The organism is Burkholderia sp. AU18528, assembly GCF_002223215.2.
Taxonomy (GTDB): domain Bacteria; phylum Pseudomonadota; class Gammaproteobacteria; order Burkholderiales; family Burkholderiaceae; genus Burkholderia; species Burkholderia semiarida.
In genome coordinates, this window is sequence record NZ_NKFC02000006.1 from 970,390 (window position 1) to 1,028,060 (window position 57,671).

Genomic DNA, 57,671 nt, shown 5'->3' on the forward strand with positions numbered 1-57,671 from the left:
GGCGAAGGTGGCCGCGAGCGGCCCGGACAGCACGACGAGCGCGGCCCACGCGAGCAGCGAGGCCGGCCCCGCCACGTCGGCGGCGAGCGCGGGGAGCGCGATCACGCCGGTGCCGAGCACCGCGCCGATATAGAGCGCGGCGCCCTGGAAAATGGTCAGCGAACCCGCGTGATGGGCAGCGGGCGAATCGGCATGCGAACGCATGAGCGGCAGTCTCCGGAAGGTCTTGTTTTGTGTGGGCGACGCGCGGAAGTTCGCGCGGTCGATCGTTCGATGCTACCCGAACGAGGGTGCCCGCGCGGCGCGGCGATCAGTAGTCGTGTGCCGCGTGCGTGTCAGCCGATGTCAGCAGGAACGCGCGAGCCGCAAGCGTGCCTCCTCGCGCGCGGCGGGCGACAGGTCGGGCGCGTAGTGGAACGTACCCGATACCAGCGATGCGACGGGCACGCCGTCGCGGAACAGCACGCGATTGCCGGCCAGCGCCGGTACCTTGTCGCCGGGCAACAGCGTGCCGGCGAGATTCAGCGGATCGGCGCCCGTCACGCAGATGTACTGTCCGTCGCCCGGTTGCCGCCGCAGTTCGCGCAGGATCGGGATGGCCTCGGGCAGCGCGAATTGCTCGCCCGCGAGCCCGGCGACGAAGCGTCCGCCGCGAATCTCGCCGCGTGCTTCGAGGCGCTGCAGCACGCGCACGAGTTCGCGCCAGCTCGGCAGCCAGTCGGCTTCGCGTTCGAGCAATCGCCAGAACACGACGCCGTAGCGGCGCAGCAGCGTCCATACGATATGTTCGAGCGCGTCGGGATCGGTCGTGGCGAGGCCGCGTTTCGCCGCGGGCGCGTCGCCGTCGGGCCGCGGATGACGCTGCACGAGCGCCCAGCGGCCCGCGTCGTCCATCCCGCCGATCAGTGCGCCGCCGCGCCGCGTGCGCGGCGCATAAGTCGCGCTGCGCTTGACGGCCGGCTTCAGCAGCGCGCGCAGGCCCGCGTAGCTGTCCGCATTCACGAGGCCGGCCGACACGAGTTCGCCGAGCGCCTGTTCGAGTTCGACGGGCAGCATGTGCAATTCGTCGAGCAGCGCGTCGAAGAACATCGCGCCGTGCGCGGCAAGCGCATCGCTCACTTGCGTGGCGCGTGCGGACAGCGTCGGTTGCGCATCGGGATCGCGTAGCGCCTGCCATGCAGAGAGATGGCGGCGCGGCAGCAGCACGATCGGCGTCGTCTTCACGGGCGTGCCGGCCGCGCGCGCCGGCGCGCCGATGCGCGTCCACACCAGCTTGCCCGAGCGGCACAGCTCGTCGAGGCTGCCCGCCGTGTAGTCGGTGAGCCGCGCGGGCAGCAGCGCCTCTTCCCACGCGCTCGCCGCCGCCTCGTAGCCTTCGAGCTGTTCGACCACGGCCGCCAGCGCGTCGCGGCCGGCGCCGCGCGTGTCGGGTGCCAGATGTTGCCAGTGGAACAGGAAACGCATGAAATCGGCGCGTTCGACCGGCTCGATCTCGCGGCGCAGCCGCTTCACCGTATAGCGATGAATGCGCGCGAGCAGGTGGCGTTCGCACCATTCGTCGGTCGTCGCGCCCGGCGTGAAGCGGCCGCGCATCACGTAGCCTTCGCGCTCCAGCGCCGCGAGCGCCGTCGCGATCGACGCGGGCGGCAGGCCGAGCGGCGCGGCGATCGCATCGAGCGTCAGCGGCCCGAAGCCGGTGAGCCGCGCGCGCATCACGTCGACGAGCGCCGCATCGGCTTCCCACGGCTGCGCGCACGCGGCCGGCACCTTGAGCGCGGGTGTCGTGCGGGCGTCGGGATGCAGTGCGCGCAGGCAGACGAGCCGCTCGACCGGCACCCACAGCGCGGCACCGCCCGGGGGCGCGAGTTTCGTCGCGCGGCGGCGTTCCGCGAGTTCCGCGAGTCGCTCGGGCCAGCCCGCGTGCGCGTGCGCCTCGCCGTCGGCCACGCACGCGAGGGTGAGCAGTGCGTCGTGCATTTCGTCGGCGTCGCGCACGAGCGGCCACGCTTCGTCGCGCACCGCGTCGATCGCGTCGGCGTCGAGCGCGCCGAGATCGTCGGTCGATTCGGGATCGCTCCAGCGGCGCGACTGCACGGCCTGCGTGCGGCGTTCCTCGAGCGGCGCATCGTCGAGGAACGCGTAGGGCTTCGCGTTCAGGATCTCGGCCGCGAGCGGGGACGGCGCGGGCAAGTCGCGCGCGACGAGCTCGATCGCGCCGCTTTCGATCCGGCGCAGCAGCGCGAGCCAGCCGTCGGTGTCCATCGCGTCGTGCAGGCAATCGTCGAGCGTCTGGTCGACGAGCGGGTGATGCGGAATCTCGCGTTCGCCGACGATGTTCTCGAGGCACGCGACCTGATCGGGGAACACCGTCGCGAGCAGGTCGTCGCTCTTCATCCGCTGCAGTTGCGGCGCGGTGCGCCGGCCGCCGGTGAAGCGCGGCAGCGCGAGCGCGGTGGTCGCGTTCCAGCGCCAGCGCACGCCGAACATCGGCGCGTCGAGCAGCGCCTGGATCAGCACGTGTTCGGCGCTGGCCGAACGCAGGTAGCGCCACACTTCGTCGAGCGCGAAGCTGTGCGCGAGCGACAGCGACAGGATGATCGCGTCGTCCGTCGCGGCGGCCTGCAGTTCGAAGTTGAAGCTGCGGCAGAAGCGCTTGCGCAACGCGAGCCCCCAGGCACGGTTGATCCGGCTGCCGAACGGCGAATGGATCACGAGCTGCGTGCCGCCCGATTCGTCGAAGAAGCGCTCCATCACGAGCGTGTCCTGCGTCGGCAATGCGCCGAGCGCGGCGCGGGTGCGGGCGAGGTAGTCGGCGATCTGGCGCGCGGCGTCGGGCGACAGCCGGAGATCGTCGACGAGCCAGCGCAATGCGGGCGCGAGGCGGCTGTCGCTGGGGGCGAGCGCGGTGGCGGTCGAGGCTTGTGCGTCGGCTTTCGTTTCCGCATTGCTCACCGTGTTGCCGCCCGCGCGCTTTCGCCCGGCGGCGCCGGCCTGCCGGTCGCCTTCGGCGAACAGCGCGTCGAGCCGCGCGCGCAGCCGGCCGACCGCCGCCGACAGCTCGTCGCTGCGCCCGAGTCCTTCGCCGAGCCAGAACGGAATGCCAGGCGATTGACCGTGCGCATCCTCGACCCGCACGCGGCCCGTTTCCACGCGAATGATCCGGTACGACTGATTGCCGAGCTGGAACACGTCGCCGGCCAGGCTCTCGACCGCGAAATCCTCGTTGACGGTGCCGACCTGGATGCCCTGCGGTTCGAGCAGCACCGCGTAGTCGGCCATGTCGGGGATCGTGCCGCCGGAGGTGGTCGCAGTCATCATCGCGTTGCGGCGGCCGCGCACCGTACCGCCGACCACGTCGCGGTGCAGGTACGCGCCGCGCACGCCGCGACGGCTCGTGAATCCCTCGGCGAGCATCTTCATCACTTCGTCGAAGCGTTCGCGCGTCAGCCGCGCATACGGCGCGGCGCGCGTAAAGCTCGCATACAGTGCGTCCTCCTGCCACTCCGTGCACGCGACTTCGGCGACGATCTGCTGCGCGAGCACGTCGAGCGGCGCTTCGGGAATCCGCAGCGCATCGAGTTCGCCGCGTCGCACGCAGTCGAGCAACGCCGCGCATTCCACCAGCTCGTCGCGCGACAGCGGAAAGAGCCGCCCCTTCGGCACGCCGCCGACATGGTGCCCCGAGCGGCCGACGCGCTGCAGGAACGGCGCGATGCCGCGCGGCGAGCCGACCTGGCAGACGAGATCGACGTCACCGATGTCGATGCCGAGTTCGAGCGACGCGGTCGCGACGAGCAGCTTCAGTTCGCCGCGCTTCAGGCGCTGCTCGGCGTCGAAGCGGTGCTCCTTCGCGAGACTGCCGTGATGCGCGGCGATCGCGTCCTTGCCGAGCCGGTCGGCGAGATGGCGCGCCATGCGCTCGGCCGTGCGCCGCGTGTTGACGAACACCAGCGTCGTGCGATGCGCGGCCGCGAGCCCGGCGATGCGGTCGTACACCTGTTCCCATACGTCGGTCGCCATCACCGGTTCGAGCGGCACGTTCGGCAGTTCGAGCGCGAGATCGCGCTCGCGCGTGTGGCCGGTGTCGACGATCGCGCAGTCGCGCGGCGCGTCGGCCGGCCCGCCGACGAGAAAGCGCGCGACCGCGTGGATCGGCTTTTGCGTGGCCGACAGCCCGATGCGCGGCAGCGCGCGGCCGACCAGCGCGTCGAGGCGCTCGAGCGACAGCGCGAGATGGCTGCCGCGCTTGGACGACGCAAGCGCATGGATTTCGTCGACGATGACCGAGCGCACGTTCGACAGCATCTGCCGCCCCGACGTGGACGACAGCAGCACGTACAGCGATTCGGGTGTCGTGACGAGGATGTGCGGCGCGCGCTTGCGCAGCGCGGCGCGCTCGGCCTGCGTCGTGTCGCCCGTGCGTACCGCGGTGCGGATCGCCGGCACCGGCAGGCCGAGCTGCGCGAGCGATTCGGCGATGCCGGCGAGCGGCGCGTCGAGGTTCACGTGGATGTCGTTCGACAGCGCCTTCAGCGGCGATACGTAGACGACCAGCGTCGCGTCGGGCAGCATGCCGTCGTGCGCGAGCGCATCGCGCACCAGCTCGTCGAGCGCGCACAGGAACGCGGTGAGCGTCTTGCCCGAGCCGGTCGGCGCGGCGACGAGCGTCGAGCGGCCGGCCTTGATGTGCGGCCACGCGAGCGCCTGCGCGCCGGTCGGCGCGGCGAACGTGCGCGTGAACCACGCGGCGACGGCCGGGTGGAACACGTCGAGCGCACGGGCGGCGGGGTGGGGAGCTGTGACGTCCATCGGAGCGTTGAAATAGGGTGCGAGCGTGCGGACACATCGCACGCGAATCGAATCGTCAGTGTGCCAGACGCCGCGCGTGCGCGGCGGGCACGCGTGCCGACGATTCCAATGCAGATGGGGGCCTGCACCGCGCTTTCAATGGACGGAAAGTTGCGTGCCCGTCGGCACGCCGAGCGCGCGCTGAATTGTGTCGAATTGCAACTTGGGGCGAGCCCCACGGCTGAATTTTCCGAAACATGGAACGTGCGTTACCAGCGCGAACCGTCCCTAGACGCGATGCAGCCAGCCGAGCCAGTGTTGGACCAGCGGCGCACGCGACCACAGCGACTGCGCGAGCCACAGCGTGCCGCCCCATGCGGCGGCCACGACGATCAGGTCGCAATGTCCGCTGTTCCACAGGTTCAGCGAATGGCGACGCCAGATCCACGGTACGCCGAGCGGATTGGGCCAGTCGGCGAGCAGATGCATCACGCCGCCGCAGGCGAAGCCGAACAGCGGCGCGGCCCACGTCGGATGTGGATGATGGACGAGCCCGTGCCACCCGAGCGCGAGCAGCGCGATCCAGCCGATGCCCCAGTGCGTGATGGTGCGATGCGTGATCCACAGCCGGCGCTTGCGGGTCCACCAGGCGACTTCGAGCCAGTCGGGCGCGGTGCCGCCCGCGACGCCCGCCGCGAACGCGGCAAGCATGCCCGAGTGCCACGGGCCGGTCGCGCCGGTTTGCGCGACGAGGATGGCGGCGGCGACGCCGGCTGCGAAGCCGGATGCGTGATGCGCATTGTGTGATGCCATAGGGAGCGAGACGAAGAAACGTGAAGCGGCGCGTGCACGAAACGATGATGCGGCGCGCAAGCGGGGCGCTATCTTCGCAGATCGAACTGTGCAGCGGGCGGCTGGTTCGCAGATTTTTTCGCACCCGCTGCGGGGCCGGTCGCCCGGTTCGCAACTTTCGGTTTTGTTCGTTGCGCGCTGGCGCGCGTCGCGGACGATCTCGGACGATGCCCGGGCGCGTCGCGGCGCCGCAACGTGACCCCGCGCACGCAATCGGCGACGCTTTCGTCGCACCTCACGTGTTCGACCCTTTTTGTCCCCCTATACTACGAAGCCGGCATATGGCCGTCGGCGCGCCAGCGGCCATCCACGGATCAGGTGCTTTTCCTGCCTGAAGGAGATCCACATGGGGGACATGCAATGACTACGCTGAATCGCTTCAAATCATCCGCCGCCGTGTTGGCGACGGTGGCCGGCATCGGCTTCCTGCCGAATGCGCCGGCCTACGCGAAAGGGCCGCAGCCCGCGGTCCTGACGAGCTCCGCGGTGGCGGTGGCCGACAAGTACAGCGCGGATGCCGCGGAGCGAATCTTCAAGGAGGGCGGCAATGCGATCGACGCGGCCGTCGCGATTGCGTTCACGCTCGCCGTCACGTACCCGGAAGCCGGCAACATCGGCGGCGGCGGCTTCATGACGATCTACAAGGACGGCAAGCCGTACTTCATCGATTACCGCGAGCGCGCGCCGCTCGCCGCGACGAAGGACATGTACCTCGACAAGGACGGCAACGTCGTCAAGGGCATGAGCCTGTACGGCCCGCGCGCGGTCGGCGTGCCGGGCACGGTGGCGGGCATGTGGGAAGCGCAGAAGCGCTTCGGCAAGCTGAAGTGGAAGCAGGTGCTCGCGCCGGCGATCCACTATGCGCGCGACGGCTTCGTCGTCGATGAGCAGCTCGCGCAGCGCGGCGTCGACGCGTCGAAGGAATTCGGCGGCAAGACCAATTTCGACAAGTACTTCTCCGGGCTGAAGGCCGGCGCGAACTTCAAGCAGCCCGATCTCGCCGACGTGCTGACGCGCATCGCGGACGGCGGCGCGGAAGGTTTCTACAAGGGCAAGACGGCCGAGCTGATCGCCGCGTCGATGAAGACCGGCGACGGCAACGGGCTGATCACGACCGAGGATCTCGCGCAGTACCGCGCGGTGTGGCGCCAGCCGGTGCAGGCGAAGTGGAACGGCTACGACGTGATCACCGCGCCGCCCCCGAGTTCCGGCGGCATCGGCCTCGTGCAGTTGCTGAAGATGAAGGCCGATCTCAAGCAGGACTTCGAGGGCGTGAAGCTCAACTCGCCGCAGTACATCCATCTCGTCGCGGAAATCGAGAAGCGCGTGTTCGCCGACCGGGCGCAGTATCTCGGCGATCCCGACTTCTACAAGGTGCCGATCGCGCAGTTGACCGACGACGCATACATCGCGAAGCGCGCGGCCGAAGTCAACCCGAAGGAGCCGTCGGACACGAAGAGCGTGCAGCCGGGCCTCGGCACGACGATGCCGGAGAAGGCCGAAACGACGCACTTCTCGGTGGTCGACAAATGGGGCAACGCGGTGTCGAACACGTACACGATCAACGGCTATTTCGGCTCGGGCGTGGTCGCCGACGGCACGGGCATCGTGCTGAACGACGAGATGGACGACTTCTCCGCGAAGCCGGGCGTCGCGAACATGTTCGGCGTGGTCGGCAGCGACGCGAACGCGATCGAACCGAAGAAGCGTCCGCTGTCGTCGATGTCGCCGACGATCATGACGAAGGACGGCAAGGTGTCGCTCGTGATCGGGACGCCGGGCGGCTCGCGCATCTTCACGTCGATCTTCCAGGTGATCAACAACATCTACGACTTCAAGATGCCGTTGAAGGAAGCGGTCGGTGCGATGCGATTCCATCACCAACTGCTGCCGCCGAACACGATCTTCTGGGAGCCGTACCACCCGATCGAAGGCGAACTCGCGAAGCAGATCGAGGCGCGCGGCTATACGCTGAAGGGGCAGGATTTCAGCGGCGACATCCAGGTCATCAAGATCGACGGCAAGACGCCGGAAGCGATGGCCGATCCGCGCGGGCGGGGCGTGACGCGGATCATTCGTTGAGGTGACGTTGACGTGAAGCGATGCGTGCGCGTCGGCGAAAGCGGCCGCGTACGCCGTTCGGCAGCCGGTGTGTCGACCCGGCTGCCGATTTTTTTGGCCGGTCGTTCGGATGAAGCCCGCGATCCGCGGTTGCCCCCATTTTCATGAATTTGACGCGCGACGCTGGGATAATGGCCGAGTTTGGCTGCGTCAACGATGGAAGGAGGCCCCATGGGCGACAAGGATACCCGCGAGACCGAGGACAACCGCGCCGATACGAACTCGATGGAAGCGCGCCGGCGCCGTTTCGAAGAGGATCTCGTCGACGCGTACGACGAAGAGCTCGAGATGGAGCTCGACGACCGCCGCTTCGACAACGGTGAAGACCTGTTGTTCTCGCCCGAGCGTCGCGAAGCGCGCAAGGAATATTTCCGCGAGCTGTTCCGCTTGCAAGGCGAGCTCGTGAAACTGCAGGACTGGGTCGTGGAAACCGGGCACCGGCTCGTCGTGATTTTCGAGGGGCGTGACGCGGCCGGCAAGGGCGGTGCGATCAAGCGCATCACGCAGCGCCTGAACCCGCGCGTGTGCCGCGTCGCCGCGCTGCCCGCGCCGAACAACCGCGAACGCACGCAATGGTACTTCCAGCGCTATGTCGCGCATCTGCCGGCAGGCGGCGAGATCGTGCTGTTCGACCGCAGCTGGTACAACCGCGCGGGCGTCGAGCGCGTGATGAATTTCTGCACCGACGACGAGTACGAGGAATTTTTCCGGTCGGTGCCGGAGTTCGAGAAGATGCTCGTGCGCAGCGGGATCCAGATCGTCAAGTACTGGTTCTCGATCACCGATCGCGAACAGGAGATGCGCTTCCAGAGCCGGATCGAGGATCCGCTGAAGCAGTGGAAGCTGAGCCCGATGGATCTCGAAAGCCGCCGCCGCTGGGAGGCTTATACGGCCGCGAAGGAAGAGATGCTGCAGCGCACGCATATTCCGGAGGCGCCGTGGTGGGTCGTGCAGGCCGTCGACAAGAAGCGCGCGCGGCTGAATTGCATTCACCATCTGCTCGGCCAGGTGCCGTATCACGAGGTGCCGCGCCCGACGATCGATCTGCCGCAGCGCGAGCATCACGAGGATTACATCCGCCGGCCGGTGCCGGACCACATGATCGTGCCGGACGTCTATTGAGCGGTTCGGGGCGGCTGGATCGGCCACGGACGCGCGCCGTGCCGCGCGGCGCGCGTTACTCCCGGATCAGGAACGCGGCGCGGTCGCGGCCGGCGATCCAGGCGGGCGTGCGACCGCGTCCGCTCCAGGTGGCGCCCGTCGCCGGATCGCGATATTTCGCGCCGATGGTGAACAGCTTCGCGCGACCGCTGTAACCCTGCCCGAAGACCTCCCGCGCGGTCAGCGCATGATCCGTCACGATCTGGCGTACCTGCATCAGTGCCGCTTGGCGTTCGCGGCGGCGCGCGGCCCGGATGCGCCGATCCAGTTCCGCGAGCTGGGCCTGCAGTTTTTGCAGTTGCATGCGTCCGATATCCCCGTCGCTGAATTCTGATGATTGGCAGAGGTGCGATGTGCCGCATGTCTGCACGCCCGACCAGACGTTGGCAGAACGCATGGCGGGCAACACCGGAAGATTAAGTTTCAGCGCGCGGGTTTTCTATCGGACGCATCCGATTTTTCACGGGAATCTGTCCGCCTTACAGTGCGGGGAAGCCCGCGCGTCCTTGCGTCAGGTCGAACAGTTCGGATTTTGCTGCCGCCTCGGCCGTTTCCGGCAGCTTGATCACGAGCTTCACCGTCATCCCGTAAGCGCTGTCCACCAGATCGTAGCCGGCCTGTTCGATCCAGCGGCGCACGCGCGCCTCTTCCGGGTAGCCGATCTCGATCGCGAGCCGCGTGTGGCGAATGCGCTCGACGCGTTCGGCATCGAGCAGCGCCGATGCGATCGCATCGGTGTACGCACGCACCAGCCCGCCCGCGCCGAGCTTCACGCCGCCGTAGTAACGCACGACCGCGCCGAGCACGCCGTCGAGATCGTGATGGCGCAGCACTTCGAGGATCGGCCGGCCCGCCGTGCCGGACGGCTCGCCGTCGTCCGACATGCCCGACTGGCCGCCGGCCAGCAGCGCCCAGCACACGTGGGTGGCCGCCGGATGCTCGTCGCGCAGGCGTTGCAGTACCCGCATCGCGGCATCGCGGTCGTCGACGGGAACCGCGTACGCGATGAAACGGCTCTTGCGGATCTCGAGTTCGCGGACGTAAGAGGTGGCGAGCGAGTAACTCATGCGTCGCGACGCGGAAAGTGTAGGGAAATCAAGGCGATGATGGCTGGTCGATGCGTTTGGCGTTGGCCTGCGGACGGATATCGTCTGCATGAGCGGAGGGCGAAGACGGAATTTTACCGTGGCGCGCGCCGGAGCATTTCGGTGACGCGCGGCATCAACGTATGCCGATCGACGAGCGCAGCGCCGCGGCCAGCGTGCGCAGCGCCTGCCGGGCACGCGCATCGGTCAGGCTCGAGTAGAGCACCACGTCGCGCGTCGGCAACGGCGGGAGCCCGTAGCGCATCCCCACGTCGACGGTGCCGGCGGGCGCGACGCGATGCCCGAGCGCCGCGACGGCCAGGCCCGCGGACACCGCCGCGCCGATCGTCGCCACGCCGCCGCCGACAAAGACTTCCGTCCACGCGACGCCGGCTTCGTCCAGTGCGCCGACCGCCATGCGGCGCACGCTGCACGGTTCGGCCTGCGTGGCGAGCCGCAGCGGTTGCGGCGGATGGTACTCGAAATCGGCCGCCGCCATCCAGCCGAACGACTCCGACAGGATCGTTTCGCCGTCGAGCCGCCGGCTGTCGTGCTGCAATGCGACGGCCGCATCGAGCTGGCCGCGATCGAACGCATCGAGCACGTCACGCGACGTGGCGACGCGAATCTCCAGCACGAGCGCCGGCTCCGCTTCGCTCATCCGCCGCAGCAGCATCGGGAGATCGGCGCCGACGACATGGTGACTGACGCCGATCACGAGCCGTCGCTGGCTCGTGCCGAACGCGCTGATCGCACCATGGTGAGCGGCCACCAGTTCGCGCGCCGGTTCCAGGAACGCGGTGCCGTCGGCCGACAGGCGAACCTGCCGCGGCGTGCGTTCCAGCAGGCGGCGGCCTAGCCCGTCTTCCAGCCGCTTGATCTTCAGGCTCACCGCCGACTGCGTCGTGTCCAGCGCTTGCGCGGCCCGCGTGAAGCTCCTGAGGTCGGCGGTCAGCACAAATGCCTGCACGGCTTCGATGTCGAGCGTTTTCATCGCACCCTTCTTCATTTCAGAATCGAATCATTGAAATATTCTGCCATCTACTTTTTAAATGATTCAAGGTCTTTTACGCTGGCTCCATGTCGTCCGGAATACCGTCCGTTTCTTTCGCCAGGAGTCGATCATGCTGACCGCGTACTACGTGCACCGCCTGCCGGCGGATTACGACCTCGACATCATCCGCCATCGCGTGCGCGAGCGCGGCAGGCTGTGGGACGACACGCCGGACCTGCTGTTCAAGGGCTTCCTGCTGCGCGAGGCCGGCCGCCACGGCGCGACGGAAAACGGCTACGCATCGTTTTATCTGTGGCGCAACGAACAGGCGTTCGCGCGGTTCGTGACGGACGGCCGCTATCGGGTCGTGACGGACAGCTTCGGCCGTGCGCCGATCGATACGCGGGTTGCGCTCGATGCACGCAAGGGCAGTGCGTCGGCGGGACGTTTCGCGTGTCTGGAAACCGTCGAGATTCCGGCGGACGCCGATCTCGATGCGGCATTGGCGTGGGAGATCGCACGCAATCGCGAAGCGGCGGCTCGGCAGGGTGTGGTCGCGGCGGCCGTCAGTCTCGATCCGCTGCGCTGGCAGCTCACGCGTGCGCTCGTGACGGAACATGAGCCGGACGACGGCGGCGCGGGCACGGTGTACCAGGTGCTGCATCTGGCGAGGCCGTTGCTCGACACGCTGGAAGCGGGCGGCGCGTGATGGCCGGCATCGCGTCGCGATTGCCGGCCGGCGTGGTGATCGCCGCGCATCTGGCGGGTGTGGTGGCAGGCATCGCCGCGATTGCGGCGCTTGCGACGGTGCTGGCGCTGTTGGTCAGGTAAAGCGCTTCAGCGCAGTGAGGGTTTGCGCGGGGGCGCCGCACGCACGATGCACGGCGCCCCCGGTCGCTTCATCGTCGCTCGTTCAGTGGCTCTGCAAGCGGATATCGCGCGACGACGCGCCGACATACACGGTTCCGCCCGGGACGACCCGCCAGCCGTTGCGCGACGTATCCCACACGCTCTGCATCCGCGGCGACACGGTCACGCGCACGCGCCGGGCCTCGCCCGGATTCAGCCGGATCTTGTCCCAGCCGACCAGCCGCTTCGGCGGCTCGTCCTTGTACGGCACGCCGAGATAGACCTGCGGCGTTTCCGCGCCGGCAACGCGCCCGTCGTTGCGCACGGTAAACGCGACGCTCAGCGAGCCGTCCCATTGCTTCGACACCGACAGGCCCGAATACGTGAAGTGCGTATACGACAGGCCGTAGCCGAACTCGAACATCGGCTTGATGTTGCGCGCGTCATACCAGCGGTAGCCCATGTTCAGCTTTTCCGCGTACACCGGGTCGGTGTCGAACGCGCCGTTTTGCCCCCACGTCGGCGAATCCTGATCGCGCGCCGGGAACGTCACGGGCAGCTTGCCGGACGGATTGACCGCACCGAACAGCACGTTCGCGATCGCCTTGCCGCCGGCCTCGCCCGGATACCACGCCTCGACGATGGCCGACACGTTGTCCTTCCACGGCATCAGCACCGGATTGCCGCTCTGGACGACGACGATCGTATGCGGATTCGCGCGCGCGACGGCTTCGACGAGCGCATCCTGGTTCGACGGGTTCGCGAGGCTCAGGCTCTGCAGCTCGCCGAAATCCTCGCCGGCCGGCTGCGCGACCACGACGATCGCGACGTCCGAGCGGCCCGCGAGCGCCGCGGCCTGGTCGATTTCCTGCTGCGTGTACGCGCGGAACGGCGACTGCTGGTCGCTGTTGCCCGCATACGTGACCTGTGCGGCCGGCGCCAGCGCGCGAATCGCCGCGACGATCGGCACGTCGACCTTGAGCCACGGATTGCGCCACCAGCTGCACCCGGTCGACGACCCGAACGTCAGGCCGCCGCAACCGGCGAACGAACCCGATACCGGATCGCGCGTGTTGCCCGAGCCGCCGCCGGACAGCACGGCCGAATCCGCATGGCCGCCGATCACGGCGATACGCGACAGCGCCGACGCGACCAGCGGCAACTGGTTGCCGTCGTTCTTCAGCAGAACGATCGATTGCTCGGCGGCCGCCTGCGCGAACCGGTTCCCGGCCGCGAAATCGATCGTGCCGCCGCCCTGGGCCGGATCGTCCATCACGCCGACGCGGATCATCACGGCGAGCTTGCGGCGCACCATGTCGTCGAGGCGCGCGGTCGACACCGAGCCGTTCGCGATCGCCTGCTTGACGGCCGCCGGCGTCAGGTACACGCTCGGCCCGACGTCTTCTTCCTCGTCGAGGCCGGCGTTGATCGCGGCGGCGGTGCTGTGCGTGGCGCCCCAGTCGGACTGCACCTGGCCCTGGAAGCCCCACTCGTTCTTCAGCACGTCGTTCAGCAGGTGAGGGTTCTCGCACGCATAGGTGCCGTTCAGGCGGTTGTAGCTGCACATCACGCTGCCGGGCCGGCCGCGTTTCGCGGCGATCTCGAACGGCAGCAGGTACAGCTCGCGCAGCGTGCGCTCGTCGATCTGCGTATTGCCGCCCATCCGGCCGTGCTCCTGCTCGTTGCCCGCGTAGTGCTTGATCGTGGCGATGACTTTTTGCCGCTGCGTGGCGAGCGTGCGTTCGGCGAGCAGGTCGCCGGCGAGCAGCGGATCCTCGCCGAGATACTCGAACAGGCGGCCGCCGCGCGGCTCGCGCGCGAGGTTGGTGCCGCCGGCGAGGCCCATGCCGAATCCTTGCGCGCGCAACTGGATCGCGACCTGCTTGCCGTAGTCGTACGACAGCCGTCGATCCCAGCTCGCGGCGACCGCGATCGTGGCCGGGAACGTCGTGCTGGCCTGCGACGTACTGCCGGAGCCGGTCGCCGAATCGACCATGTTGAGATCGGGAATGCCGAGCCGCGGCACGCCCTGGATGTAGCCGGCGCCACCGCCCGGCACCTTTGACATTTCGTATTGCGAATGAATGAACTGGAGTTTCTCGTCGAGCGTCATCTTGCGCACGAGCAGGTCGGCGCGCCGTTGCGCGGCGACTGACGCGAACGTGTCGGTCGCGTCAGCCTGCGCATTGAAATCGGCGTCGCCGGCGTAGGCGGTGGTGCAGAGGGTCGCTGCCAGCACGACGGCCGGCCAGAGGGTGTCCCGCATGTTGTTCTCCATGATCGTATTGCCGGTTGTTCGGATGATGTCTGGAGCTGCGTACGTCCGGTGGATTCGCACCGGACGCATTCGGCTGGCGAAGCAGGGTGGATGCGCGTCGGCATGCCAGGCCGGGCGGGGAATCGTTACGGCCGGTTGGGCCCCGATCGAACCAGACGGACGGCGACGCGGACCGCCCGGCACTGTCGAATCGGATGTAGCGGTTCTCTGCTGCGGCTAATGGTATGAATGTAGTTTGACTACAGCATCGGTGTTTCTACCGATACGTGTGATCTTTATTTCGTAGGGGCGCGCGGCGGGGTGGAAAGTCGGTCATCGTTCCCGGTCGGCCGCCCGCGGCGGGGTAAGAAGTACCTGCGTGCGAGCATTCCGACGGGCGGGAGGTCGGGAAGCGTGTGCCCGCGCGATACGGTTGGTTGCGCAAGCATCGAATGGAACGTCGGCGGATGCCGGCCGCGTCGGGGCGGAGCCGGGCAGCACCGACGGCGTGCTAGCCGCGTCGCGCGACCGGACTGCCGGGCATCGGAATTCCGGCGCGATAGACGACGGTCGCGAGTGCCGCGGCCACCGCGGCCTCGGCCGTCAGCACGGCGACGGCGGCGCCCAGCTCGGCGAAGTACTTTGCGAGCACGGGTACCAGCACGATGTTCAGAATACCCGATGACATCAGGATTCGCGTGAATGCCGACTTCATCCCGAGCGGCAGCATCGTCTGCACGCCGAACAGGTCCGTCATGCCGGCCATGAACGGAATGAAGGCCATCCAGCGCAGCACCTGGACCGTCGGTTCGTACGAGGGCCCATAGAGGATGCGCACGGCGAGCGGCGCACCGAAGAAGATCGCGAGCGAGATGCCGAGCACCATCGCGACCTGCACGACGAACAGCTTGCGCAGGAACGAGAACGCGTCGTTGCGCGCGTGCCGCATCAGGTAGCTGATGCGCGGATAGGTGGCGGCCTTCAGCGGCTGCAGCATGCTGAGCGCCGCGCGGATCAGCTTGTCGCCGGCGGCGAAGTAGCCGGCCGCGACGTTGCCCGAGACGAAGCCGAGCAGCACGGTGTTGGTCGACGCGTAGAAGGCGATCGACGTCGACGCGAGAAACACCTGCCAGCCGCCTTTCAGCGATTCGGCGATGTCGGCCGCGCCGACGCGCACGAAGTCGATTTCGCGGTTGAAATACAGATAGGCCGCCAGCGCGATCGCGGACAGCGTCGGCACCGCCGCGTTGACGATCATCGCACGGTCGATGTCCGCCGGGCTGTGCACGAGCGCGAACATGGCCGGCAGGCTCAGGATGCGCCCGATGAACAGGATCACGCTGAGCGCGCGCAGCTTTTCCATTCCCTGGAAATACCAGCCCGGCGTGAACGCCACGCCGGCGACCATCCCGAAGCCGATCAGCAACAGATCGCGGTCTTCGCCGAAGCGGCCGACCAGCATGATCAGCCCGACCAGCACGATGAAACAGATCACCGCGATGCCGATCTGCGCGTACAGCGTCGCCCAGAAGATGCGCGAGCGTTCGGCGCGGTTGTCGCGCGCGAGCGCGATGCGTGGCGTGGCGGTCAGGTCGAAGCTGTAGCTCGTGCAGTTGGTGAGATACGCAATGACGGCGAGCGAGAACGCGAGCTGCCCGTAGCCTTCGGGCCCGAGTGCGTGCGTCAGCAGCGGTGCGATCAGGAGCGGCACCGCGTACATCGAAATCTGCAACGTCAGCAGCAGCAGGAAATTCTTCTTGAGGTTTGACATTCGCTCGGTCGGCGCCGTGGGTGTCGCAGGGCGGCGGCATGGGGCCGCGGTGCGCGCGTGCATCCGGTCGGCGCTGACCCGGTTGCATGGGTGGGTGGCGCGTCCGGCGTCGCCCGGTATGGCCACATCGTATGGCGGCCATGATACGGGCCGCACGGGACCGCTCTGTTCGCGAGCCTACCGTTCGCGGATTCCGTTCGTGCGCGCGGCATGCATCCCGATACCCCACGCCGTCGCCCGTCGTCGTACCGCGATAGCGATGAAGCTATTTGTAAGCTGGCGCACCGAAGGACGCTCGAACCGGGTGCTTTAATCGAGTGCACTGTTTTGGTTCACGGTGCGAGCCGTCCGATGGCGCCTCGGGCACGCAACGTCACCTCCCGCGGGCATGGGGAGCAGGGCAACACATGGAACCGGGCGGGAGCCGCGCAGGGGCGCGGCCGGGCCGCTGCCGCGCATTCGTCGAGCAGTCGCACGATCGTGGAATCGCTCGTTCCGGCGGAGCCGCCGGAACGCGTGTCCGCGTCCGATAAAAATACCGATCCGAGGAGTACCGATTGAAGCCCATTACGTTCGGCAGTTGCGTGGGGTGGCTGCACGAAGGACAGACTACACAAGGGGTGATCCTGTGCGAATCGTTGGGACACGAGGCATCGTGGACGCACAAGCTCATGCGGGCGATCGCCGAGCGCCTTGCCCGCGACGGCGTCACGGTGTTGCGATTCAACTATCCGTGCACCGGCGATTCCGCGGGCGACGATCGTGACGCCGATCGGCACGCCGCCACCCTCGGCAGCATTCACGATGCGATCGATCTGCTGCGCGACCAGGTCGGTGTCGCGTCGCTGACGCTCGTCGGCATCCGCGCGGGTGCGCTGTTCGCGATGCTGGCCGCCGCAGGCGACGGGCAGCACCCGTCGCCGCGCGTCGACGCTTTGGTGGCGCTCGCGCCGGTCGTGCGCGGGCGTGCTTATCTTCGCGAGCTGTCGTTCGTGCATCGCCAGTGGCTCGACATCACGTCCCCTGCGATTCGCGCCGCACATCGCGACGAGCCGTGCATGAACGTGCTCGGGCACCGCTTTCCCGACGATTTCGTCGCTGCATTGAAGGCGGTCGATCTGTGCGACGTCGTGCGCGACGCACCGACGCTGCCTCGCGCGATGCTGCTGATTCAGCCCGATCAGGACGAGCCCGCGTTGCGCGATGCGCTGCTCGCGCGGGGCGTGAACGTGGCGACCGAACCGTTCCGCGAATGGCCCACGACGATGCTGGACGGTACACGCTCGCGTCTGCCGCTCGCGGCCATCGACACGCTCGCGAACTGGATCGTCGAACGCGCGCCGCACACGGCCGCCGGCGTCGACCCGACGTGGCGGCCGGATCCGCCATGGAACGGCGAATCGGCCGCGGCGCTCGACATGATCGACATGACCGAGCAGGTCGTCGCGGTCGGGCCGGACCGGTTGGTCGGCGTGCTGTGCCGTCCCGCCGATACGGGGCCGGCGCATCCCGTCGCGCCGGCGCTCGTGATCGCGAACACGTCGACGAATCCGCGAAGCGGCGAAGGGCGCTTCAGCGTGCGCCTCGCGCGGACGCTCGCGCGCGCCGGCGTCACGACGTTGCGGCTCGACGTGAACGGCGTCGGCGACAGCGGGGCCGCCGCGCCCGACGACCAGTCTCCCGTCGTGTATTCGGCGCGGTCGAGTGACGACGTGGCGGCCGCCGCCGACTGGCTGCGTGCGCTCGGTCATCCGGACGTGGTCGCGGCCGGCATCTGTTCCGGCGCCTATGCGGCATTGCATGCGGCCGTGAAGACGCCGTCGCTCGGCGGCGTGATCGCGATCAACCTGGCGCGCTTCGTGTGGCCGGCCGGCCTCTCGCTGGACGCGGTGCAGAAGCAGCGGAACAACTCGGTGCGCGGCTACTGGCTGTCGGTACGCGACTGGCAGAAGTGGAAACGCCTCGTGCGCGAACGGCGCGATTTGCGGCCGATCGTGCGGGCCGTCGCCGCCAATGCGATCGCGCGGGTCAGCGTACCGGTGAAGGAGGCGGCCGCGCGCGTCGGCTGGAAGCCGCGCGTGGGCACACCACGCGGCGTGATGCACGTGCTTGCGCAACGCGATGTCCGGACGACGCTCGTCTATGGCGCGCTCGATCCCGGCATCGACGATGTCCGCCGCCATTTCGGCGCGATCGAGCATGCGTTCAGGTGCTCGCGTCACGTACGGCTGCACCTCGAGCCGCAGGTCGATCACGCGGTATACGGCGCGGTCGGCACGGATATCGTGATCGAGCGGTGCTTGCAGGCGCTCGGTCGCGACTTGACGAGGCCGGTCGTGCACGCCGCCGATCCTGTCGCGCTCGAAGCGGCGGGGGGATCGTACGCAAACGTGTCGGTCGGCAGGCCGTGATGCGCGTCGTGCCGCATGCGTCGGCGCCGCGGGGCGCGATCCCGGCATCGTATGAAGATCGACGTTCGGTGGGGTCGCTCACAGACGCGCGGCTCGCCGTAGTGTCCAATCCCTTATCGATGCATGCACGGTTGTGCCCCGACCAGCCGGATGTGTCAGTTCCGATCGCCCGGCTCCGCATAGGGTGATTTCGCGTAGGGCGATGCGTACAACGTGTCGCTGCGCCATACGTCGTCGGTGGGCGCATTGGCCACCTGCGGGCGATGCGGTCTCGCCGGCACGAGCGGCCGGCGCAACGTGATGCGGGCCCGCGTGTCGGGCTGGACGGCGACGCTCGCGGCTGAACGAGCGAGCGCGGGTGCCGCAGCCGCGGATGCGGTCGCGGCTGGCTCGGCGGTCGCGGCCGCGCCGACGGCTTGCGCCGAGCGTTGTGGCGGCACGGGCGCAACGAGCGTCGACGATGCGAGGCGCGGTGTGTCGGCCGGTGTGCCGGACAGCGTTTGCGCACCGGCGGCACAGACGAAGCCGGCCGACGCGATGTAGAGGAACGGCGCAAGCGACGAAGAGAAGTTCATGACGAATCGCAGGGAGTGACGTGCGGTGAAGAGGGTGGTGCGGCACTGCAATACAAGCCGCGCTGGGCAAGCGTAATGCCGGAATTCGCCGCGTTCGGCGGGTTACCGCACAGTTTTGGAAGGACACCATGTCAATCACCACGCAACCGGAATCGACGCGCGGCACGCGGCGGCCATGCTGGGCCGGCGCCGGCCGTGCGCCGTGGCTGTCGCGCATGGCGATCGTGGCGGCCGCGTGCGCGCTGAGCGCATGTGCGCTGTCGCCCGGCATGACTTACCGCGCGCCGGCGGAGCGCGACGCGAATGCGCGCGTGAGCGCCGACGCATCGGGCTCGGGCGGCCTCGACGGCGTGCAGAACGTGTCGAGCGAGGATCTGATCGAGATCACCCCGGCATTCGTCGCACAGCACCATGCGGGGCGGCCGGCCAACGTCGACGCGGAGATCCGTCAGTTGTTCGGCAAGCCGACGCCGTACACGATCGGCCCCGGCGACGTGCTGAGCATCATCGTCTGGGATCACCCCGAATTGAACCTGCCGACGACGCAGACGGTCGGCGGCGGCGACGGCGTCGGCGCCAGCTCGGTCGCGACGGGCTACACGGTCGACGCGGCCGGCAACGTCCAGTTCGCGTATGCGGGCCTCGTGCACGTGGCAGGACTGACCGAGGCACAGGCGCGCGCGCTGCTGATGAAGCGGCTCGGCGAATACGTGCGCAAGCCGCAGCTCGCGCTGCGCGTGCAGAGCTACCGCAGCAAGCGCGTCTATCTCGACGGCGAAGTGCGCACGCCGGGTTTGCAGATCGTCAACGACATGCCGATGACGCTGCCCGAGGCGATCGACCGCGCGGGTGGCTTCACGCCGACGGCGGATCGCTCGCAGGTGTCGGTGACGCGCGGCGACACGACCGTGAACGTGAGCCTGCCCGCACTGATCGCGGCGGGCGTGAATCCGTCGAACATCCTGCTGCGCGACGGCGATCTCGTACGCGTGCGCGCGGCGAGCGACGCGAAGGTATTCGTGCTCGGCGAAGTATCGCGGCCCGCGACGCTGACGTTGACCGACGGCCGGATGAGCCTCGGCGAAGCGCTCGGCGACACGGGCGGCGTGAGCCAGTACACGTCGGACGCGCGCCAGGTGTTCGTCGTGCGCCGCGGCCCCGACAATCGCCCGCGGGTGTACCACCTCGACGGCAGCTCGCCCGCGTCGTTCGCGCTCGCCGACCAGTTTCCGCTCGAGCGGCGCGACGTCGTGTTCGTCGATGCGTCGTCGCTGGTGCGCTGGAGCCGCGTCGTGAACCTGCTGATTCCGTCGTCCGCGCAAGGTGCGCTGACGGCGAAAGCCATTTCGCCGTGATGCCCGAGGCGGATTTCGTGACCGCGACCGTGCGTCGCGCCATACGGGACTGATGCTGCATGAACACTTCGACCCTGCCTGACCCGCCCAGCGGGCGCATTCCGCGGCCGTCCTATCCGGTGCGCCGCTACTGGAGCATGCTGTACGGCGGCCGGCGCCTGATCGTGTGCACGGCGCTCGCCGGCGCGCTCGCGGGCGGCCTGTATGCGCTGTTCGCGGCCCCCGTCTACCGCTCCGACATCCTGTTCCAGGTCGAGCAAAGCCAGACCGATTCGAAGCAGACGTCGCCGCCCGGCGATCCGTCGTCGGTGTTCGATCTGAAGACCGATGCATCGACCGAGATCGAGGTGCTCAAATCCCGCGCGGTGCTCGATCGTGCGATCGAGAGCACGAACCTCGCCCTCGACGCACGGCCGCATTACCTGCCGCTGATCGGCTGGCGGCTCGTGAACGCGGCCGACGGCCTGTCGTCGCCGTTGCCGGGCGGCTACGTGTATGGCACCGAGCGCATCGACGTGCCGACCTTCGACGTGCCGAAGCGGCTGCTCGGCAAGCGCTTCGCGCTGACCGTCGGCGACGACGGCGCCTACACGCTGCAGCGCACGGGATTCTTCGGTCGGAAAGGGCCGGTATGGCGGGGCCGCATCGGCCAGCCGCTGCACATCGAGACGCCGCAGGGGCCGATCGACGTGTTCGTGCGCGACGTGGCCGGCCAGCCCGGCGCACGCTTCGATCTGACGCGCTACAGCGACGAGGAGGCGACGACGTGGCTGCAGAAGAACGCGCTGATCTCGGAGCGCGGCAAGCAGTCGAACATGATCGGCGTGACGCTCGACGGCATCGATCCCGTGCACGACAGCCGTGTGCTGAACGCGATCGGAGAGGCGTACCTCGCGCAGAACACGCAGCGCAAATCCGAGGCGGCCGACAAGCTGATCCGTTACATGGACGGCCAGTTGCCGCAACTGAAGGCGCAACTGGAAGCGGCGGAGAACCGCTTCAACGCATTCCGTGCGTCGCACGGGACGGTCAATACGAGCGACGAGGCACTGGCGTTGCGTCAACAGTCGGTCGACATCGAGACGCGTGTGCAGACGCTGCAGCAGCGTCGCGAGGAACTGCTCACGCGCTTCATGCCGAAGCATCCGGCCATCGTGGCCGTCGATGCGCAGCTCGCCGATGCGCAGCGTTCGCTCGACACGGCCCGCAAGCAGATCCAGCAACTGCCGACCGTCGAGCAGGGCGTGCTGCAACTGCAGCGCGACGTGGCCGTCGACACCGCGCTGTACACGAACCTGCTCAATACACGCCAGCAGATGGTCCTCGCGCGCGCCAGCAAGACGGGCACCGTGCGGATCGTCGATACGGCGAAGGTCGCCGAGCAGCCGATCGGGCCGCATCGCGGGGTTGCGGTGGTCGGCTTGCTGATGGTCGGCCTGCTGGCGGGCGCGGCGATCGTGATCGCCCGGCAGCGCGTCGTCGGCACGATCGGCGACGCGGAGGAAATCGAATGGGCGACCGGGCTGCCCGTGTTCGCGACGGTCCCGCACAGCGCTGTCGCGGCGGCCGCGGAACCGAGGTCGAAGCGCGGCCGGCTCGGCCCTCGAATGTCGACGGCGCCGGTCGACGTGCAGGACGCCGCGCTCGAAAGCCTGCGCAGTTTCCGCGCGTCGCTGCAATTGTCGATGCCGGCCGCATCGAATCCGGTCGTGCTGATCTCCGGGCCGACGACGGGCGTCGGCAAGTCGTTCGTCGCCGCGAACATCGCATCGCTCGTCGGCGCCGCGAAACGGCGCGTCCTGTTGATCGATGCCGATCTGCGCAAGGGTTCGCTGCACGGCCGGTTCCGCTATAGCCGCGCGCCGGGGCTGGCGGACGTGGTGGCGGGCACTCACACGCTCGACGAGGCAATCAGGCGCGGCGTCGCACCGGGCCTCGATTTCATCGCGATGGGCCATGTCGTTCCCGATCCGGGCGAACTGCTGCTGCAACCCGCGCTCGCCGAACTGATCGGGCAGGCCGCGTCCCGCTACGACATGGTCGTGCTCGACGGCCCGCCGTTGCTGCCGGTGGCCGATGCGCTGGTGCTCGGCCGCCTCGCGGGCACCGTGTTCCTCGTCGCGCGTAGCGGCGTGACGACGTTGACGGAGCTCGACGAAAGCGCGCGGCGGCTCGAGCACGCGCATATCGATGTGCGCGGCGTGATCCTGAACGACTACAAGGGCGCGCCGGGACGGTACGACTACGGCTATACGGGCGCGAACACGCATCAGGCCGAGGCAGGGTTGACGGGGATGATCGCACCGCGGCAGCGGGCGGAACGCGCGTCATGAATCGGAGAGCAGGCGGTGCCGGCCCGCGACCGGGCGCGGCGACGGCGCGCGGGATGGCGCGCGGGATGGCGCGCGTGCGCGGTGTCGCGGGCGGTTATGCGGGCTACTGGTGGGAGGATCCGGCACGGCTCGTGCCGATGTTCATCCTGCCGTTGTATGGATTGCTGTCGCTCAGCCTGCTGGGCGACCAGAAGTCGATCGCACGAATCTATTTCGACGGTTACTACGCATTTGCCGGCGCGTTGTTCCTGATGGTGGTGGCGGCGACGGCGTGGCTCGCGACGACCGAAGCGCGGACGCGGCGCGGGCCGCCGGAAACGCCCGTCGAGGTGCCGCCGCGCGTGCTCGATTGCCTGTTCGCGCTCGCGCTGTTCGGCAATCTCGTGATGATGAGCGGGATCATCGCGCGGCCGGCGCTGCTGCTCGAATTCCTGCATGGCCAGGCTACCGCGTACGACATGCTCCAGCAGATCGGCCGCGTCACCGGGTTGAGTTCGTTCACGCAGGCGACGTCACCGTTCGTCGCACTCTATTTCTACGTGTTCCGAACGCCGGTGAAAGGCCTGAACCGCTACAAGATCTACATGGCCGTGCTCGCGGTGCTGACGGTGCTGCGCAGTTTCCTCTTCGCGGAGCGCCTGGCGTTGATCGAGATGGTGATGCCGCTCGCGCTGATGGTCGTGCGGTTCCGGCTGCAGGGCCGGTATGCGCGGCTGCTCACGCTTGGGCCGTACGCGGCGATCCCGCTGTTGTTCGCGCTGTTTATCGCGAACGAGTACAACCGGTCGTGGGAAGCCTATTACGTCAACATCTACGACAACATCTTCGACTTCGCGCTCGAACGGCTCGGCCTGTACTATTCGACGTCGCTGAACAACGGTGCCGGGATGCTTGCCGTACTGGGCTGGGGGCAGGGCCATCCGATGTTCACGTTCGACTGGTTGATGCGCTTTCCGGTGATCGGCGAGACGTTCCGGCCGTGGATCGATTCGAGCGACAGCTTCAACCTGTTTCTGAACAGCTACGCAGACCCGGAATTCAACAATCCGTCCGGTATCTTCGTCCACTTCTACGAGTGGGGCTGGTTCGGGCTGCTCGACGCGGCCGTGCTCGGCTGGTTGGTCGGCCGCAGCTATGCGGGCTGGCGCAGCGGCAACGGGTTCTGGTGCTGCGCGCACGCGGTGCTCTACGTGTCGTTGATGGAGATCATGCGTACGCCGAATCTGTTCAGCGGACGCAATTTCCTGCCGATCGTGCTGCCGATCATCGTGTTCCATTGGTTCGGGAAGCGGCCGGCGAGCGTTGCGCCTTCCGCCACGCGCGCGGTATCCGGACGCGGGGCGCGCGCCGCCGAAACCAACGAGCGGGACGGCGGCGCGACGGCATGGCCACTCGCACCCGCACCGCATCGACGACGCACTATTCCACGCGCGACGCGAAATCCGGAACGGTAGGCTCGCGAACTGTGCGCGGCCGCGCGATCCGTATCATGACCAGGATTGTCCGCGCGCTGCTCGTCCGACTTCCGCACATGACCGACCTGACCATCGCAATCTGCAACTACAACCATGGTGCGTACCTGCGCGCAGCGATCGACTCGGCGCTCGCGCAGACCGTGCGCGACGTCCGCGTGCTGATCGTCGACGACGGGTCGACCGACGATTCGCGCGACATCATTCGCTCGTACGGCGAGCGCGTGACGGCGGTGTTCCAGGAGAATCGCGGCCAGGTAGCCGCGTACAACCGCGCGCTCGAGCATGTCGCGTCGCGCTACGTCATCCTGCTCGACGCGGACGATCTGCTCTATGCCGACGCCGCGGCACGCGTGCTCGCCGCGTTCGCGTCCGGCGATTTCGTGAAGGTTCATTTCCGGCTCGACGTGATCGCGCACGATGGCGTGCGGACCGGCGCGAGCGTGCCGCAGTCCGCGGTCGATACGGATTGCGGCCGCCTGTTGCGCGCAGGCTGGCTGTATCCGTCGCCGCCTGCATCGGGCAACGCGTATCGCGTCGCCGCGCTGAAGCGCATCTTTCCGGTACCCGTCACCGCCGACAATCTGCACGGCGCCGATTTCTACGCGATCTACGGCATCGCGCTGCTCGGGGCCGTCCACATGATCGACGCGACGCTCGGCGGCTATCGCGTGCACCAGCAGTCGAATGCAAGCACAACCGACGCCCCGGCCCTTGCGCTCGCCAATTCGGAAGACGCGGCCACCGGTGCGCTGAAGGCCGAACGCCGCTGGTCGATCCTGCGCACGCTCGCCGGCGCGCGGCTGCAGGAAGCGCTACCGATCGCCCCGCTCGACTTCGCGATCGAGAAGGCGCGCTTCGCGAGCACGCTGTATCGCGCGCCGTTGGCGCGGCGCTGGCGCTGGTTTCTGTGCGAATCCGGACGCTACTGGCATACCGTGCTGCGCAATCCGTTCTGGCGTCCTGCCAAGAAGGCAGCGGTCACCGTGCTGTCGCTCGCATGTTTGCTGCCGTCGTCCGCGCTGAGCAATCGCGCGATCCGCTACCTGTCCAATCCGCTTGCGCGCGTGCGCAAGCTGCCCGCCGCACGCACCGACGTGCAATGAGCACCGCGCGCTCGCGGCTGCGCCGGCCGAATCGCCTGTTCGGTTAGCCATCGCACCCAGTGCGTCCGGCATGCGCTGCACAATGGTCCGGACCGTTGAGGAACGCGTAACGACGGATATCGGTGGCCGCGTGGCGCGGCAGCGAGGCCCGCCATGACGGACGCGAAGCAATGTCCGTGACGGCCACGTGTTCATCAATGAGGAATGCGTAATACATCGGGATTCCGATGTGTATGGATCGCTCGCGACTTGACGATGCGCCGCCTCATCGGCGCGCTGGGCAACGAACAGTGCGATCGAATCGACCAATCCAGAGATGACCAAAGAAAAGATCGTTCATATTGCCGAGGCGTTTGGCGGCGGCGTGCTGTCGATGCTGACCTATCTCGCCAACCATGCCGCGGCAGCGGGCGTCGACGTGACGGTACTTCACTCGATCCGGCCGGAAACCCCGCGCGATTTCGCTACGCTGTTCCGGCCCGACGTGAAGCTCGTTTATGTCGACATGGTGCGCGAGGTCGACGTCCGGCGTGATCTGCGGAGCTTGCGCGCGCTGGTCCGGAACCTGCGTGACTGCGGGCCGACCGCGGTTCATCTGCACTCGTCGAAGGCAGGCGTGCTGGGACGCATCGCCGCCCGGATCGCCGCGCCGACCGCGACGGTGCTTTACTCGCCGCACGGTCTGTCGTTCCTGCGCTGCGACGTGTCTCGCATGAAGCAGTTCGCGTATCTGAGCTTCGAGCGCATCGCGGCGCGTATCGGCGGCACCATTGTCGCGTGCTCGGGCAGCGAGCTCGGCGAGATCAACCGCAAAGTTCGCGCGAAATCCGCGGTTCTGGTGGAAAACGGGGTGAACGTCGCCGAGATTCCGCCTCGCCGAACACGCGACGATCGCAAGGTCGTCATCGGGATGAGCGGTCGCGCGTCGTTCCAGAAGAATCACGAAGCATTCGTACGACTGGCCGACGAGCTGCACGGCGCCGACGTCGAATTTCTCTGGATCGGCGGCAACGTGGCGGAGATTCCCGATTCGTCGCGGCGCCAGGCCGTCGCCTGCAGCGGCTGGGTGACCCGCGAGCGTGCGCTGACGCTCACGTCGGAACTGGACATCTATGTCCAGACCTCCCGCTGGGAGGGGATGCCGGTCGCGCTGATCGAAGCGCAGGTTGCCGGGATCCCGGCCGTGGTGACGAACGTCGTCGGCAATCGCGACGTGGTGATCCACGGCGTGACCGGCTACGTCGCGTCGACCCCCGCCGAGATGGTCGGCTATCTGAGCACGCTCCGCGACGACCGTCGGCTTCGCGAGCAGATGGGCGAAGCCGCGCGAAAGCGCGCGATTCAGCGGTTTTCGATGAGCGCGATCTTCCGGCAATGGCATGCGCTTTACGGACTGGGTCCCGACGAACCGCGCGTTGCCACGCGCGACTTCGAGCCGGTTGCCGTGGATCACGTCAAAGCCTGATTTCGATATCCCCTTATTGACATGAGCGCTTTCAAGAAACCGAGGCAACTCGTATACAACGGCCGATTCACCACGCAGAAGACAACCGGCGTGCAACGCGTCGCACGCGAGCTGATCGCCGCGTTGATCAAGTTTCAGCCGCAGGATCCGGTAACCGTGCTGGTGCCTCCGCAGCCCGGTATCGAGGTGAGTGGAGCGAGGACGGTCAAGGTCGGCTTTTACAAGGGCGTGGTCTGGGAGCAACTGGTGCTCCCGTTGTTCGCGCGCCGCGGCCGCGTCGTCAATCTCAGCAATTCGGCATCCATTTTCATCGGCAACCAGATCATCTACATGCACGACGCGGCGGTATTCGACACGCCCGCGCATTTCTCGCGCCCGTTTCGCGTGTGGTACCGGATCATGTTCTGGATCCTGGCGCGAACCTCCGTCCGCGTGCTGACCAACTCGTATTTCTCGCGGGATCGCCTCGCGCATCACTGCGGGGTTGCCGCGGAGAAGATCAGCGTCGTGCCGCTCGGCGCGGATCATCTCGACACGCTGGAACCGGACACGAGCGTGCTCGACAAGCATGCGCTGACGCCGAACCGGTTCGTGCTCGCGGTCAGCAGCATGAATCCCACCAAGAACTTCGGCCGGCTGATCGCGGCGTTCAGGCAGATCGACGATCCGTCGGTCGATCTCGTCATCGTCGGGATGCAGAACACCACCGTGTTCGGCAAGCAGGACCCGATGGCGGCGGCCGCGGAGCCGAACATCAAGTACGTCGGCTATATCAGCGACGAACAGTTGAAGGCGCTGTATCAGAACGCGGCGTGCTTTCTTTACCCGTCGATCTACGAAGGCTTCGGCATACCGCCTCTCGAGGCGATGCGCTACGGATGCCCGGCCGTGGTCGGCAAATCGGCAGCCCTGCCGGAAGTCTGTGCGGACGCGGCGCTGTACTGCGATCCGTATTCGCAGGACGACATCGCGCGGAAATTGCGGAGCCTGCTCGATTCCGACGAACTCAGGGCCGAGCTCAAACGCAAGGGGCGCCTGCACGCGGACAAGTATCGCTGGAGCAGAAGCGCCGAGATGATGAAGGAGATATTCGAGGGGCTGTAGGGCATCCGCCGGGCTGCACGACGACTCACTGTTCCCCACCGCACTGTCCCGTGCGTCGGCCATCCATACAGTGAACGACTATCCGATATCTCGGCGGTGCGGAACCTGACGGGCCGGCCACCGCTTCATCATGACTGCACGCGAAACCTACCTCGATGTCGCCCGCGGCGCGGGAATCATTCTCGTCGTATACGGGCATGTGCTGCGCGGCGCCGTTTCCGCCGACCTCGTGCCGGCAGGCGCGGCCGACACGGCATTCGCGTGGAACGACTACGTGATCTACACGTTCCACATGCCGGTGTTCTTCTTCCTGTCCGGCCTGCACGTCTGCAGCTCGCTGCGCCGCACGCCGCACGGCTTCCTGTGGTCGAAGATCCGGACGATCGTGTATCCGTACCTGCTGTGGTCGATCGCGCAGGGCGCCGTGCAGATTGCGATGGCGTCGCACGGCACCAATCATCCGTTTACGCTGAACGACCTGCTGGCGATCGGCTGGCGACCGTTCGCCCAGTTCTGGTTCCTGTACGCGCTGATGCTCTGCATGCTGGGCATCCGGGCGTTCGCGGCGGCCGTGCCGGATGTGGCGCGCGCACCCATGCCATCGCGGGCGCGCGGCTGGCTCGCCGGATGCGCGATGCTCGGGCTGGCGCTCGGCGCGGCGACGCAGTGGGGCATCCTGTCGATCACGCTGATGAATGCACCGTTCTTCGTGGCGGGTGTGCTTGCGTCGCAGGCATTGCCCCGGTGGCTCGCGCGCCATAGCGGGCCGACCGCATGCGCCGCCACGGCAACGGCGTTCGTCGCCGCGGTCGTGTTCGCTCACGGCTTCGGTAGCGCGACGAGCATCTGGGCGCTTCCCGCCGCGTTCTCGGGCATCGCGCTGGCGCTGCAACTCGCGCACCGGTATGCGTCACAGCCCGCACGCGCGGGATGGCTGGCGGCGATCGGTTGCGCATCGATGCCGATCTACCTGACCCACATCTTTGCGATGGCGGCCGTACGGATCGTGCTGATGCGCGCCGGCGTCACCGATCTGGCAGTCCACCTCGTGCTCGGCACGCTGGCCGGTGTCGCGATCCCGGTCGCCGTCTATCTGGTCGCATTGCGGACAGGGTTCGCGCATATTGCCGGCTTTCCGTCATGGCCGGGACGCGATACGGCGGTACGAACGCGTACCGCTTGAGCTTCGGCATCATCGTCTGGCCCGGACGTTGCGCGCTTGGTCTGATGACGCACCGAAGCCGATCGGCGCCCCTGATCTAATCAACGTCGAAGCGTCGCCGCTTTCGTCGGCCTCGCGGACGGGCCATGCAGTCGGCCGCCGACATGTGCGGTTCAACGCGCGCGAAAACCTGCCAGGGAAACGATACGCCATGCATGAATTGCAACGTCTGTCGCGCGGCGTGATCGCCGCGATGTGCATCGCGGGCGGGCTGTCGTGGTCGGAACCCGCGGTATCCGCGACCGCCGCGGGCGAACCGGCCGTGCTTCATGCGGCCGTACCGGACGCATACGTGCGTCCGGATCGCGCCGCGGCCGATCAGGGCGACGCGTTGCAGCGCGCGCTCGATGCGTTGCGCCCGGGGCAGCGGCTCGTATTCGCACCGGGGCGCTATGTCGTCGGCCGCTCGCTCGTCGTACGGCAGGCGCGTGTGGTGCTGTCGGGATTCGGCGCGACGCTGATCGCCACGGCGCCGAACGATCAGACGATCGAGCTGCGCGGCGACGGTACGACGCTCGTCGGGTTCCGGCTTATGGGAACCGGCACGACGCGCCTGACGACGCCGGAGTCGACGAAGGTCGAGGTAACCGGGCGAGACGTGCAGGTGCTCGACAACGTCGTCGACGGCGGCGCGGGTGCCGGCATCTTCGTATTCGGCGGTGCGGATGTCGCGATCGTCGGCAACGAGGTGCTGTCGACGCTGGCGGACGGCATCCACATGACGCACGGCTCGCGCAACGTGCTGGTACAGGGCAACGTCGTGCGCGGCACCGGCGACGACATGATCGCCGTGGTGAGTTACCAGGCGGAGGGCGTGCTGACCCGCAACGTGATGATTACCGGCAACTCGCTGGAAGGCAACCCGTGGGGGCGTGGCATCACCGTCGTCGGCGGTGCGGACGTGACGATTTCGAACAACATCGTGCGCAACGTGCAGGTCAGCGCCGGGATTCTCGTCGCGCAGGAGGACAGCAACCGCACAGCCGGCTCGTCCGACGTCCGGATCGAGCGCAACGTGATTGCCGATATCCAGACTGCGACAGGGCGGACCGATTCGCGCCCGCTCACGCAGCAAGCGGCGATCGAGGTCAGCACGTGGTCCGGTTCGGTGTCGCGGGTGACCGTGATCGGCAATCGCGTGTCGAATGCGAGATTCGACGGCATTCGGTTGTGGGGCAACGTGTCGGACATACGGCTGGCGGACAATCGGCTGTCCGGGATCGGCGGCTTGCCGGTGCGGGTCGGACCTGAACCGGAGTGCTCGGCCGGCGCGCCCGCGGACCCTTCCGCGAACGATCGGTCGAGGAGCGTTCCGTGTGCGCGCGCCCGCCAGTCTGCGCCGGGTGCGCCCGACGCGCTCGGCGCCGATACGTCGCTGCTGCCGCGCGTGCGTGAATCCGTCAGACGGCCGCGCTGGTCGCAGCGCGGCACGGATTAGGGTGAACAGGCCCTGATCGAGCGGTGCGCGGCACGCGCGCCGACGCGATTCGCACGCACTTGTCGCACGGCGTCGCGTTCCCCAGCATTCTCCGGTCAGCCCGGTTCGCCGGCGGAGAGCGGTACGACCGGCGTCGGCTGCGCGGACGTCGTCCCCGAGCGCGGCGGAGCGGCGCCGACGATTGCCCGCCCGTACTGATCATCGAACCGCACGATATCGTCTTCGCCGAGATAGTCGCCCGATTGCACTTCGATGATTTCGAGCGGAATCCGGCCGGGATTCTCGAGTCGATGCACTTCACCGACGGCGATGTACGTCGATTCGTTCTCGCACAGCAGGAACGTCTCGGCGCCGCGCGTCACCTTCGCGGTGCCGCGCACGACGATCCAGTGCTCGGCGCGGTGATAGTGCATCTGCAGCGACAGCCGCCTGCCGGGTTCGACGACGATCCGCTTCACCTGGAAGCGCGCGCCGAAATCGATCGAATCGTAATGGCCCCACGGCCGCTGCACCTTGCGGTGCTCGCTCGCCTGCGGGCGCCGGTCGGTCTTCAGGCGGGCGACGACGTTTTTCACGCGCTGCACGTCGTGCTTGTTCGCCACGAGCACGGCATCGGCCGTCTCGATCACGACGACGTCCTTCATCCCGACGCACGCGATCAGGCGGCCTTCCGAGCGTACGAAGCTGTCCTGCGTGTCCTCGAACACGATCGGGCCGCGCGCGACGTTGCCGTGATCGTCCTTCGGCATGATTTCCCAGATCGCGTCCCACGTGCCGACGTCCGACCAGCCCGCCGCGAGCGGCACCACGATGCCTTCGATGCCGAGCTCGCGGTGTTCCGCGAGGCGCTCCATCACCGCATAGTCGATCGAATCCGACGGGCACGCGTCGAAGGCCGCCGCATCGATCCGGAAAAACGGATCGTCCGCGACGCCGGCGCGCCACGCGCTTTCGCAAGCGGCGTGGATGTCCGGCGCGAGCGCGCCGATCGCCTTCAGCCAGACCGATGCGCGCGTGACGAAGATCCCGCTGTTCCACCAGTAGTCGCCCGATTGCAGGTAGCGCTCGGCGAGCGTCGCATCGGGTTTTTCGACGAAACGCCCGATCGCGTAGCCGCCTTCGCTGCCATGGCGGCCCGCGCGCGGCTCGCCCACCTGGATGTAGCCGTAGCCCGTTTCGGCACGGCGCGGCAGCACGCCGAGCGTGACGATCGCGCCTTCCTGCGCATAGCGTGCCGCGCGGGCGATCGCGTCCTGGAATGCGCCGACATCGACGATCACGTGGTCGGCCGGCATCACGGCGAGCACGGGATCGTCCACGAGCGCGCTCGCGTCGAGCGCGGCAAGCGTCAGCGCGGGCGCGGTGTTGCGCGCGGCCGGCTCCAGCAGGATGCGGGCGGGCGCCGACCGGCCTTGCACCTGCTCGGCGCTCATGAAGCGATGCTGTTCGCCGCATACGAGCAGCAGCGTGTCGCCGAGCGACGCGTTCGCGATACCGTTCAGGCGGCGTGCCGTCGCCGACAGTGGCGATTCGTCCGAAACCAGCTCGATCAGCTGCTTCGGATACTGTTCGCGCGACAACGGCCACAGCCGCGTGCCGGAGCCGCCGGCGAGAATCACCGGCAGGATGCTCGGCAGATCGGGTTCGGGAACCTGGCGAAGGGTGGGGGTCATCGGTTCGCTCCGGTATCGACGGGCAGCCGGGTGCGAGCGCGGCCGTCGGCGCGCGCGTCGTCGTTGCGCGAGACGGAGACGGCCCGCGACAGCAGGTAACGCAGCGCGCCGGCCGCACGGTCGGCCGACCGTACCAGGCCGACGAACGGCGCACCCTGTTCGAGATACGGGCCGTAGGCCTTGCGGAATCCGAACTGTTTGTAGAACGCCTGACGTGGCGCCGGGACGTGCGTGCGCACGGCGGTGTCCGGCCATGCGGCCTGCGCGGCGGTGAGCGCGCGTCCGATCAGGCGTTCGAGCGTGTCGTCGTCCCGACAGCTTTCGCTCGTCAGCACCTTGTCGATCACGACGTCCGGATCGATGTCGTCGCCGGGCAGGATACGCGCGTAGGCCACGACTTCCGTGGCGTCGCCGTTGCGCATGCTCGCATAGACGTGCAGCGCGCCGGCGTCCTTGCCGTCGATGTCGAGATGCGTGTGCGCGTCCTCGACCACCAGCACGGCGTTGCGCGCGCGCAGGATTGCATAGAGATCGACGGCGCTCAGATGTTCGAATTCACAACAATGCCATTCCATGATGCTGTCCTCGCGTGATGCCTTCGGCACGCCGCACCCTACGGACGCGATCGATCCGTGCGGCGCGGCGATCTTCATCATCCGGATGCGCGATGTGGCGGTCTGTTCGAAAGCGCACTCACGCTCCGGATTCGCAGGCGCGGCGCGGGATACGAGGCGACGCGCGCGTCGCGGGAGCGTCGCAATGTGCGGTAGCACACACCGTCGGCGCCGGTGCTTTTTCATAATTGATTCATCGTGGCGGCCGGCAATGAAGCGCGGCCGGCCGACATCGCACGCAAACGACGCGCTGCGCGTGCGGGGCCGGGAATGGCGGCGATCGTTCGCGGCGGCGTGGTCGCATGCGGCCGAGTCGGGCCGGGCACGGGGCGCAGTCGATCGCGTGGTGCCGACCGGGGATGCGATCTCGCCGCGTCCCGTCGAAATCCCGCGCGCCCGCGCGGCGTGCACGCCTGAGCCGGTACGCTGCCGGTCGCGCGTTTGCACCGCCGTGGTGATCTTCCGGCGTGCCGGCTTCCGGTCCAGACGTGCGGGTTGGCGGGTCGCGATGGCCATCGTGCTGCACTGCACGACGCGCGTGCCGGCGTCCTGAAATCCAGGCCGCCCGGGGCGAATGCGCCGAAAAGGCCCGCGCGGCGGGATGCCGGTGATTACGGCGTGTAACGACCAGGCGGCCGGCACACCGGCGCAACGCGATGCGGTTACGCGGCGGCCGGCGCGATTATGCGGTCCGTGGAGCACGGTTCCACGTACTTTGGGGAGATTTCGGCGGAAATCGCCGGTAATCGACAGGATCAATATTGCGGAAAAGTAGTATTTGCCACTGATTGACGGCAATGGTCGTAGATAATCAAATCTCGGTGGTCAAACGCGCATGGCGCGCAACCCGGGGCAGCGTAACCGCCTGATTCAGGTTTATCTTTTGGTAACAAGGTCAACTCGAAACGGGGTGTAAATTCAGGTGCGGATGAAATGGGGCGGCCAATCCGGCGACGGTTTGGCGGCCGTCCGGTTCCGCGGCGGGCGCGACTGTCGCGTACGACGCGCCGTACATGCGGACGGGGTCTCCGTTTGCCGACGTGCCCCGCCTGACGGCGGGTCGCTTCAAAGCCGGAATGTCATGGCTCCCGAAGCCGCGCATTCCGTTCGAGTTCGATGACAACGAGGCCGGATGACATTCGGCTCGACCTCCGGGGGTGTTCGCCGTGTGCAGTTTCGATCTTCGCCAACGCTGCGCAAGCGCAGCGCGGAAAGGCGGCCATGCGCCGCCGGTCGCAGCGCACGCGAACGGTTCGCGGAGTGCGGAAAGTGACGGTTCGTTATGAATATGCCAATAACGCGCGATAAGAGCGCCGGCGTGGGGAGCGGTAACGGGCAGCGTCCGCTGATTTACTGGACGCAGTCGCCGTCCGTGATGCTGCGAAAGGAATTGTCGCGCCGCGACTGGAAAGTGACGGTGGTCGCGCATGCGAACGAACTGCGCGACACGTCGGGCGAAATTACCTGCGGCATTCTCGACCTGAGCGGCGGCCACGCCGATGCGATCGGCAGCATCGCGTCGACCTGCGCGTCGATGCGCGACGTCGTCTGGGTGGCGCTCGTGGACGTCGGCCAGACCGCGTCGCCGAACGTGCGCGCGCTGTTGCGCGACTACTGCTTCGACTATGTCACGTTGCCGGCGTCGCACCAGCGGATCGCCGATACGGTCGGCCATGCGTACGGCATGGAATGCCTGTTCGCGCGCGATCGCGAACAGCTCGAATCGGAGGAAAAGGGCATCGTCGGCACCTGCAGCGCGATGCTGCGGCTGTTCGACACGGTGCGGCGTTTCGCGCGCACCGACGCACCGGTGTTCGTGTTCGGCGAAACCGGCACCGGCAAGGAACTCACGGCCGTCGCGATCCATCGTCATTCGGAGCGGCGCAACGGCCCGTTCGTCGCGGTCAACTGCGGTGCGATTCCGCCGCATCTGCTGCAATCGGAGCTGTTCGGCTATGAGCGCGGCGCGTTTACCGGCGCGAACGCGCGCAAGATCGGCTACGTCGAAGCCGCGAACGGCGGCACGCTGCTGCTCGACGAGATCGGCGATCTGCCGCACGAGAGCCAGGCAAGCCTGCTGCGGTTTCTGCAGGAGCGTTCGATTCATCGTCTCGGCGGCAGCGATCCGGTGCCGGTCGATGTCAGGATCGTGTCGGCGACGCACGTCGATCTGCGCGATGCGATGGAGGAAGGGCGTTTTCGCGCCGACCTGTTCCACCGGCTGTGCGTGATGCGCATCGACCAGCCGCCGCTGCGCGCGCGCGGCAAGGACATCGAGCTGCTCGCGCATCACATGCTCGAGCGCTTTCGCGGCGATGCGCGCCATCGTGTGCGTGGGTTCTCGACGGATGCGATCACGGCGCTTTACAAGCACGACTGGCCGGGCAATGTCCGCGAACTGATCAACCGCGTGCGCCGTGCGGTCGTGATGACGGAGGGGCGCCTGATCACCGCGCAGGACCTCGAGCTCGAATACTGCCTCGATGCGGCGTCGCCGTCGGTCGCCGACATCCGCAAGTCGATCGAGCGCGAGGCGATCGAAACCGCGTTGCTGCGGACGCGCGGGCGCGTCGCGGCTTCCGCGCGCGAGCTCGGCGTGTCGCGCGCGACGCTGTATCGCTGGATGGAGGCGTACGGCATCGAGCGACCGCGCGGGACGGGCTCGTCCGACTGATACGGGAAGCATGACGCTCGCGGCGGCCGCGAGCGTCGCGTCATCCGGCCGGCGTGGCCCGCACGGCGCGCGCGGCGTTGACGGCCCGGATTTCCACCGCAGGCGGTGCGTTATCGTCGGCCGCCGCAGGCTTCCCGTCGATTCTCGACGGAATGAGCGCGATGCGCGCCGGCGTGCCGGGCGCGAGATGGAACCAGTCGTCGCTCGGCATGAAGCCCGGCGCGTCGATCTGCACGTGGCGAGCGACGTGTCGCGTGTCGATGTCGACGTGCCAGGTCTCGCCGGTGCGCGACACGCACGCCTCGATCCCGGGTTCGCGGCGCGCCAGCACGGCCGGATGCGTGCGGGACGGGAAATGGAACGCCTGCGACAGCGGCGTGCCGTCGTCGGCGCGCAGCGTGGCGACCACCGTATCGTGTTCGCACGGGCCGAAGCGGTACGCGTAGGTCCAATCGAAGAAGCGGCCGAGCAGTTCGGCCGAGCCGAGCCGCACCGTGTCGTGCGCGGCGATCCGCACCGCGCAGCCGGCCCGCGCGACCGGCGTGCGGCCGTCGCGCAGCGCGACCAGCTCGATCGCGGCCGACAGCGGTGCCGGGAGCTCGTTGACCACATGCACGTCGAGCCCGTTCAGCCCTTCGTCGACGAGCAGCACCTGGACCGGCTGCAGTACCTGGCGCAGCGCATACCATGCCGATTTCGGCCGGTGCGCGGCGTCGATCACGCCCCATCCGGCGCCCGGCATCACGTCCTGGAGTTGCCACACGAGCGCGCCGGCGCACCGCGAACCGGTGCGTCGCCACTCGGAAAACGTCTCGCGCATCACGTCCGCGATCACGGCGCGCGACAGCTCGACATAGCGCGCCGGATCCTCGCGCCGCAGCCGGTCGGGCGCGACGTCGTACAGCGTCTGCAGATAGTGGTCGCGGATATCGTCGAAATCCCACGACGTGCCGGGGTCGCGCGGCACGGCCGCCTTCCAGCGCGGTTCGTGCACGCCGGGCCAGCCGAGTTCGGCGAGCGTCGCATCGCATGGCACGTTCGCGAATGCGAGGCATTCGCTCGCGAAGCGCACGTCCGCGCGGCGCGCGTCGTCGAGCGGGCGCAGATACGCGCCGACGCCGTAGTAGTGCGACACGCGCTCGCGCGGCGTGAACGGCAGCACGCCGCCGTCGGGCGAATCGGGCACGTACGGGACGTCGGGGCGGTGCGCGGCCGCGTGAGCGGCCAGCCGGTCGGCCGTCAGTTCGAGAAAGCGCTGCTTCGGCCCGAGCCCCGACATCGCGGCCTGTTGCGCGATCTCGCTGCCGCCGCACAGCACCGCAAGCGACGGCGAAGCGCCGTGACGCGAGAGGAACTGGCTCGCTTCGCGGTCGACGTTGGCCGCGAACGCGGGGTCGTCGAGCGCGTAATCGAAGTTCGCGAAGCCGAAGTCCTGCCAGACCAGCAGCCCGAGCCGGTCGCACCATGCGTGGAAGGCGTCGGCCTCGTAGGCCATCGTGCCGCCTACCCGGATCATGTTGAAGCCAGCGTCGCGCGCGAGCCCGAGCAGGCGGCCGTAGGTCGCGTCGTCCGCGTGCAGCGCGAGCGGCGCGGCGCTGCTCCAGCATGCGCCGCGCGCGAATACGGGCACGCCGTTGACGCGCAGCCCGAAACCCTTGCCGTCCGCGCCGGAATCGACGTCGATCGTGCGGAAACCCGTCGAGCCGAGCGGCCGGCGCGCATCGCCGATATGCAGCGCGATCTCGTAGAGCGCCGGCTCGCCGTGCGTATGCGGCCACCAGCGACGCACGTTCGGTACCGGAACGCTTGCGCGCAGTTGGGCGGCGCCGGCACGTTCGAGCGTCGCGTGATGGTCGCCGCACGACAGCCGCGCCGCGAACGTGTCGGGCAGCGCCACGGCGAACGTGAGTTCCGCGTCGAGCCAGCCCGTGTCGCCCTCGACGCGTGCCTGCAGTGTGCAATCGGCCAGAACGGGCCCGTCGGCCGGATCGAGCACGTCGACGGGCCGCCACGGGCCGGTGGGCACATACGGCGGGAACCAGCCCGGCATGTGCCCGAACAGCGACGTGCGGATCGTGCGCAGCGCGGCCGGCTCGGCGAGCCGCGTGCGCCAGCGCGCACGGCGCGGCGCGCGCGCGTCGCGCAGGTGCGGCGCGAGGGCGCGGAAACAGACGGTCAGCCGGTGCGTGCCGTCGAGCGACACGGGCACGTCGTGCGCGACGAACATGCTGTCCGAGCTGTGGATCGGCGTGTCGTCGAGCCACGCCTGTGCAAGCGTCGCGAGGCCGTGAAAGCGCAGGATGCGCGGCCCGCGCCCGCGCAGCGCGAGCCGGTACCAGTGGTCGCGCTCGTCGAGCGACGCGGCTTCGTCGAGCCGGCCGGCCAGCGCGAGCGCCTGCGCGACCGTGCCCGGCACCGGCGCCGCGATCCAGCCGCCTGGGTCGGCCGGGAGGTCGCGCGGGTGCTGCACGGCGCCCGCGGGCGTCGCCAGCATCGACCACGCGGGCAGGGGGCGCGCGCGCGTCACCGCATGGCCGACACGGGCTCCGTGTCGCAGCGCACCGGCGTCACGTGCCGCAGCGGCGCGCCGATCTGCCGCGCGCACGCGACGAGGTCGCCATACGCGGCCTCGATCGCGTCGAGCGTCGAATCGCCGCGCTCTTCCTTGCCGCGTGCGCACGCGCGCGCGAGCCGGAATTCGAGCACCATTGCTTCCGACGCGATGCGATCGCACGCGGCGCGGATTTCGGCGAACGGCCCGGTGCAGCCGCTTGCCTGCAGCCAGCGCGCGTAGTGGCCGAACAGTTCGAAATTCGCGCCGAGCTGCCGCACCGAATTGAACGAGTACGCATGGAAGCGTTCGAGCGGCGCTTCCGCGAGAATCGGTGCGTCGGTCTGCAACTGCCGGCGAAATGCCGCGACCGGATCGACGACCGGCAGGCGCCGCAGGTGGCGCTGCAACGCGGCGAGGGAGGCATCGCAGAGCGCGCGCTCGTCGAGCGGCGCAAAGCGTCGCTTCGCGCATTCGACGTACGGCGGCAGCGCCATCGGCGAACTGCCGCCGACGAGCCCGCTGTAATCGACATCCTCGGCGACGTAATAGCCGCTGTTGTGGAAATAGCCGATCTGGTGCTTCGCGCGGTCGATCGCGTCGATGCCGATCGTCGTCTTCGTGTGCTGCGTGCGGTAACTGCTGCCGCGCGTATCGGGCAGGAACCACGCATCGACCTCGACGATCATCAGGTGTCCGCGCGCGACCTGCGTCTCGATGTGCTGGTCGAGCGGCTCGTAGATCGAATGTTCCTGCACGACGATCCCGTAGAGTCGCTCCAGCTCGTCGTGCGGAAACTTGAAGAACGTGAACTGGTCGCCCTCGAAATCGAGCGCGATCGTAAACGGCAGCGCCGCGTACGGATTGAGACCCCACCACCGGAGCACCTCGAGCCACATGTCGACGTAGCAGTTGGTCTGTTTCCAGACCATCTCCTGACTGTGCAGCGGATGCGGCCGGTAGTGGCGCGCGCGATGGCGCACGCTCTCGAACGACGCGTCTTCGCCGTCGCGGGAAACGAACCTCATCGCGTACCCCACAGCACGTCGCGCACGTCGCGCGGCCACGCGTCGATATCGAAGCCGTGGTGGCGGAACAGCGCGAGCGTGAGCCGTTCGAGGCCGAAGCCGACGCAGCCCGTGTGCGCGACGTCGCCCGTCGCGGTACGGATGTCCCACAGCAGCCCGAAATGATCCATGTGGTAGTTGAAGCTCAGGCACGCGGTCTGGCGGTCGTCGTGCTCGATCGGGATCAGCAGCTCGAACTTCAGGTTCTGCTCGCGCTGGCTGTCCGCGACGATCTTGCCGCCGCGTCCGAAGAACGGGTCGTTCGCCAGATCAATCGCATTCGGCAGGCGCAGCGCTTCGATCATCCGCGTGCCGCGTTCGATCCACGTCTCGCGGAACGAGACGATCTGCTCGGGCGTGCCGATCCGCACGTACTCGCGCATCCGGAACAACTGCATGCGGGTCGGGTCGAGCGACGGTTCGTGACGGAAGCAGTACGAGAACACGTCGACGATGCGGCCGTCCGGGTGCAGCGCGCCCGCGCGCGCGACGACGGGATACACGGGGTAGCACGCGGCCGGCGTCATCACGACGTAGGTCGGCTTCTGGTTCTCGGTCCAGTCGTCGCCGCGATCGAGGCATTGCAGCACGCGCTGGTGCTGGCGCTCGTCGCCGCAGAACGCGTGCACGCTGCCCGCCAGTTGCGGGAAGCTCTTCATGTATTCGCTGCGCTCGAACTCGGTGCGGCTCATCGCCGGCGGGAAGCGCAGCACTTCGGCCTGCTGGTCGGCGCCGATGCGCGTGACGAACGCGTCGAGCGCTTCGACGACGCGCTCGAATCGCTCGCTGCGGCCGAACAGGCCCTGGATGCCGGTCGAGACCAGCAGGCCCGCGTCGATCAGCGCGTCGCGCAGCGGGTTGACGCCCGCACGGTCGAGCGGCGCGTCGGCGGGAACGGAGGCGGCGGAAGGCACGGCGAGGCGATCGTTCACGTATGTTTCTCCAGCGTCGCGGGACGCAGCGCGAGCAACAGGCTCGCAGTGTTGGCGGCAATGCGGTCGTTGCTGATCATCAGCGGCGCCGCGTGCAGGTCGCGAATGTGGCGGCCGATGCTGAACGGCGTGCCTTGCTTGTAGCCGGCCATCCCGCAGATCATCATCGCCTGATGCGCGACTTCGAGCGCGGTCGCCGACACGTAGGTCTTCAGCGTATTGATCTCGGCGGCCCAGGCCATGCCGGCCGACCACGAGCGGGCCTGCGCGTTCGCGTGGAGGCGCAGCACGTTGTCGACGCGGGCCTGCATCGCCTGCATCAGCGCCAGCGATTCGGCGATGCGCCGCGCGGCGGGCGACGGCGCGCCGTCGGTCTGGCGCGCCTGCGCGCGGAAGAACTGGTGCGCGCGATGGAACGCGTCGCCGGCCACGCCGATCCACACCGCGGCCCACAGGATGTGCGAGACGGGCACCATCGTTTCCTCGGCGATCTTCGCGAACGGCACTGGCAGGCATTGCACGGCGGCGCCCTGCGCGTCGAGCACGAAGCCGTTGCTGCACGTGCCGCGCATGCCGAGCGTGTCCCATTCGCCGCGGCGCGTCAGCGTATAGCCGTCGCGCAGCAGCGTGACGAGCACCTGCTCGGAAGCCGGCGCATCCGCATCGCGTCGCGCGGTGGCGAGAATGCCGTCCGCGTAGTCGCCGTACGAGATCGTCGGCGCGGCCTTGTGCAGCCGGAATCCGCCGCCGTCGATTTCGAGCGCGCACTGGCTCGCGCGCAGGTTGCCGCCGACGCCGTCTTCCGACGTGGCCGACGCCAGCAGCCACTGGTGACGCACGAGCTGCTGCAGGAACAGCTTGTGCCAGCCCTGGTCGGCGGCGTGGTCGACGATGCACGCGACCTGGATCTGGTGCATCGCGAACACCATCGCCGACGACGCGCAGGCCTGGCCGAGGATCGAGCAGGCCGACGCGATGTCTTCCAGCGACGCGCCCGCGCCGCCGAGATGGGGGGGCACCATCGCGCCGAGCAGGCGGCGCGCGCGCATCGCCTCGATCGCCTCGACGGGGCAGCGCGCGTCGCGATCGACCGCATCGGCATGCTGGGCGGCGATTTGCGCGACGGCATGCGCGGCCTCGTCGAGGCGATGCGAATCGCTGTCGGGCGCGAGTTCGGGAAGCAGCGCGCTCATGCGGAGTGCTCGGTGCGTTGCAGCGTGGCGATCGTGTCCGCGAGCGCGTCGATGCTGCGGAACAGGTTGCGGTTCAGCATCTCGTCGGGAATCTCGATGTTGAACTGCTTTTCGATCGCGAGCATCAACTGGATCGTATCGAGGGAGGAGAGGCCCGCTTCGTAGAGGTCGTCCCCGTCGCCGATCGAATCGATCGCGGCTTCGAGATGGGCGACGTGCTTCAGGATGGTTCTGATTTCGTTTTTCACGTGCTGCTCCGGCGTGCGTGGTGTCGTCCGCTCGGGCGAACGCGCGATATGCGCTGACATCCCCCCGGCAGTCCGGCATCAGTAGACCACTGGCAGACACGGCGTTCTGTTCGCCACCCTACAAACAGCTGAACCGGTACGCGTGCGGCGCCGAAGCGCCGTCCCGGTCCGGCACGCCGGTCACGCGCGCGATGCTGCTGGCACGCCCGAGTCGGCCGACAGGATGCGCTTCATCTCGTCGCGCACGATCGCGCGGCAGCCGCACGACATTTTTTCGAGGCCGCCGAGGTCGGCGAGCTCGATCGAGCTGCGGTATTGCCGGATCAGGCCGAGCTTCTGGATTTCGCCGGCGGCGTCCGTGACCGTTTCGCGCCGTACGCCGAGCATTTGCGCGAGCATGCTGTGCGTCACCTGGATCTCGATACTGCGGGTGCGGTCGAACGCGAGCAGAAACCATCTGCATAACTGATGTTTGAGCACGTGATGACGGCTGCAGAACGTGATCTGCGAGACCTGCGCCATCAGCAGCCGCACGCAGACGAACACGAGATGGCGGATCACCGGCGACGCATCGAACGCGGCCGCGAAGACGCGCCGGTCGAGCCGGTAGACGAACCCGTCGCGGCACGCGAGCGCCCGGCACGGCATCTGGCCGCTGCCGCCGATCACGTCGTCGCAGACCACGCTTTCGCTGCCGATCTCCGCGACTTCCAGCGTCATGCCGCCAGACGACACGTACTGCAGCGAGATCGCGGTCGTGACCGGCAGGTAGACGGCGGCGAGCATTTCGCCCGGTTCGCAGAGCACCTGCCCGGATTTCAGGTGAACGAGTTGAAGGTGGGGCGTCAGCGTGGCGAGTTCGTCGCGGTCGATGGCCGCGAGAAAACGGTTGGCATCGAAGCTGTGGGAAAGCTCGATCATGCCGTTCGCATACGCGACGGCGTCGGGAGCCTGATGAGTCACGGCGCATCCTCGCAGAATGACGGTCGCGCGTCGTCGGCGCGAACTCCGGAACGGAAATTTCGCACGACCGTGCGGACTTTTGTTGATCAAAAACCGAATGACGATACTCGCAAAAAAGGCTAGCACGCAATTGAATTCGCACAATTGCGCATTCTGCCATTTCACAAAGTTTGACGGTTGAGATTGTCCGCAAACGTTATGTCGATTTAATGATTCATTTCCCTGAAATTAATCATCCGGAAATGGAATCGTGTTGTTGCTTGTCATTCGACGCCGGCAGGGAATCAATCGAACAACGTTGTGCATCGTACCGCGAAGTGCCGGGAAGTCATTGAACATTATTTGACAAAAAAATGGGGATCGCCTGATTTGTCAATTGAATCAATGGTTTGTAGGCGATATGTGCGCTAACCGACAGAGGGCTGAATTAGTGTGCCGATTCAAATTTGAGACAGTTTGAAACGAACGTGCGCGGCGCGCCGACGTCGGGGAATGCTGCGCTGCACATCATGGAAACAATTGAAAATCCGCTGTAAGTATTTGAACGATAAGCATCGTGGCCCGACGCGACCGTGCCGGCCCGATGCATGGGGATTGACCGATCGAATGCCTGCTGTGTCCGTTGCGTGGGCGAGTGTCCGGAAATGAGACGTTTTTTTGCTTTTGGGGCCGGTTATTCGGGGGCTCTAAATCGAATGTCATTCATATATTAAGGATGGACGCGTATTGGCACGTAAATCGCTTATTCGGGCTGGCGTGTCGAAACGTGGCAGTGGACTCAATCCGGCGATGACAAGCCGATGGTCAGTCGGATTCGGGGTTGTGGGCCGCAACCGCATCAATGTCCGGACGCGCATCGCGATAACGAGTTCCGTGCACGCGGCTGCAGGCGGCGCGGACGATAAAAGGGATACAGACATGCTTCATCTTCACTCGAGCTACTCGGCGAACGCCATCCTTGCTGCCCTCCCGGAGGACAGCATCCGCACCATCGCACCGCATCTCGAACTGGTCAGGATCAAGGCCGGGATGCTCGACCGGGTCGGCGAACCGATGCGTCATCTGCACTTTCCGACGACGGCGATGATGTCGGTGCAGCACCTGATGGAGGACGGTGCGATGGTCGAGGTGGCGGTGGTCGGCCGCGAGGGGGTGGTCGGGCTGGGGACGCTGGTGGGCGGCATCGCGGCGTCGAGCCGGGTCGAGGTGCGCATCGGCGGAATGGCCTATCGCGTGCCGAGTTGCGTGATGCGCGCCGAGTTCGAGCGGTCGCCGCAGACCTACCGGCTGCTGCTGAACACCTGCCAGGCGACGATGGCGCAAATCTCGCGCAGCGCGCTGTGCAACCGCCACCACTCGGTCAGCGAGCAGCTCAGCCGCTGGCTGCTGCTCGCGCATGACAGGATCGACGGCGACGAGCTGACCGTCACGCAGCAGACGATCGCGAACATGCTCGGCGTGCGGCGCGAGGGTGTGACGGAGGCGGCCGGCAACCTGCAGGAAGCCGGGCTGATCCGGCAGCGCCGCGGCCGCATCACGGTGCTCGACCGCGACGGCCTCGAACATCACGCGTGCGAATGCTACGACCTGATTCGCGCGGACTATCGCCGGCTGCTCGGCACGCGCGGGAATGCGAGGCCGGCGACGGTCCACCCGCGCATGCTGGAGAGCCGTCGCGGATTCCCGGCACACGGTGCGTGACGATGCAGCCGATGTCCGGTGGAACGAATGCGATGCGGCGTGCCGCGATCGCGGCAGCCGACGTCGTGCTCGTGCTGGCGGGGGCGCTCGCCGCACAGGCGGCGTCGGGCCTCGGCTGGCATGCGCTGTCCGACGCGCAGCGCGGCGCGATCGCGCTGCTGTGCGTGTTGACGGTGGCGCTGCTGCCGCGCTACCTGCGCACCGTGCGCGGCGGCGTGGCGGTGCAGGGCGGCGCGCACGTGCTGACGCACACGCTGGTGGCGGTGATGTGCGCGAGCGTGCTGACGGTGGCCGGCACGGTATGGATGATGAATCGCGGGGGCACGGTCACGACGCGCTGGATCGTGCAAACGGTGCTGGCTGGCGACGCGACGCTGCTGCTCGGCCGCGCGGCGCTGCTGGCGCTCGCGCTGACGCGCGGCGACCCGCGCGCACGGCAACGCCGCGTCGCCGTCGTCGGCGCAACGGCCTACGGGCGCGTGGCGATCGAGCGGATGCAGCTTGCGCCGAACGGCCCGTTCGTGGCCGCGTGCGTATTCGACGACGATGCGGCGGCCGCCGCGAGCGGCATCGGCGGCGTGCCGGTGATCGACGACTGGAACGCGTTGCGCGACCGGATTCGCGGCGGTGACATCGACGAGGTCTGGCTCACGCTGCCGATGTCGCACGAGTGGCGGATCCAGCGCATCGTGCGCGAACTGCGCGACGAGTTCGTCGAGTTGCGGCTGTTGCCCGACGTGCGGCAGATGGCGGTCGTCGATCGCTCCGCGACCGACGTGCTGGGCATGCCGGCGATCAATCTCGCGACCACGCCGCGCTCCGCGCCGGAGCTGTGGGCGAAGTTCGCATTCGACCGGCTGTTCGCGTTCGCCGTGCTGATTCCATTGCTGCCGCTGCTGACGCTGCTCGCGATCGCGGTCAAGCTGTCTTCGCCCGGGCCCGTGCTGTTCAGGCAGCGCCGCAAGGGCGTCGACGGCCGCGAGTTCGACATCCTGAAGTTCCGGACGATGCGCGTGCATCGCGCGCAGCCGGGCGTCCTGCGGCAGGCGTCGCGCAACGATGCGCGCATCACGCGCGTCGGCGCGTTCCTGCGGCGCACCTCGCTCGACGAGCTGCCGCAGTTCTTCAACGTGTTGTTCGGGCAGATGTCGGTGGTCGGCCCGCGTCCGCATGCGATCGAACACGACGACTTCTATCGCCAACTGGTCGACTGCTACATGTACCGCTACCGTGTGCGGCCCGGCATCACCGGATGGGCCCAGGTGAACGGCTATCGCGGCGAGACGCGCAAGGTCGAGGCGATGGCGGCGCGCGTGAAGTTCGATCTGTTCTACATGCAGAACTGGAGCTTCTGGTTCGACATCAAGATCATCCTGCTGACGGTGGTGCGCGGCTTCATCGGGCGCAATGCATTCTGAGGAAACGAATGATCGAGTCGGCGCCGCGCGAGCGATCGTACCGACGGCCTGATGCCGGTTCGCGGGCACGGGAAGACGCGATGCGGCGGCGCGGAAAATTGCTGCACCGCGGTTGCGCCGACGGGCCGCGCGGCGCGCGCCGCACGTCGGGATTGCGCGTCCGTCCCCGGTTTCCTCACCGCTGACGCTGCGTGACCGGCACGCTGATTCGGGTCAACACACGCGTGTTCAATGGGTTTATCCTGCGTCGAATGCGTCCGGCGTTCTGCACGTCCGGCCGCGTATCCGGATGCGGCGGCGCAGGTCATGCCTGCGCGCCGCGTACCGGCGCGATACCGCGCGCCTCACTTTTTCGCGCGGAACCCGGAACAGGAGAGACGGCCATGTCGCTCGACCAACAACAACGGCAGACGCTGAAACAGCGGCTGAACGAGAGCGAGCAGGCGCTGCGTGCGGAGATCCGCGCGAGCGAGGACCAGCGCGCGCTGGAATCCTATGCGGACCTTGCCGGCGCGGCGCCGGACGAGGGCGACGAGGCGAACGCCGATCTGTTCGTCGACGTCGATCACGCGTTGATCGGCATGAAGCTGACCGAGCTGCGCGCGATCGGCCGCGCGCAGCGGCGGATGCGCGACGGCAGTTACGGCGAATGCATCGACTGCGACGGCTCGGTCGGCTACGAGCGCCTGCTGGCGCGTCCGACCGCCGAACGCTGCACGCATTGCCAGTCGCTCTACGAGCGCCGCTACGCAACGACGCCGCGCGCGTCGCTCTGACGTCGCGGTTTCCACCGCGCTGCACGCGCTGCGCGGGCCGGCGCAGGATGACCAACGGGCGCCCGGCGCCGTCGACACGCGGCGCCGGGCGGGCAGACGCCGTCGCGCCGGCGCGCGGCGCCATCCACGTGGAAGGGGGCACGCCGATCATGCCGATCCACAATGCGGAGTGCGCGGCCGTGTTCGCCGAAATCGGCGACATGCTCGAGATCCAGGGCGCCAACCCGTTTCGCGTGCGGGCATACCGCAACGCCGCCCGCACGATCGCCGACTACGGCCGCGATATCCCGACGATGATCGCGAACGGCGACGATCTCGGGAAGATTCCGTCGATCGGGGCCGATCTCGCGTCGAAGCTGCGCGAGATCGCCGCGACCGGCACCTGCGAACTGCAGCAAACCTTGCGTCATGCGTTGCCGGGCGCGATCGTCGCGCTGCTCGACGTGCCCGGGCTCGGCGCGAAACGCGTGAAGGCGCTGCACGACGCGCTGCACGTCGATTCGCTCGAGCAGTTGCGCGCCGAAGCGAAGAGCGGGCACGTGCGCGAACTGCCGGGCTTCGGTGCGAAAACCGAAGCCCATCTGATCGAGGCGATCGACGATCGCCTGCAGCGTGAGCCGCAACGCTTCCTGCTGCCCGACGCCGCGCATGCGCTGACGCCGTTGCTCGAACACCTGCGTGCGGTGGCCGGCGTCGGCAAGGCCGTGCCGGCCGGCAGCTTCCGCCGCCGCCGCGAGACGGTCGGCGATCTCGACATCCTCGTCACCGCACGCGATGCTGCCGCGGTCGCCGACGCGTTCGTCGGCTACGGCGACGTGGCGCGCGTGCTCGCACACGGCAAGACCCGGTCGAGCGCGGTGCTCGCCAACGGGTTGCAGGTCGACCTGCGCGTCGTCGATGCCGATGCGTTCGGCGCGGCGCTCGTCTACTTCACCGGATCGAAGGCGCACAACATCGCGCTGCGCAGGATCGCGCAGGCCGGCGGCCTGAAGATCAACGAATACGGCGTGTTTCGCGGCGACGAGCGGATTGCCGGCGCGACGGAGGCATCGGTCTACGCGGCCATCGGGCTGCACGAGGTGCCGCCCGAGTTGCGCGAGGATCGCGGCGAGGTCGATGCGTCCCGTGCCGGCACGCTGCCGGCGCTGGTGGAGCGCAAGCATCTGCATGGCGACCTGCACGCGCATACCGACGTGTCGGCCGGCCGCGACGGCTTGCGCGCGATGGCCGCGGCCGCGCGTGCGCGCGGGCTCGCGTATCTGGCCGTCACCGATCGTGTCCCGCCTGGCGACGGCGCTCGCGGCGGCTTCGAGTGGCTCGCGCGGCAGCTCGACGACATCGATCGCGTCAACGCGACGTTCGACGATTTCGTGTTGCTCAAGGGCGTGGAGGCGGGCATTCGCGAGGATGGCAGCCTGGACGTGCCCGACGCGATGCTCGGCCGGCTCGATCTCGTGGTGGGCGCGGTACGCGACGGTTTCGACCTGCCGCGCGGCGTGCAGACCGATCGCATGCTGCGCGCGATGGACCATCCGTATTTCACGATTCTCGCGCATCCGACCGGTCGCATGCTCGGCGAGCGCGACGCCTGCGAACTCGATGTGCCGCGCGTGCTCGCGCAGGCTGCCGCGCGCGGCTGTTTCGTCGAACTCGATGCTCAGCCGCGGCGCCTGGACTTGCCGGACGTCTGGTGTCGCGAGGCCGCGAAGGCCGGCGTGCCGGTCGCGATCGGTTCGGATGCATGCAGCGCGGACGAACTCGACAATCTCGCGTTCGGCATCGACCAGGCGCGGCGCGGCTGGCTGACGCGGCACGACGTGCTGAACACGCGCACGCTCGCGCAACTGCGGCCGCTGCTGGCGCGCACGATGGGCGGCGGCAAGCGGAGCCGGTCGAAGGGCGCGCGAACGTAACGCGGCCGGCCGCGTTGCGTTCGGTTCATGCCGGCACGGTCATGCCAGCACGCCGGTGGCCGGGACGTACGGCAGCCCGAGCGCCTGCGCGACGGCTTCGTACGTGATGTGGCCGTCGCACACGTTCAGGCCCGCGCGCAGGTGCGGATCGTCGAGCATCGCCTGTTTCCAGCCCTTGTCGGCGAGCGCGAGCGCATGGCCGAGCGTCGCATTGTTCAGCGCAAAGGTGGACGTGCGCGCGACCGCGCCGGGCATGTTCGCGACGCAGTAGTGGACCACGCCGTCGACGACGAAGGTCGGCGCCGCGTGCGTGGTCGCATGCGAGGTCTCGAAGCATCCGCCCTGATCGATCGCGACGTCGACGACGACCGCCCCCTTGCGCATCGTCGCGATCATGTCGCGCGTGACGAGCCGCGGCGCCGACGCGCCCGGCACGAGCACGGCGCCGATCACGACGTCGGCATCGCGCACGGCTTCGTCGACCGTATGCGCATTCGAGCAGACGGTCGCGATCCGGTTGGCGAACACGAGATCGAGCTGGCGCAGCCGGTTCACGTTGTTGTCGAGCACGGTGACGCGCGCGCCGAGGCCCACCGCCATCTGCAGCGCGCCGGTGCCCACGACGCCCGCGCCGAGCACGACGACGTGCGCGGCCGGCACGCCCGGCACGCCGGCCATCAGCTGGCCGCGGCCGCCGCGCGGGCTTTCGAGGTGGGTCGCCGCGACCTGGATCGACATGCGGCCGGCGACTTCGCTCATCGGCGCGAGCAGCGGCAGGCCGCCGCCGGGGCCCGTCACGGTTTCGTACGCGATGCACACCGCGCCGGATTTCACGAGCGCGGCGGCCTGATCGGGATCGGGTGCGAGATGCAGGTACGTGTAGAGAATCTGGCCGCGCCGCAGCATCGCGCATTCGGCGGGCTGCGGCTCCTTCACCTTGATGATCATGTCGGCCCGCGCGAAGATTTCGTCGGCGCCGTCGCTGAGCGATGCGCCGGCGGCCGCGTAGTCGTCGTCGAGCAGGCCGATCGCCGTGCCCGCGCCGCGCTGCACGAGCACGCGATGGCCGTGCCGCGTGAGTTCGCGCGCGCCGGCCGGCGTGAGGCCGACACGGTATTCGTGGTTCTTGATCTCTTTCGGCACACCGACCAGCATGAGTCGCCTCCATGGCCTTCGTTATCGTCGTCGTGCGGGCAGGCGGTTGCGCGGCGGCGTGCCGACCGCAGTACTGGAATAACAGGGTAGTAGCGCGCGGACGGAAGTCAAGCGTGCGGCCTGCGCGCGATGCATGCGCACTGCAGCGCAGCATGCGCGGCCACCGGTTGCGACCGGACGTCGCAATGCGCGCGTGATCGGGTTTCGGTATCGTCATGCGTGTCGCGGGCCGAACGTTTTCGGCAAGACGACGAGACAACGACACGAGGACATCGATCGACATGACCGGTGCGTATTTCAGCGTGCCGACGCTTTGCGCCCTCGCGCTGGTGCACGTCTACTGGGCGTGCGGCGGGCGGCTGGGCAAGCGTGCGGCCATTCCGGAGCAGGACGGCGTACCGCTGCTGCGGCCGACCGCCGTCGGCACGCTTGCCGTCGCGGCCGCCCTGCTGGGCGGCGCGTGCGTGGTCGCCGTGCGTGCCGGCTGGCTCGGGCGCAACGCGTATCCATGCACGATCGCGTTCGCGACCGTTGCGCTCGCATTGATCTTCGCGGTGCGGGCCGTCGGCGATTTCCGCTACGTCGGCTTCTCCAAGCGGATCCGCGGGTCGCGTTTCGCGCGGATGGACACGCTGTATTACTCGCCGCTGTGTGCGGCGCTGGCGTTGTCGATCGCGTCGATGTTCTGGCCGTGGTGAATGGCGACTGGCGCACGGCTCACTCGGCGCGCGTATCGATCAACTCGAGATATTCGGCCGGCACGGCATCGGTCAGCCAGACACCGTTTTCGGCGACGAAGAACGCATGGCCCTGCCGGTGCATGCGCCGCGCATCGACTTCGAGGATCACGGGCACGCCGTAGCACGCGCCGACGGCCAGCGCCGTCCGCCGTCTGCCCATCCTTGCACATTCCGGCTTCTCAATTTCCCATTGTTGCTGATTTCGATGCACTGAATTGCATCGATCCCTCTACCAATGGAACCGGTTCCATATATAATTCGCCGCACTCGTCGCCGGACCCGAAAGAGGGTCGTGCACGTTGCGCTTGCGGTGGGCAGACGTGACGTCTAAGTTGAACAAGGGTCATGGGCGATGACGGAGAGATGCAGGCTGATGCCGGTATTTGTCCGACGATAGGGCCCGCGAAGAGGTCGATCCGCACAGCGCCGCCGGTACCGGGGCGGGGTGCGGCTGCAATGACGGCGCCACCGCGGAGCGCGGCCGGGCACCTGCAATCGAGGTTGTGCGCAACACACGAAAGAACAGGGTGACCGGCCGCGTGCGGCACGGCTGCCTGCCGGGCACGCGGCATGCGGAATGCGCGCGTCCGAACCCCGATCCCCAACGATCAACATCCGACCATGTCCACGCCACCTGACAAACCCAATTCGCGTCGCCGTTTCCTGCGCACGTCGGTCGCGCTCGTGCCGATCGCGTCGGTCGCCGGCTGCGACCTGCGCTCGTCGTCGCCGTCCGCGACGACGGCCGGCAATGCATCCGCCGCGTCGGCCGGCGCCGAGCGCGCACCGTACAAGCCGACCTTTTTCGATGCGAAGGAATGGGCGTTCGTCCAGGCCGCCGTCGACCGGCTGATTCCGGCCGATGCCGAAGGCCCCGGCGCGCTCGAAGCCGGCGTGCCCGAATTCATCGATCGCCAGATGGAGACGCCGTATGCGCACGGCGCGACGTGGTACATGCAGGGGCCGTTCCAGCAGGGCGTGCCCGAGCTCGGCTACCAGTTGAAGCTGGTGCCGCGCGACATCTACCGGCTCGGCATCGCGGCCGTCAACCGCTATTGCGAAAAGGCGCACGGCAAGGCGTTCGCGGATCTCGACGCACCGACGCGCGACACGGTGCTCGGCGCGCTGGAGAAGGGCGGCGCGCAGATCGACGACGTGCCGCCCGGCGTGTTTCTCGGCCAGTTGCTGCAGAACACGCGCGAGGGCTACTTCTGCGATCCGGTGCATGGCGGCAATCGCGACATGGCCGCGTGGAAGATGATCGGTTTCCCGGGCGCGCGCGCGGACTTCATGGATTTCGTCAACCAGAGCGGCAAGCCCTATCCGTACGGCCCCGTCTCGATCAACGGGGAGCGCAGCTGATGGCCGCAGACAAGAAGCCGCATGTCGACGCGGTGATCGTCGGGTTCGGCTGGACCGGCGCGATTCTCGCGAAGGAACTGACCGAAGCCGGTTTGAACGTCGTCGCGCTCGAGCGCGGCGAATATCGCGACACCTACCCGGACGGCGCGTACCCGAACACGATCGACGAGCTGACCTACAACATCCGCAAGAAGCTGTTTCTCGACCTGTCGAAGACGACCGTGTCGATTCGCCACGGGCTGCAGGACACCGCGCTGCCGTACCGGCAGCTCGCCGCGTTCCTGCCGGGCGAAGGCGTGGGCGGCGCGGGGCTGCACTGGTCGGGCGTGCACTTCCGGATCACGCCGGAAGAGCTGCGCCTGCGCAGCCACTACGAAGAGCGCTACGGCAAGAAGTTCATCCCCGAAGGGATGACGATCCAGGACACGGGCGTCACGTACGAGGAACTCGAGCCGCATTTCGATTTCGCCGAGAAGGTGTTCGGCACGTCGGGGCAGGCGTACAAGGTCGGCGGCAAGGTGGTCGGCGACGGCAACGTGTTCGAGGCCGACCGCAGCGACCACTTCCCGCTGCCCGCGCAGCTCAATACGTATTCGGCGCAGCGCTTCTTCGATGCGGCCCGCTCGCTCGGCTTGCATCCGTACCGGCTGCCGTCCGCGAACACTTCGGGGCCGTACACGAACCCGTACGGCGTGCAGATGGGCCCGTGCAACTTCTGCGGCTACTGCAGCGGCTACGCGTGCTACATGTATTCGAAGGCGTCGCCGAACCTGAACATCCTGCCGGCGCTGAAGCAGGCGCCGAACTTCGAGCTGCGCTCGAAGTGCCACGTGCTGCGCGTCGATCTCGATGACACGAAGAAGCGCGCGACCGGCGTGACCTACGTCGATCCGGCCGGGCGTGAAGTGCACCAGCCGGCCGATCTCGTGATCGTGGCCGCGTTCCAGTATCACAACGTGCACCTGCTGCTGCTGTCGGGCATCGGCAAGCCGTACGACCCGGTGTCGGGCGAAGGCGTGGTCGGCCGCAATTTCGCGTACCAGAACCTGTCGACGATCAAGGCGTTCTTCGACAAGGACACCTACACGAATCCGTTCATCGGCGCGGGCGGCAACGGCGTCGCGGTGGACGATTTCAACGCGGACAACTTCGACCACGGCCCGCTCGGCTTCGTCGGCGGCTCGCCGCTGTGGGTGAACCAGGCCGGCGTGAAGCCGATCAGCGGCATCGCGACACCGCCCGGCACGCCGCAATGGGGCTCGGCATGGAAGAAGGCCGTCAAGGACAACTACGCGCACACGATCTCGATGGACGCGCACGGCACCAACATGTCGTATCGCGACGTGTATCTCGACCTCGATCCGACCTATCGCGATTCGTACGGCCAGCCGCTGTTGCGGATGACGTTCGACTGGAAGGACAACGACATCAGGATGGCGCAGTACGTGACCGGGCAGATGAAGAAGATCGCGGAGGCGATGGGGCCGAAGGCGATCGGCGTGTCGACGCGCGAGTTCGGCAAGCACTTCGACTCGCGCCAGTACCAGACCACCCATCTCGTCGGCGGCGCGATCATGGGCACCGACCCGAAGACGAGCGTGCTGAACCGCTACCTGCAGTGCTGGGACGTGCACAACGTGTTCGTGATGGGCGCGTCCGCGCTGCCGCAGGGCATCGGCTACAACCCGACCGGGATCATCGCGGCGCTGGCCTACTGGTCGGCACGTGCGATCCGCGAGCAGTACCTGAAAAATCCCGCCCCGCTGGTGACCGCATGAAGAGGACGATGAACCACAACGTCGCGCGCCGGATGTCGCGCGCGCTGGCGGCCGGTGCAGCCTGGGCCGCGTTCGGCTTCGCGGGCTCGGCGGCGCTTGCGCAACCGGCGGCCCCCGCGGCAGCCTCCGGCCCGGCGGCCGCACCGGCCGCCCAATCCGCCGACGCGGCCCTGATCAAGCGCGGCGAATACCTCGCCCGCGCCGGCGACTGCATCGCATGCCACACCGCGAGCGGCGGCAAGCCGTTCGCGGGCGGCCTGAAGTTCGACACGCCGATCGGCGCGATCTACTCGACGAACATCACGCCGGACCCGAAGACGGGTCTCGGCGGCTGGACTTACGAGGACTTCACCCGCGCGGTGCGCGAAGGCGTGCGCAAGAACGGCGACACGATGTATCCGGCGATGCCGTTCCCGTCGTATTCGCGGCTGACCGACGACGACATGAAGGCACTGTACGCATACTTCATGCACGGCGTCGCGCCGGTCGAGCACGAGAACCGCGCGGTCGACATCGTGTGGCCGCTGTCGATGCGCTGGCCGCTCGGCATCTGGCGCAAGATGTTCGCGCCGTCGCCGAAGCCGTTCGACGCGGCGTCGTACAGCGACCCGGCGGTCGCACGCGGCGCGTATCTCGTGCAGGGCCTCGGCCACTGCGGCGCGTGCCACACGCCGCGCGCGCCGACGATGCAGGAGCGCGGGCTGACCGACGCGGACGGCCTCGACTTCCTGGCCGGCGGCGCGGCGATCGACGGCTGGGTGCCGACGAGCCTGCGCGGCGAGCCGCGCACGGGCCTCGGCGCGTGGAGCGAAACCGAGATCGTGCAGTTCCTGAAGACGGGCCGCACGCTGCGCACGGCCGCGTTCGGCGGGATGACGGACGTGGTCGGCCACAGCATGCAGCACATGACCGACGACGACCTGAACGCGATCGCGCGCTACCTGAAGACGTTACCGCCGCGCGTGCAGGGCGAGCAGCCGCACGTGTACGACGCGGCCGCGGCGAAGGCGCTGCAGACGGGCGACGCGAGCAAGCCGGGCGCGGCCGTCTATCGCGACAACTGCATGGCCTGTCACCGCAGCGACGGCCACGGCTACACGCGCGTGTTCCCGGCGCTCGCCGGCAACCCGGTGGTGCAGGGCGACGATCCGACGTCGCTGATTCACGTCGTGCTGGAAGGCAGCGCGCTGCAGGGCACGCGCACCGCGCCGTCGACCTTCACGATGCCGCCGTTCGGCTGGCGCCTGTCGGACCAGGAAGTCGCGGACGTGTCGAACTTCGTGCGCACGAGCTGGGGCAACACGGGCGCGCCGGTGACGGCCGCGCAGGTCGCGAAGGTGCGCAAGAGCGTGCCGTCGACGCGGCCGGAGCCGCCGCCGGGCGCGCGATTCCCGCAAGCGTCGCGCTGACGGCGCGGCGGCGGGGCGCCGGCCCCGCCTGTCACCCGGTCCGCGTCGATGCGCGACCGGGCCCGCGACGCCTCTGCCCTGGCCGGGGTCGCGCCCCGCCAACCCGCGCCGCCGCGTGAAATTTTCGCGGCCGCGCGCCATTCTTCCGCCTCATCCCGTATCCTTTCACTCTTGAACCTTACTAAATCGTTACAAGAGCTTGGGAGGGGGGATGCCTCATGACGTCAGCCTGATTGCGTTGCTCGCGGCCGGTTTCGGTCTCGCGATGATTTTCGGTTACCTCGCGTCGCTGCTGAAAATGCCGCCGCTCGTCGGCTATCTGCTCGCCGGGATCGTGATCGGCCCCGGCACGCCCGGCTTCGTCGGCGACCTGTCGCTCGCGCAGCAACTCGCCGAAGTCGGCGTGATGCTGTTGATGTTCGGCGTCGGCCTGCATTTCTCGCTCGGCGATCTGCTCGCGGTGCGCAAGATCGCGCTACCGGGCGCCATCGTGCAGATCACCGTCGCGACGCTGCTCGGCGGCGGGCTCGCGCTCACCTGGGGCTGGAGCCTCGGTGCGGCGCTCGTGTTCGGGCTGGCGCTGTCGGTCGCGAGCACCGTCGTGCTGCTGCGCGCGCTCGAGGGGCGCGGGCTCGTCGAGACGGTCAACGGGCGCATCGCGGTCGGCTGGCTGGTCGTCGAGGATCTCGTGATGGTGCTCGTGCTGGTGCTGCTGCCGCCGGTGGCGGGGCTGCTCGGCGGCACGCCGCCCGGCGACGCGCAGGCGGCCGGCGGCAGCGTGTGGGGCACGCTCGGCGTCACGATGCTGAAGGTCGCCGCGTTCATCGCGCTGATGCTGGTGGTCGGCAAGCGCGTGTTCCCGCGCATTCTGTGGCTCGTCGCGCGCACGGGCTCGCGCGAGCTGTTCACGCTGTGCATGATCGCGGCCGCGGTCGGCATCGCGTTCGGCGCCGCGAAGCTGTTCGACGTGTCGTTCGCGCTTGGCGCCTTCTTCGCCGGGATGATGATGCGCGAATCGGAATTCAGCCGGCGCGCGGCCGACGAGACGCTGCCGCTGCGCGATGCGTTCTCGGTGCTGTTCTTCATCTCGGTCGGCATGCTGTTCGACCCGAAGGTGCTGCTCGACGAGCCGCTGCACGTGATCGAGGTCGCGGGCATCGTGCTGATCGGCAAGACGCTCGCGGCCGTCGCGCTCGTGATCGCGTTCCGCTATCCGCTGAACACCGCGCTGACGGTGGGGGCCGGCCTCGCGCAGATCGGCGAATTCTCGTTCATCCTCGCGGGGCTCGGCCGCGCGCTCGGGCTGCTGTCCGCCGAGGGGCAGAGCCTGATTCTCGCGGTCGCGCTGATCTCGATCGCGATGAACACGCTGCTGTTCGCGATGATCGATCCGGCGCTCGCGTGGATCCGCAAGCATTCGGCGTTCGCGCGCAAGCTCGAGGCGCGCGACGATCCGCTCGCCGCGCTGCCGATGTCGACGCCGCAGACGCACCTGACCGGGCAGGTCGTGATCGTCGGCTATGGCAAGGTCGGCACGCGGATCGCGCATGCGCTGGACGAGCGCTCGATTGCGTATGTCGTCGTCGAGCAGAATCGCGAGCTCGTCGAGAAGCTGCGCGCGGACGGCATCGCGGCCGTGTCGGGCGACGCGATCGAGCCGATCGTGCTCGTGCAGGCGCATATCGCCCGCGCCGGGATGCTGGTCGTCACGCTGCCCGACGTATTCGACGTGCGGCAGATCGTCGAGATCTCGCGCACGCTCAACCCGACGCTCGAGGTCGTGCTGTGCACGAACAGCGGCGACGAGGCCGCGCTGCTGTCGAACGAGGGTATCGGCACCGTGTTCATGGGCGAGACCGAACTCGCGCGCGGGATGACCGAGCACGTGCTCGGCCGGATGGCGAAGCCGGTCGCGGCCGCGCATTGACGGCGCGCGGCGGCGCGCCCGGCTTCGTCAGCCCGCGGCGGCCACTTTCGCGGGCGCGGGGCGGGCGGATTGCGCGGCCGTCGTTGCCGGCGCCGCCGCTTTCGGCGCCGCGACCGTCTTCTGCGGCGCGCCGGCCTTCGCCGGCGCATTCTCTTCCGGTTCGACCGGTGCATCGGGCGGCACGCCGAGCAACTGCAGCGCGCCGCTCGTGACCGACGCGAACACCGGGCCGGCCACCGTGCCGCCGTAGTAGCCCTTGCCGCGCGGCTCGTCGATCATCACCGCGACGATCAGGCGCGGGTTGCTCATCGGTGCCATCCCCGCGAACAGCGCACGGTACTTGCCCTTCGCGTAGCTCGCGCCGACCTGCTTGCGCGCGGTACCCGTCTTGCCGCCGATCCGGTAGCCGTCGACGCGCGCGCGGCGCCCCGTGCCGCCTTCACCCACCGCCATCTCGAGCATCGAGCGGATCGCGGCGGCCGTTTGCGGCGACGTCACGCGGTGGCCGCGGTGCGCGTCGATCGTCTGCTGGTCGGTGCCGTTCTTCAGCAGCGACACCGGATGCAGCGTGCCGTCGCCCGCATAGGCGGTGTAGGTCTGCGCGATCTGCAGCAGCGACATCGACAGCCCGTAGCCGTACGCCATCGTCGCCTGTTCGATCGGCCGCCAGCGCTTGTAGCCGCGCAGCCGGCCCGATGCGACGCCGGGGAACGTCAGTTCCGGCGCGCGGCCGATCCCGTATTCCTGGTATTTGTTCCAGATGGTTTCGGCGGGCAGGTTCAGCGCGAGTTTCGCGAGCGCGACGTTGCTCGACTTCTGCAGCGCCTGCGACACCGTCAGCGACCCGTGGTTCGACGTGTCGTGGATCACGGCCGGGCCGATCTTGTACGTGCCCGGCGACGTGTTGATGATCGTGTTCGGCGTGACCTTGCGCTCGTCGATCGACAGCGCGACGACGAGCGGCTTGATCGTCGAGCCCGGTTCGAACGTGTCCACCACCGCGCGGTTGCGCAATTGCTGGCCGGTGAGGCGGGCGCGATCGTTCGGGTCGAAGGTCGGATAGTTCGCGAGCGCGAGAATCTCGCCGTTCTGCGCGTCGAGCACGACGACGCTGCCGGCCACCGCGTTGTTTTCGATCACGGCCGCCTTGAGCTGGCTGAAGGCGAGCTGCTGGATGCGGCGGTCGATCGTCAGTTCGATCGTCGCGCCGTGCTGCGC

General features: G+C 68.1%; 43 protein-coding genes (2 of these 43 only partly in view). 23 read left to right on the plus strand and 20 right to left on the minus strand.

Translation table 11 applies throughout. From position 1 onward, the window contains the following. From CFB52_RS21275 to CFB52_RS21285, 3 genes are all read right to left on the minus strand, one after another. Window positions 1-204 carry the start of an APC family permease gene (locus tag CFB52_RS21275; RefSeq protein ID WP_059639345.1) on the minus strand. It extends 1,071 nt beyond the left edge of the window, so 204 of the gene's 1,275 nt are visible here — the first part of the coding sequence; it begins with the start codon at window positions 202-204; the stop codon falls past the left edge of the window. 141 nt (window positions 205-345) lie between these two features. Then, window positions 346-4,809, minus strand: a complete 4,464-nt coding sequence (locus CFB52_RS21280; RefSeq protein WP_099317359.1) for a DEAD/DEAH box helicase — start codon at window positions 4,807-4,809, stop codon at window positions 346-348. A gap of 267 nt (window positions 4,810-5,076) precedes the next feature. Then, window positions 5,077-5,601 (minus strand): metal-dependent hydrolase, encoded by a 525-nt coding sequence (locus tag CFB52_RS21285; protein WP_060311074.1) that lies wholly within the window; start codon window positions 5,599-5,601, stop codon window positions 5,077-5,079. A 399-nt stretch (window positions 5,602-6,000) separates the two neighbouring features. Here CFB52_RS21285 and ggt point away from each other — a divergent pair, with 399 nt between their 5' ends. Continuing rightward, entirely contained in the window at window positions 6,001-7,722 is a 1,722-nt protein-coding gene (gene ggt, locus CFB52_RS21290; RefSeq protein ID WP_099317360.1) for a gamma-glutamyltransferase, read from the plus strand. A 210-nt stretch (window positions 7,723-7,932) separates the two neighbouring features. Continuing rightward, entirely contained in the window at window positions 7,933-8,883 is a 951-nt protein-coding gene (gene ppk2, locus CFB52_RS21295) for a polyphosphate kinase 2 (protein ID WP_059639348.1), read from the plus strand. A gap of 55 nt (window positions 8,884-8,938) precedes the next feature. Here ppk2 and CFB52_RS21300 read toward each other — a convergent pair whose 3' ends face one another. From CFB52_RS21300 to CFB52_RS21310, 3 genes are all read right to left on the minus strand, one after another. Next, on the minus strand, window positions 8,939-9,226 hold the full coding sequence (locus CFB52_RS21300; RefSeq protein ID WP_059582226.1) for an H-NS family nucleoid-associated regulatory protein: 288 nt from the start codon (window positions 9,224-9,226) through the stop codon (window positions 8,939-8,941). Window positions 9,227-9,401: 175 nt separating this feature from the next. Next, a complete protein-coding gene (locus CFB52_RS21305; protein ID WP_099317361.1) occupies window positions 9,402-9,989 on the minus strand; it encodes a YigZ family protein in 588 nt (195 codons plus the stop codon). A 154-nt stretch (window positions 9,990-10,143) separates the two neighbouring features. Then, complete coding sequence (locus CFB52_RS21310) at window positions 10,144-11,001, minus strand: LysR family transcriptional regulator (RefSeq protein WP_099317896.1); 858 nt, start codon at window positions 10,999-11,001, stop codon at window positions 10,144-10,146. Between the two features lie 130 nt (window positions 11,002-11,131). Here CFB52_RS21310 and CFB52_RS21315 point away from each other — a divergent pair, with 130 nt between their 5' ends. Together CFB52_RS21315 and CFB52_RS35165 are read left to right on the plus strand one after the other, a co-directional pair. Continuing rightward, window positions 11,132-11,710: a DUF4865 family protein gene (locus CFB52_RS21315; protein WP_180278237.1), complete on the plus strand. Its 579-nt coding sequence runs from the start codon at window positions 11,132-11,134 to the stop codon at window positions 11,708-11,710. Beyond that, window positions 11,710-11,832: a hypothetical protein gene (locus tag CFB52_RS35165; RefSeq protein WP_257220590.1), complete on the plus strand. Its 123-nt coding sequence runs from the start codon at window positions 11,710-11,712 to the stop codon at window positions 11,830-11,832. Before CFB52_RS21315 ends, CFB52_RS35165 begins: the two co-directional genes overlap by 1 nt. Before the next feature lie 82 nt (window positions 11,833-11,914). Here the strand turns inward: CFB52_RS35165 and CFB52_RS21320 are convergent, their stop codons facing one another. Beyond that, entirely contained in the window at window positions 11,915-14,116 is a 2,202-nt protein-coding gene (locus CFB52_RS21320) for a glycoside hydrolase family 3 C-terminal domain-containing protein (RefSeq protein ID WP_099317897.1), read from the minus strand. 502 nt (window positions 14,117-14,618) lie between these two features. Further along, a complete protein-coding gene (locus tag CFB52_RS21325; RefSeq protein WP_059574652.1) occupies window positions 14,619-15,878 on the minus strand; it encodes an oligosaccharide flippase family protein in 1,260 nt (419 codons plus the stop codon). A gap of 557 nt (window positions 15,879-16,435) precedes the next feature. Here CFB52_RS21325 and CFB52_RS21330 point away from each other — a divergent pair. Next, window positions 16,436-18,289 (plus strand): serine aminopeptidase domain-containing protein, encoded by a 1,854-nt coding sequence (locus tag CFB52_RS21330; protein ID WP_099317363.1) that lies wholly within the window; start codon window positions 16,436-16,438, stop codon window positions 18,287-18,289. Between the two features lie 155 nt (window positions 18,290-18,444). Here the strand turns inward: CFB52_RS21330 and CFB52_RS21335 are convergent, their stop codons facing one another. Next, a complete protein-coding gene (locus tag CFB52_RS21335; protein WP_099317364.1) occupies window positions 18,445-18,864 on the minus strand; it encodes a hypothetical protein in 420 nt (139 codons plus the stop codon). 128 nt (window positions 18,865-18,992) lie between these two features. Here CFB52_RS21335 and CFB52_RS21340 point away from each other — a divergent pair, with 128 nt between their 5' ends. From CFB52_RS21340 to CFB52_RS21375, 8 genes are all read left to right on the plus strand, one after another. Next, window positions 18,993-20,219, plus strand: coding sequence for a polysaccharide biosynthesis/export family protein (locus tag CFB52_RS21340; RefSeq protein ID WP_059574648.1), 1,227 nt, complete (start codon window positions 18,993-18,995; stop codon window positions 20,217-20,219). 59 nt (window positions 20,220-20,278) lie between these two features. Beyond that, window positions 20,279-22,552 (plus strand): polysaccharide biosynthesis tyrosine autokinase, encoded by a 2,274-nt coding sequence (locus CFB52_RS21345; RefSeq protein WP_099317365.1) that lies wholly within the window; start codon window positions 20,279-20,281, stop codon window positions 22,550-22,552. Next, window positions 22,549-24,006: an oligosaccharide repeat unit polymerase gene (locus tag CFB52_RS21350; RefSeq protein ID WP_257220591.1), complete on the plus strand. Its 1,458-nt coding sequence runs from the start codon at window positions 22,549-22,551 to the stop codon at window positions 24,004-24,006. The genes CFB52_RS21345 and CFB52_RS21350 overlap by 4 nt, the downstream gene beginning before the upstream one ends. A gap of 77 nt (window positions 24,007-24,083) precedes the next feature. Next, a complete protein-coding gene (locus CFB52_RS21355) occupies window positions 24,084-25,130 on the plus strand; it encodes a glycosyltransferase family 2 protein (protein WP_099317366.1) in 1,047 nt (348 codons plus the stop codon). Between the two features lie 316 nt (window positions 25,131-25,446). After that, complete coding sequence (locus CFB52_RS21360; RefSeq protein WP_099317367.1) at window positions 25,447-26,595, plus strand: glycosyltransferase; 1,149 nt, start codon at window positions 25,447-25,449, stop codon at window positions 26,593-26,595. A 21-nt stretch (window positions 26,596-26,616) separates the two neighbouring features. Beyond that, window positions 26,617-27,699 carry a glycosyltransferase family 1 protein gene (locus CFB52_RS21365; protein ID WP_099317368.1) on the plus strand — a complete coding sequence of 361 codons (1,083 nt, stop codon included), beginning with the start codon at window positions 26,617-26,619 and terminating at the stop codon, window positions 27,697-27,699. Window positions 27,700-27,829: 130 nt separating this feature from the next. Beyond that, window positions 27,830-28,882 carry an acyltransferase family protein gene (locus CFB52_RS21370; protein WP_099317369.1) on the plus strand — a complete coding sequence of 351 codons (1,053 nt, stop codon included), beginning with the start codon at window positions 27,830-27,832 and terminating at the stop codon, window positions 28,880-28,882. 190 nt (window positions 28,883-29,072) lie between these two features. Continuing rightward, entirely contained in the window at window positions 29,073-30,359 is a 1,287-nt protein-coding gene (locus tag CFB52_RS21375) for a nitrous oxide reductase family maturation protein NosD (RefSeq protein WP_099317370.1), read from the plus strand. A 95-nt stretch (window positions 30,360-30,454) separates the two neighbouring features. On the opposite strand, the gene CFB52_RS21380 is transcribed toward CFB52_RS21375, so the two are convergent. Beyond that, complete coding sequence (locus CFB52_RS21380; protein ID WP_099317371.1) at window positions 30,455-32,032, minus strand: mannose-1-phosphate guanylyltransferase/mannose-6-phosphate isomerase; 1,578 nt, start codon at window positions 32,030-32,032, stop codon at window positions 30,455-30,457. Next, window positions 32,029-32,607: a hypothetical protein gene (locus CFB52_RS21385; RefSeq protein ID WP_060311721.1), complete on the minus strand. Its 579-nt coding sequence runs from the start codon at window positions 32,605-32,607 to the stop codon at window positions 32,029-32,031. The genes CFB52_RS21380 and CFB52_RS21385 overlap by 4 nt, the downstream gene beginning before the upstream one ends. Window positions 32,608-33,928: 1,321 nt before the next feature. On the opposite strand from CFB52_RS21385, the gene CFB52_RS21395 reads away from it, so the two are divergent. Continuing rightward, complete coding sequence (locus CFB52_RS21395; RefSeq protein ID WP_059574633.1) at window positions 33,929-35,320, plus strand: sigma-54 dependent transcriptional regulator; 1,392 nt, start codon at window positions 33,929-33,931, stop codon at window positions 35,318-35,320. 40 nt (window positions 35,321-35,360) lie between these two features. Here CFB52_RS21395 and CFB52_RS21400 read toward each other — a convergent pair whose 3' ends face one another. The 6 genes from CFB52_RS21400 to CFB52_RS21425 form a co-directional block, all read right to left on the minus strand. Next, window positions 35,361-37,814, minus strand: coding sequence for a glycoside hydrolase family 2 protein (locus CFB52_RS21400; protein ID WP_257220593.1), 2,454 nt, complete (start codon window positions 37,812-37,814; stop codon window positions 35,361-35,363). Between the two features lie 29 nt (window positions 37,815-37,843). After that, a complete protein-coding gene (locus CFB52_RS21405) occupies window positions 37,844-38,899 on the minus strand; it encodes a DUF1839 family protein (RefSeq protein ID WP_099317898.1) in 1,056 nt (351 codons plus the stop codon). Then, complete coding sequence (locus CFB52_RS21410; protein WP_059574628.1) at window positions 38,896-39,870, minus strand: amino acid--[acyl-carrier-protein] ligase; 975 nt, start codon at window positions 39,868-39,870, stop codon at window positions 38,896-38,898. The genes CFB52_RS21405 and CFB52_RS21410 overlap by 4 nt, the downstream gene beginning before the upstream one ends. Beyond that, window positions 39,867-41,063 carry an acyl-CoA dehydrogenase family protein gene (locus CFB52_RS21415; protein ID WP_099317373.1) on the minus strand — a complete coding sequence of 399 codons (1,197 nt, stop codon included), beginning with the start codon at window positions 41,061-41,063 and terminating at the stop codon, window positions 39,867-39,869. The genes CFB52_RS21410 and CFB52_RS21415 overlap by 4 nt, the downstream gene beginning before the upstream one ends. Next, window positions 41,060-41,311: an acyl carrier protein gene (locus tag CFB52_RS21420; RefSeq protein ID WP_006490451.1), complete on the minus strand. Its 252-nt coding sequence runs from the start codon at window positions 41,309-41,311 to the stop codon at window positions 41,060-41,062. Before CFB52_RS21420 ends, CFB52_RS21415 begins: the two co-directional genes overlap by 4 nt. A 180-nt stretch (window positions 41,312-41,491) precedes the next feature. Continuing rightward, on the minus strand, window positions 41,492-42,274 hold the full coding sequence (locus tag CFB52_RS21425; RefSeq protein ID WP_179231773.1) for a Crp/Fnr family transcriptional regulator: 783 nt from the start codon (window positions 42,272-42,274) through the stop codon (window positions 41,492-41,494). A 918-nt stretch (window positions 42,275-43,192) separates the two neighbouring features. Between CFB52_RS21425 and CFB52_RS21430 the strand changes: the two genes are divergently transcribed. From CFB52_RS21430 to polX, 4 genes are all read left to right on the plus strand, one after another. After that, the gene (locus tag CFB52_RS21430; protein ID WP_059639360.1) at window positions 43,193-43,975 is read left to right on the plus strand and encodes a Crp/Fnr family transcriptional regulator; all 783 of its coding nucleotides are present in this window, start codon (window positions 43,193-43,195) and stop codon (window positions 43,973-43,975) included. 11 nt (window positions 43,976-43,986) lie between these two features. Beyond that, window positions 43,987-45,393 carry an undecaprenyl-phosphate glucose phosphotransferase gene (locus tag CFB52_RS21435; protein WP_099317900.1) on the plus strand — a complete coding sequence of 469 codons (1,407 nt, stop codon included), beginning with the start codon at window positions 43,987-43,989 and terminating at the stop codon, window positions 45,391-45,393. Window positions 45,394-45,776: 383 nt separating this feature from the next. After that, window positions 45,777-46,169, plus strand: coding sequence for a TraR/DksA family transcriptional regulator (locus CFB52_RS21440; protein WP_059574623.1), 393 nt, complete (start codon window positions 45,777-45,779; stop codon window positions 46,167-46,169). Window positions 46,170-46,318: 149 nt separating this feature from the next. Continuing rightward, window positions 46,319-48,082 carry a DNA polymerase/3'-5' exonuclease PolX gene (polX, locus tag CFB52_RS21445; RefSeq protein WP_099317901.1) on the plus strand — a complete coding sequence of 588 codons (1,764 nt, stop codon included), beginning with the start codon at window positions 46,319-46,321 and terminating at the stop codon, window positions 48,080-48,082. A gap of 39 nt (window positions 48,083-48,121) precedes the next feature. Here polX and ald read toward each other — a convergent pair whose 3' ends face one another. After that, entirely contained in the window at window positions 48,122-49,237 is a 1,116-nt protein-coding gene (gene ald / locus CFB52_RS21450) for an alanine dehydrogenase (protein WP_099317374.1), read from the minus strand. A gap of 281 nt (window positions 49,238-49,518) precedes the next feature. Between ald and CFB52_RS21455 the strand changes: the two genes are divergently transcribed. After that, window positions 49,519-49,935 (plus strand): DUF3995 domain-containing protein, encoded by a 417-nt coding sequence (locus CFB52_RS21455; protein ID WP_099317375.1) that lies wholly within the window; start codon window positions 49,519-49,521, stop codon window positions 49,933-49,935. A 19-nt stretch (window positions 49,936-49,954) separates the two neighbouring features. On the opposite strand, the gene CFB52_RS21460 is transcribed toward CFB52_RS21455, so the two are convergent. Continuing rightward, complete coding sequence (locus CFB52_RS21460; RefSeq protein WP_257220598.1) at window positions 49,955-50,137, minus strand: RNA 2'-phosphotransferase; 183 nt, start codon at window positions 50,135-50,137, stop codon at window positions 49,955-49,957. A 461-nt stretch (window positions 50,138-50,598) separates the two neighbouring features. On the opposite strand from CFB52_RS21460, the gene CFB52_RS21470 reads away from it, so the two are divergent. From CFB52_RS21470 to CFB52_RS21485, 4 genes are all read left to right on the plus strand, one after another. Then, window positions 50,599-51,339 carry a gluconate 2-dehydrogenase subunit 3 family protein gene (locus CFB52_RS21470; protein WP_059574615.1) on the plus strand — a complete coding sequence of 247 codons (741 nt, stop codon included), beginning with the start codon at window positions 50,599-50,601 and terminating at the stop codon, window positions 51,337-51,339. Continuing rightward, window positions 51,339-53,117: a GMC family oxidoreductase gene (locus CFB52_RS21475; RefSeq protein ID WP_059639365.1), complete on the plus strand. Its 1,779-nt coding sequence runs from the start codon at window positions 51,339-51,341 to the stop codon at window positions 53,115-53,117. Before CFB52_RS21470 ends, CFB52_RS21475 begins: the two co-directional genes overlap by 1 nt. Next, window positions 53,114-54,526, plus strand: a complete 1,413-nt coding sequence (locus CFB52_RS21480; RefSeq protein ID WP_099317376.1) for a cytochrome c — start codon at window positions 53,114-53,116, stop codon at window positions 54,524-54,526. Before CFB52_RS21475 ends, CFB52_RS21480 begins: the two co-directional genes overlap by 4 nt. Window positions 54,527-54,737: 211 nt before the next feature. Next, entirely contained in the window at window positions 54,738-56,453 is a 1,716-nt protein-coding gene (locus CFB52_RS21485) for a cation:proton antiporter (protein WP_059574609.1), read from the plus strand. A 27-nt stretch (window positions 56,454-56,480) separates the two neighbouring features. Here the strand turns inward: CFB52_RS21485 and CFB52_RS21490 are convergent, their stop codons facing one another. Continuing rightward, window positions 56,481-57,671: the 3' portion of a penicillin-binding protein 2 gene (locus tag CFB52_RS21490; RefSeq protein WP_099317377.1), read on the minus strand. 672 nt of this gene lie beyond the right edge of the window; 1,191 of the gene's 1,863 nt are visible here — the last part of the coding sequence; its start codon lies beyond the right edge, outside the window; its stop codon occupies window positions 56,481-56,483.

Excerpts from the sequence above, each read along its gene's own strand:
- CFB52_RS21280 (WP_099317359.1), bottom strand. The coding sequence starts at position 4,809 with ATGGACGTCACAGCTCCCCACCCCGCCGCCCGTGCGCTCGACGTGTTC.
- CFB52_RS21285 (WP_060311074.1), bottom strand. The coding sequence starts at position 5,601 with ATGGCATCACACAATGCGCATCACGCATCCGGCTTCGCAGCCGGCGTC.
- ggt (WP_099317360.1), top strand. The coding sequence starts at position 6,001 with ATGACTACGCTGAATCGCTTCAAATCATCCGCCGCCGTGTTGGCGACG.
- ppk2 (WP_059639348.1), top strand. The coding sequence starts at position 7,933 with ATGGGCGACAAGGATACCCGCGAGACCGAGGACAACCGCGCCGATACG.
- CFB52_RS21300 (WP_059582226.1), bottom strand. The coding sequence starts at position 9,226 with ATGCAACTGCAAAAACTGCAGGCCCAGCTCGCGGAACTGGATCGGCGC.
- CFB52_RS21305 (WP_099317361.1), bottom strand. The coding sequence starts at position 9,989 with ATGAGTTACTCGCTCGCCACCTCTTACGTCCGCGAACTCGAGATCCGC.
- CFB52_RS21310 (WP_099317896.1), bottom strand. The coding sequence starts at position 11,001 with ATGAAAACGCTCGACATCGAAGCCGTGCAGGCATTTGTGCTGACCGCC.
- CFB52_RS21315 (WP_180278237.1), top strand. The coding sequence starts at position 11,132 with ATGCTGACCGCGTACTACGTGCACCGCCTGCCGGCGGATTACGACCTC.
- CFB52_RS35165 (WP_257220590.1), top strand. The coding sequence starts at position 11,710 with ATGGCCGGCATCGCGTCGCGATTGCCGGCCGGCGTGGTGATCGCCGCG.
- CFB52_RS21320 (WP_099317897.1), bottom strand. The coding sequence starts at position 14,116 with ATGCGGGACACCCTCTGGCCGGCCGTCGTGCTGGCAGCGACCCTCTGC.
- CFB52_RS21325 (WP_059574652.1), bottom strand. The coding sequence starts at position 15,878 with ATGTCAAACCTCAAGAAGAATTTCCTGCTGCTGCTGACGTTGCAGATT.
- CFB52_RS21335 (WP_099317364.1), bottom strand. The coding sequence starts at position 18,864 with ATGAACTTCTCTTCGTCGCTTGCGCCGTTCCTCTACATCGCGTCGGCC.
- CFB52_RS21340 (WP_059574648.1), top strand. The coding sequence starts at position 18,993 with ATGTCAATCACCACGCAACCGGAATCGACGCGCGGCACGCGGCGGCCA.
- CFB52_RS21345 (WP_099317365.1), top strand. The coding sequence starts at position 20,279 with ATGAACACTTCGACCCTGCCTGACCCGCCCAGCGGGCGCATTCCGCGG.
- CFB52_RS21350 (WP_257220591.1), top strand. The coding sequence starts at position 22,549 with ATGAATCGGAGAGCAGGCGGTGCCGGCCCGCGACCGGGCGCGGCGACG.
- CFB52_RS21355 (WP_099317366.1), top strand. The coding sequence starts at position 24,084 with ATGACCGACCTGACCATCGCAATCTGCAACTACAACCATGGTGCGTAC.
- CFB52_RS21360 (WP_099317367.1), top strand. The coding sequence starts at position 25,447 with ATGACCAAAGAAAAGATCGTTCATATTGCCGAGGCGTTTGGCGGCGGC.
- CFB52_RS21365 (WP_099317368.1), top strand. The coding sequence starts at position 26,617 with ATGAGCGCTTTCAAGAAACCGAGGCAACTCGTATACAACGGCCGATTC.
- CFB52_RS21370 (WP_099317369.1), top strand. The coding sequence starts at position 27,830 with ATGACTGCACGCGAAACCTACCTCGATGTCGCCCGCGGCGCGGGAATC.
- CFB52_RS21375 (WP_099317370.1), top strand. The coding sequence starts at position 29,073 with ATGCATGAATTGCAACGTCTGTCGCGCGGCGTGATCGCCGCGATGTGC.
- CFB52_RS21380 (WP_099317371.1), bottom strand. The coding sequence starts at position 32,032 with ATGACCCCCACCCTTCGCCAGGTTCCCGAACCCGATCTGCCGAGCATC.
- CFB52_RS21385 (WP_060311721.1), bottom strand. The coding sequence starts at position 32,607 with ATGGAATGGCATTGTTGTGAATTCGAACATCTGAGCGCCGTCGATCTC.
- CFB52_RS21395 (WP_059574633.1), top strand. The coding sequence starts at position 33,929 with ATGAATATGCCAATAACGCGCGATAAGAGCGCCGGCGTGGGGAGCGGT.
- CFB52_RS21400 (WP_257220593.1), bottom strand. The coding sequence starts at position 37,814 with ATGCTGGCGACGCCCGCGGGCGCCGTGCAGCACCCGCGCGACCTCCCG.
- CFB52_RS21405 (WP_099317898.1), bottom strand. The coding sequence starts at position 38,899 with ATGAGGTTCGTTTCCCGCGACGGCGAAGACGCGTCGTTCGAGAGCGTG.
- CFB52_RS21415 (WP_099317373.1), bottom strand. The coding sequence starts at position 41,063 with ATGAGCGCGCTGCTTCCCGAACTCGCGCCCGACAGCGATTCGCATCGC.
- CFB52_RS21430 (WP_059639360.1), top strand. The coding sequence starts at position 43,193 with ATGCTTCATCTTCACTCGAGCTACTCGGCGAACGCCATCCTTGCTGCC.
- CFB52_RS21435 (WP_099317900.1), top strand. The coding sequence starts at position 43,987 with ATGTCCGGTGGAACGAATGCGATGCGGCGTGCCGCGATCGCGGCAGCC.
- CFB52_RS21440 (WP_059574623.1), top strand. The coding sequence starts at position 45,777 with ATGTCGCTCGACCAACAACAACGGCAGACGCTGAAACAGCGGCTGAAC.
- polX (WP_099317901.1), top strand. The coding sequence starts at position 46,319 with ATGCCGATCCACAATGCGGAGTGCGCGGCCGTGTTCGCCGAAATCGGC.
- ald (WP_099317374.1), bottom strand. The coding sequence starts at position 49,237 with ATGCTGGTCGGTGTGCCGAAAGAGATCAAGAACCACGAATACCGTGTC.
- CFB52_RS21455 (WP_099317375.1), top strand. The coding sequence starts at position 49,519 with ATGACCGGTGCGTATTTCAGCGTGCCGACGCTTTGCGCCCTCGCGCTG.
- CFB52_RS21460 (WP_257220598.1), bottom strand. The coding sequence starts at position 50,137 with ATGGGCAGACGGCGGACGGCGCTGGCCGTCGGCGCGTGCTACGGCGTG.
- CFB52_RS21470 (WP_059574615.1), top strand. The coding sequence starts at position 50,599 with ATGTCCACGCCACCTGACAAACCCAATTCGCGTCGCCGTTTCCTGCGC.
- CFB52_RS21475 (WP_059639365.1), top strand. The coding sequence starts at position 51,339 with ATGGCCGCAGACAAGAAGCCGCATGTCGACGCGGTGATCGTCGGGTTC.
- CFB52_RS21480 (WP_099317376.1), top strand. The coding sequence starts at position 53,114 with ATGAAGAGGACGATGAACCACAACGTCGCGCGCCGGATGTCGCGCGCG.
- CFB52_RS21485 (WP_059574609.1), top strand. The coding sequence starts at position 54,738 with ATGCCTCATGACGTCAGCCTGATTGCGTTGCTCGCGGCCGGTTTCGGT.